Source organism: Paenibacillus agaridevorans, from assembly GCF_018604145.1.
GTDB classification, from domain to species: Bacteria; Bacillota; Bacilli; order Paenibacillales; family Paenibacillaceae; genus Pristimantibacillus; species Pristimantibacillus agaridevorans.
Window position 1 is genome coordinate 3,494,945 of sequence record NZ_CP075889.1, and the last position, 57,671, is coordinate 3,552,615.

Genomic DNA, 57,671 nt, shown 5'->3' on the forward strand with positions numbered 1-57,671 from the left:
ATCTTTTGTTATCACATCTGCCGAATTGAATGTAAGAACATTACCACTTTGGGGTGGATTAGAGTAATATATTGTACCATCTGTTTTATTAACTAGTAAACAAATAACCTTGCCCATTTCCTGATTCCAAATCGTCACATTATCACCAAAAACATTTATCGTTTTCCGGCCATTTCTAAATACACATTTCTCAACATATTCGACATAACATTTCGTTGAGTATTGTCCATATTCTAAAATATAATCTAATTCATTCTCATCATAAATCTTAGATAAAGTAATTCCTGTATCAATATCCCTAAGTCTTTCAGCCAGGATAATCTCTTCTTCATCAAAAACCTGAGATTTATAGTATGGTCCAATTAATCTATATTCAATTTCAGAATGCTTTTGTTTCAAATATGACATCATATTTGCATTTTTTTCACATTCAAAAACAGCTTCTAAGTCCTTCATCATTTCCTCTAAAAGTGCTCTTTCAGTATTCAATGAAATATTTCTTGCATGTCTTTCTCGTCTAATTTCTCTATGTTTTCTATTGTCCAATTTTATTGTATTAATAAAGATTTGGCCTTCAGGAGAATTAGATATTAATTTAAATGTTATAAGATCCGGAGTAATTTTGATGTGGTGCTCATCTCCAAAAATATTAACCATGCAAGGGTTTAATAAATTTTCATCCCAATTGTCACTCTTACCTGATCTTCCATTACAAATACTACAAGAGTAGTATAAATTATTGTAGTCATCTATATCCGACAAATGAGAGAATTTTTTTTTAGGTCGGAAATGATCTATTTGAAAAAAATTATAAGATGCAATATTCTCAAATTCGTGTTGCCCACAATACGCACATCGATAATTAAAATCAAATCGCAAATATTTCTTACATTTACTATGGAAATAGTTTATTTTTCTTGATTTTCTTAAGAATTGTGACATCGAAACCTCCAACTATTCTCTGGGAAGTAAGCTTTTTATTGTAGCATGAATCTCTTCAAGTTTCTTAATTTCAATATCCGTGTTTTCTTTTTGTGCTTTTAAAGCTGCTTTTACATGTTCTGTATTTTCTATAGATCGTTTCAATAGATGGGATCTTTTTATTCGAGAGATTATATTCTCTCTTTCTTCAAAAAGATCACCTTTCTTAACAGTTTGATCAAAATCAGAATAAATTGAAGAATGTGCAATTGTATCGTTTGTAAGCAATAAGATATGAATATATGGGTCTTGTTTTCTGATATCTTCTAATACATTAAACCCATCATACTTTGCACCATCTTTATCAAGATGCCTATCAATTATCACAAAATCCACTTCATTTTGACATATGAAATCGTAATACTCACTTGGAGTATCGAATAGATCAACTCGTATAAATTCAATCTCACTGTCTTCAAGCATAGTACTATACATATCAATATTTGCAGGATCATCATCAATATAAATCCCTTTTAATTTCATGTTAATCCTCCACAGGGAAAGTAATTTTAAACAATGCTCCATAATGAACAAGGGAGTTTGAAACTGAAATTGTTCCCTTATACTTTTTTATAATGTCTTTGACTATTGTCAAACCTAATCCTACGCCCGTATCCTTAGAGGTATGAAATGGATTAAAGATAATATCTTCGTACCCTTTTGAAATCCCTTTACCGTTGTCCTCAAATAACAACTCGAAATGCGATTCTTTCAATTCTGTTCTTATGTTAATTCTTTTATTTTTCGTTTGTTTAAGCGCCTCGAACGAATTAGTCAAAAGATTTATTATTATTGATTCTAAGTCTATTTTGTACATTTTAAAACTAGTTTTATAATCTGAGAGATTGAGCAATACTTCAATCTTTTGAGATTCTATTACCCCGTTATACACATTAACTACATTCTGAATAATATCATTCGTGTAAATATACTCTGCTGTACTTCTATTGCTTTTTCTTACGAAATTAATAATCAATTCACTATAACCCTTCAAACGTCCTGCATCATTAATTATTGTTTTCAACATGTTCTTTTGAATGTCGTCACTTATTTTATGATTTACAAAGCTAATCCCATTATATATACGATTTATTATATCAGCTGTTTCATGACCAAAAGAGCCCGTCAAGATACCAAGGGTTGCCAAATTTTTGTAAATGTCAACCTCAGTCTGTTTCGATTCTATCAGATCAATAGCTTTTGTGTAAGTTTCATTATGACTTTTAATTGCTTCCCTATAAAAATTAAGATCGTCATGGGTCTTCTCAATTAATGTGTTTGCTATACTTATTACTTCTTTTCTTGTCTGGATATCAGGAATTGCTTTTTCTATTTGCCTTAAGTTCTGATTAATTATTTCTTGTCTTTGTTTGTTTCTTTCCAGCTCTTCTTTGGTAAGAGCGGCATCGTATAAATCCTTTTTCTTTTCAAGTTTTGGAAGAGAGTCAATATTCTTATCATCTTGAATATCCTTATAACGTTGAGTAGATATAAGATTTGTACACTCCAGAACAAAATATCTCAAATCTTCAAAAGCTGTATTTTCAATAATCCCTTCTCTATTTGTTGCATCAATTAATGCCGGATTATCTCTTTCAGTTAATAGTATTGTACCAATCACCTGATTATTACCTATTCTAAAGCCGTGGGTATCTTTAATTTTAACATTATCTAATAGCAACCAATCATTTCCTACTTCACCGTATGGTTTCACTCTGAAACCATCTCTATATATTTTCACTCCACAATATTCTTTTAAAATATCTCTTGCTTGCGCAAAATTAATACTCTCATCTTTTAGTGAAGGTGCTTCTATTAGAAACTGATATAGTGTTAATTTAACATCTCCACACAAAAGAGCTCTGTCCTGTACAAACTCAAACGGAAGTATTGTCCCATCTCGTTTTCGATAAGAAATCTTTATTAGTTTCCCATTATCCGATACTTCTGCATCTATTTTAACTGTATATAAATCAAGGATATTATTAATAATTAAATCATCATCAAGATTGAACTCTTTTGCATCAATCACAGGTTGAAAAATATTATTCTCATAAATTTGAGGAGAAACTAGCAGTCTCATTTCTTTTTTCACTTTATTTATATCTTTTAATGTCCATTCATGTCGTAAATAATTAAGTTTAATAATTAATCCGGTTGGTCTATCCTTACTAACATTTACTCTTTGGTGAAAATCAGCTAATAGTTTTTTATTCAGCATTTCTTCTTCAGTAGATAATTCTTCTATTTCATGTCCAATCTCCTCAATTTTATCATCATCTTCGTTATTTTCTTCATATTCTTTAAGTTTATCTAATAACCTATCCCCGATAAATTCATAAAGTTCTTTATTATTTAGAAACATTTTATAATTTAGTGATTTTGAATCCATTTTTTCCAAAACAAGATTATGTATTTCACTTGGAACTTTATGATTAAGTAAGATAAATTCAATTTGTCTCTTTAAAAAATGTGCACTATCTTTATCATTACTGTCTTTTTTTAATAACTCTAGACGGTGCTTCAATGAATTTAAATCCAAACCCTCATACTTGTTCCAGTTAATGATAAATTTAAATGGATCCTCATTTTCTGGGAATGAAATTATTTCCACCATTTCCGCCAAACTCTCAACTGAAAATCTTCCAATACCTTTCTTACCAGCTTGTTTCCTTCCCTTTGGGCTATATAAACTTTTCAATTTATTATTAGTTCCAATAACAGCCCATTTTTTATACACATCTTTTCTTGTCATACCCGTTCCCGTATCGATAACACTAATACTTGGCTCACCGTTTAGAATATTATTAAAAGTAATTTTAACACCTTCTGCATCAGCATCATAGGAATTTTTTACTAATTCAACTAGCGAAGTAACTGAATTAGTCATAAGTTCACGGCCCATTTGTCCTACGTGTCTAGCACTTACTGTTAAGTTAAATAAAGCATTCATTTTCAATCCCCCTTTGTACTCAAATCATCTTCTATAATTTCTCACTATGTCAATCTCAGAAGATGATAGAGCATAGTTTTCGTAAACTATCTCGTCCAAAATATCGATAGCAGTTTTTGTAAGATTTCCCTCCAATCGGCTTACTGCCTCGATTATAGCATCTTGATGTCTATTCGCTATTGGAAGTAAATTTAGTTCAGACGAAGACACTTGTGTATTTCCATTTTTCACACTAAATAGTACATTTAACAATCTGGAATTAATTATTCCAAGATAGAAGTTCAATGCATTTGTGTCTACTTCCTGAGATTTGACGTTTTTTTTATACAAGAAATTTAAATGATTTTCTAATAGATATTGAGAATTATTCACAATAAAATCATCATTAAATTTGCATGCTTTAATACGCTGCAAATCTTCAAAAGTAGAAGTTCTTTGAACGATAAGTTTCTGACCGGTCGAGATCATTGATCCAATACGATCACTATTAGAAGCAAATTGCTTCTTACCTATTTTCTCATTGTAAATATCTTTAGTAATAAAATTAAATTTTTCAACATAACTTGCATAAACAATCGGAATAGTATCTAGACTTTTTTGTTCTATTAATAAATCCTTATGTTGATTCCAAACAAAGGCGCCAGTACCAAATAAATAATCTCCATTTTCTTTTAAATTAGTAGAGGTATTATAAATTTTTTCAATCAGTCCCAAGATACTATCAGTGCTCGGTATAAAAATGAAATAATTATACCTTCTGTCCATGATTATATTGTCCATAGATGTTTGAAAGGAGGTTGTTTCCTTATCTTGGTTGTCCACTTTACTTATAACATTCACATCTTTTTTTGCTCTCATTGAATTTTTTACTGTTAGAATAACAACAGCTTGTTCAACATCTTTAAATATTTTTTTTCTTGATTTAAAGCTTATTAGGGATACTAACTCTAATTTAGACAATATCTCTCTAAGCTTCAAAAAATATAAGCCTGATTTAAAAGATTGCGGAATAATGAATGAAACCATACCATTTGTTGAAACATGTCTAAGCGCCCAATATAAAAACAAACCATATACGTTTGGTTGCCCGTATATTATTTCACTATAAAATGATAATTCTTTATTAGTTGTAGTTTTAAAGTAAGGGGGATTTCCAATAATCACATCATAATTTCTGTTTTCTGTATCCATCAATGTATTTCGTAAAATTACGTTAGGGAAGTTACAAAATTCTTCTAAAAAAATTAGTAGCTCTTCTTCTCCCTTAATGTGTTCTATAAGACTAAAAGTCAAATTAAGCTTGGTCAGCACAACTGCGAATGGATTGATATCATTACCAAACAGATTTTCATATACATACTCAACTAATTCCATACCTGAACATTTTTCTTCCATTTTCTTTATTATCCGTGTTAAAAACACTCCAGCCCCACAAGCAGGATCTATAATCTTCCTATGCATTACAACTTCATCAAAATCTATATTTGCTTCATAAACTATTAAATCAACAATCTCTTTTGGAGTGTAAAATTGACCTAATCTCTTTTTTTCATTTCTATCTAACAAAGATTCATAAAATTGCGAAATGTAATCCTCAGAAATTGAATGGATAAATTTATCATCGATTAAGTAGAGAACTTCAGCTTTAAGTTCGTCCGTTAATTCATACCATGAATAAAACATGTCAGTATCCAACTTTTTTGCTAGATACTCAATGGGTATTACCCTATTAAACTTATATTGAATAAACCCTGAGTACAGATAACATAAAAATACAAAGTAAGAAGTTTCATTAATAAAATTAACTCTGAGTTCATTTTCTTTTAACTTATTATTATTCAATGATAAGTCTTGCACCTTACTTTGATACAAATTGTAAGTCTCATTATTTTCCGATGCATTTTTTGAAATATTTTCTTTTATCCTACTTAATAAATCATGTAACGGAGATATCGAGTTGTTGATATTAATTTTCAATTTCACTGACCTTACTTCCTCGTTTGTCATATAATGTCCACTATGATTATTCTATATTAATAATATCATTTCCTACAGTAATTGAGGAAGTAAAAGGTTGAACTATTCGCAACCTTTATAATCCCAATAACTGATTTTGATACCTATGGATAGAAGACTTTAACGATGCAATCGATTTTCAAATAATTTCATACCACTGCTGCCCTTATCCGAAACGCAAATCGTAAGAAATATGTCTGAAGTAACTTCTAGCAAGCCATTGTAGAGCACGTCAAAGCATTGGTCGTAATTTACACTCTCTGAAGTCGTCGGCAACTTGTCTGTATGCGACACCTTGTCTAAAGATATGTTGACATCATGATAATACAAGAGAGATTGAAAAAGGTCTTCAAGTACTTTGACACAAAAACGCTGAATATTGCGTATACCGCTTTATTAGATAGGTTTCTTGCGTAGGAAATGGATCTGTTCCATTCAGATTATAACGAAAATTAGTTACTATTTTAGTACCAGGAATAATGTGAGTATCGCGAAAAGCGTGGGTTATTGAGGAGAGGTCAGGAAGGCGTTGTTTAAGAAGTGTGGATCTCACGCTGCGCAGTCAGCAAAGACTTCGCAGCAGATTCTGTGCCGAAATGCACCTGAAACCTTTTGCTTCACCTTAATCATGCGGAGGTTCAATCCGTCTGATTATTTCCGAAGAGTATGCAGGGTTGCTTAAGAAAAACATAACTCCCTCCTTGTAAATCATTAAGCGTCTCCTAAGTTACCTGATTACTCTTGATTTAGTGTCATTTTATACATGTTTTTCCCTTACTTTATCTTGTGTCCATTCCTGCTCTCCATCTCTTAACACGGCATCATGCCGCATAAAGAGGGGATCTAATGACGGTGTATCGAATGATTTCTCCTCCATACGGGAGGCGAGTGCCATTACCCAGTATGCCTGGAGCAGCTCGCTCATCACCGAACCACTGGCGTCCATTATGCTCAGCAATGCCGATACATTCCCGCAGCAGATGGGCAATACAGAGAGCATTTTGGTATGAATATTTCTCGCTGAAGTGAGATTTCAAGCAATCATGAATTTATGACAGTCCACTTGTATTTGGGCAAAGTCCCGATCTCATTGAAGGCTTGGATAGCTTTCTAGGCATACAAACGAAGCAATGGGTAAGCCACGTCGGCAACATGTGATACGCATGCAAATAAGCTTCCAAGAGCCAAATCCTTGTTCTTATTGTGTAGGAGCTTGCAGGTGTGACGAAAAGTAGCGAACTACTTCCGCCCACAGCGATCCCCCCCTTCTCTGCTCGGGTTTCTACGGTCCGAATCCGAGGTGCGGGAAAGGAAAGTCAAACAATTGGCCCCGTTCGAGCCTCTCACACTTGGCATCGACGAGCGCGTGTCCGCAGTCGAAGCAAGCTGTCAACTTAAGCACAATTGTTTACAATGAGGAGAATTCAAGTGTTTTAGACGCAATAAATCTTCTTAAGCCATTTCAATTTTCATTCAACTAAGTTGAGATCTGGAGAGTACTTCGTCTGGAAAACAACTGTAGAAGAGTTCGCACTATGAATCCGGCCGTTATCCATGAGCATCACAATTTCACCTTATGGGTATGTCTTCAAAACTGCATTTAGAAAGTAGAAAAACACCTGATGTCATAAGGTTCACCATTACAAATTATAACACCCCTATCTCGAAATTTGCAGGACGGCCATTTTCATGGTGTAGGTGATCATCGCATGTCTAAACAAATCTTATGTATCAGAACGGGCATACATTTCTCCGTATAGTTTTACCCTAATTTTTTTGGCCAGTTTAAGGGTCCAGGTTGTCATACAGGTGAGCATGTAAAACGACAAGTTCACAATAAGCGTGACTTATCAATACACGACAAGCTTTTGAGTCATAGCTGAATATTAACCTTCTTACTGTAGGTCTGCCATTTTAGCTTTCTAGATTAAATTTTCTGATTGAAAAAATCAAGATTTAGCAAGCCCTATTTCATCAGATGGAATCTTGCTAATAATATAAGCATTTGACTGTAACATAATTGTCAGTAATTTCGTCCCCATTCTCGTCCCCAAGATCGACAAATCAGTCAGACGCACGAATTTATATTGATAAATGAATATAAAAAAACCCTTGCTACGCAAGGGTTTTGAGGATTTTAAGTTTGGTGGAGCCTAGGGGGATCGAACCCCTGACCTCATCGCTGCCAGCGATGCGCTCTCCCAGCTGAGCTAAGGCCCCGTGTTATTGTGGCGACAAGAAAGATCATACCATACAGCAGGAATTTTTGTCAATTCTTTTTTTGTACTTATTTCTGATATGCCTTCAACACATTTTATCGTAATATTATTCTATTCCGCACATCGCAGTTTCCCGCCCCTTTCAAGGCAATTAGCCCTCGTCCTATGGGGATAAGGGCCGGCCTTATATGGGGATGGATGACGGACAATTAACCGAACTTGCCCGTGATGTAATCCTCGGTTTGTTTGTTGGAGGGGTTTGTAAACACTTTGCTTGTTACGTCGGTTTCGATGATTTTGCCGTTCAGGAAAAACGATGTGATATCGGAGATCCGGGCAGCCTGCTGCATGTTATGCGTTACGATAACAATCGTATAGGATTGCTTCAGTTCGTTGACTAGCTCTTCCACTTTTAGCGTCGCAAGCGGATCAAGCGCGGATGTTGGTTCGTCCATAAGTACGATCTCTGGCTCAACAGCGAGCACGCGAGCGATACAGAGACGTTGTTGCTGACCGCCGGACAATCCCATTGCGGAGGAATGCAGACGATCCTTGACTTCGTTCCAGAGTGCGGCTTGCGTTAAGCTGCGTTCCACGATTTCGTTCAGCTGAGCTTTTTTCTTGATGCCGTGAGCTCTTGGACCGTAAGCAATGTTGTCGTAGATGCTCATCGGAAACGGATTCGGCTTCTGGAACACCATACCGACTTTTTTGCGCAGCTCGACGACGTTAACCGACTTGTCGTAGATGTTTTCGTTGCCGATACGAACCTCGCCTTTGATAGATACGCCCTTTACAAGGTCGTTCATACGGTTAAGCGTACGTAAGAATGTGGATTTACCGCAGCCCGAAGGACCGATAAGGGCCGTAATTTGTTTCTCCGAGATATCGAGATTGATTTTGTGCAGCGCCTGGAACTCGCCGTAGAACAAATCCAGGTCTTGAGCTACGATTTGCGGAGCGGAATTTCCGGTCTCGACTGTATTGCCGGCCGGCACTGCGCCGCTAATGGATTTTATTTGAGTGGTAGCCACGTAAATCCTTCCCTTCTAGTCTGTATTGTTCTACGAGTTCTAAGAGAACCGCTTGATCAATCTGCGGAATAACCAGGTTGCCGTCAAATTGATGATAAGAATCAGCACGATCAGCACGGCTGCCGTTCCGAATGCCATATCCATGGCTCCCGTCTCCATGGCGACCATGTAGAGATGCAAGGACAACGTTCGACTTCCGTCCAGCAAGGAATTCGGGATAAGAAGCGTCCCGCCCAGCGTCAGAAGGAATGCTGCCGTCTCGCCGACAACGCGTCCGATCGACAGGATCAACCCTGTAATGATACCTGGCATTGCGGTTGGCAGGATCAAACTTTTGATCGTCTGCCACTTGGTCGTGCCCAGCGCGAGACTGCCTTCACGAAGCGTGTCCGGAACAGCCTTCAGCGCTTCCTCGGACGTTCGAACGATGGTAGGCAATACCATGGTCACACCAGTCAACGAAGCCGACAGAATCGACCAGCCACCAGTGATCGGTTCAAGCAAAATAACAAAGAACGCAAAGCCGAACAAGCCGAAGACGATTGAAGGAATACCTGCGAGAGCTTCCGTTGCGAAGCGGATCATGGAAGTAAGTTTGCCGCGCGCCGTGTACTCGTTAAGGTAGATCGCCGCCCCTACACCGATAGGAGTAGCAATGATCATCGTGGTCCCGACCAGATACAAGGTACCTACAATGGCTGGGAATATACCGCCCTCCGAACCCATTTTGCGAGGATTCGAAGTCAGAAATTCATAGTTGATCATGGAGACGCCTTGACTCAGGATGTAGCCGATAATGAAGATTAGCACCAACACCGTCAATAAGCCGAGTCCGCTAAGGCAAGCAAAAGCGATTTTTTGGTTTCTGACTACATTGTTCATAGTTTTTACTTCCTCGCTTTCCGGCGTACCAGCAGTGTCGTGACGGAGTTTAATACGATGATGAACATAAACAATACGATACCTGTGGCAAACAGAGCTTGTTGATGCTCCGGTCCTGCATAACCCATCTCAAGAGCGATGTTTGCGGTCATGGATCTCGCAGGCGCGAACAATCCCGTCCAGTCCATTGCAGGTACTAGCGGCGTATTGCCGATAACCATAATGACGGCCATCGTCTCGCCGAGCGCGCGTCCAACACCTAGTATGACTGCAGTAATAATACCGGATTTCGCAGCGGGTACAAGCACTTTGTAGATCGTTTGCCAGTGGGATACGCCAAGCGCCAAGGAACCTTCCTTGTACTCGCGCGGAACAGCCTTAAGGGCGTCCAGCGAGATATTGATAATGGTTGGCAAAATCATAACGGCGAGTATGATGGCGGCCGTCAAGATCGAGTAGCCCGTCTGGTAGTTGGCTGGCAAATATTCTGCAAGGGGCCCCCGCTCAAGACTCGAAATGACGCCGCGGACGGCGAACATTCCGAACAAGCCGTATACAACGGATGGAATTCCAGCCAGCAGTTCAACAGCGGGAATAATAATCCGGGATATTCGTTGATGAGCAATTTCCACAAGATAGACAGCTACTCCCACGCCCATCGGGGCGCCGATAAGAATAGCCACGAAAGTTACGTAAATCGTACCTACGATCATCGGCCAGATGCCATACACCTGATTCGTAGGGTTCCACACCGTTCCGAATAATACATCGACAATGCCATATTTGAAAAAGATGGGCATACCTTCGATAAAGATGAACACACCGATTAACAATACGCTAAATACGGCCGTAATGGCTGTTATGAACAACAAGGTTTTAACAATTTTCTCTTCCAGGATCCTACTCAACGACAATCCCCCCACGTCCAGCGGTCAAAATCAGTCAATCTCAATCTCCATAACAAGCGCGGAGGATAGCGCATGATCTGCTATCCTCGCGATTGCCATTCTTGCATAATGGATACTTATTTTACGGTTACATAACCGTTTTCTGCTACGATTGCCTGTCCTGCGTCGCTGAGAACATAGTCGATGAAAGCTTGAGCTACTGCGCTAGGATCTTTGGAATCGCCAACCAGGAAGTTAAATGGACGTTGGATCGGATAAAGGCCGGATTTGATGTTTTCTTCAGTCGGCTCGTGCTCATCGACTTTAACGGCTTTAACGGAATCGTTCAGACCGCCGGTGGAGATGTAACCAATTGCGTTAGCGTCTTGGCTTACTGCTTCGCGAACTGCGCCAGTCGAGTTCTGGATGATCGCTTCAGCTACGAAAGGCTCTTCGCCAAGCACGATCTCGCCGAAAGCGTCGCGCGTGCCGGATCCTTCTTCCCGGTTGATAACGACGATGTTGCCGTCTTTGCCGCCAACTTCGCTCCAGTTCTTGATTTGACCGGAGAAGATTCCTTTAACTTGATCAACTGTCAGGTTTTCTACTTCGTTAGCGGAGTTAGCTACAACCGCGATACCGTCGATTGCGATCACGATTGGCTCGATGCCAGTCTCATCGTCTTTAATGGCTCTGGAAGCCATGCCGATATCGGCTGTTCCGGCTTGTGCTGCTTTTACGCCTGCGCCGGATCCGCCGCCGGATACTTCGATCCGTGCATCGCCGTTTGTACCCATATATGCTGTTCCAAGCTCTTCCGCAAGTGGTTGTACGGACGTGGAGCCCGCTACCGTTACAGACCCGCTAACCTTTGTTTCCGGGGATGGCGAAGCTGCTTCCGTCGGAGCGTTGGTAGGTGCGTTTGTCGCCGCGCCGCCCGAATTATTCGTATTGTTGCCGCCGCAACCCGTTACGATCATGGCCGATGTTACTACTGTAAGAATTGCCCCCGAGAACATTTTTTTCTGTTGGATCTTTTTCATTGGTTTCATTCCTCCACCTTTATATTTGTTGGCTACAAACTGAATTATAGAGAGCTTTTTTAAAGCGCGTATATGCGGAGTGTAAATTCAATGTAAAATGTATGCTGTTTGCATGAAAACTTTGTAATCGTCCTGTAACAAAAAAAATCCGATCCCCGAAGGGAACGGATTTTCATTTTTGCATATGTCGAATCGAGTAATTACGACCGGTCTCCGCCGGTCAAAGGATGTTTAGACAATAGACTGTTCAGTTCCTTCATGAACATGTCGATATCCTTGAACTGACGATAGACGGAAGCAAAGCGTACGTACGCCACCTCGTCTACGGGATACAGCTGGCTCATAACTATGGTGCCGATATCGCTGCTGTCGACTTCGGCGACTGCCGTCGTCCGCAGCTCCTTTTCTACCTCGGAGACGATGACCTCGAGCCGTTCGACGGACACGGGCCGCTTCTCGCAAGCGCGAATTAACCCGCGCAATATTTTGTCGCGGCTAAATTCTTCGCGGCTTCCGTCTTTCTTGATGACGATAAGCGGCGTCTCCTCAATCATCTCGAATGTTGTGAACCTGCGGCTGCACTTCTCGCACTCGCGGCGGCGGCGAATCGACTTGTTTTCGTTGGCAGGTCGCGAGTCCAGCACCTTTGTTCCGGCATAATCGCAATACGGGCATTTCATAGGCTTGGCGCCTCCTTTCTAAATTTTTATCATTAATTCTTTTTTTGCCATACCTTTCCTGTAATGATATTTGGAATAACGCACATAATACAGTTACCAACCGCAAGGAGGTGAACATCAATGAGCTCGAACAACAGCAGCAACAACCTGTTAGTACCACAAGCGACAGCCGCTCTGGACCAAATGAAATTCGAGGTCGCTCAAGAGCTGGGCATCGCGATTCCGCAAGACGGCTACTACGGCAACATGGCGACGAGAGACACAGGCTCCATCGGGGGTTACATCACGAAACGCCTGGTCCAAATCGCTGAGCAATCCCTGGCTGGCCAAGCAGGCCAACGTTAATGTTGATTTATTAAGCTCGTATGTATAACAGAGGTCTTGAAGGTGCTTGTCCCGAAGCGGCGAGCCCTTCAAGGCTTCTCTGTTTATGTTCAATGATCAGGATGCTCAAAATTCCGGATATAAATCCTTGTACTTATTATAATAATAAAAAACCCGTTGTACATAGTGTCTGGTCTCGCCAAAAGGAATCTCGCTTACGGAATCCAGCTCCCCGTCCCATTTGCCGCTGTCCAGCCACTTGTTGACATTGCCTTGACCGGCATTGTATGCCGCCACGGCTGCAATGGCGTTGTGTTCAAATTGATGGTGGAGCCAGCCGAGATACCAGGAGCCTACCTCGATGCTCACATCGGCCCTATGCCGCAGCACATCGTCGTTGACGGCATCGAAACCAGCTTTCTCCACGACCCAATGTGCCGTTGTCGGCATCAGCTGCATGAGACCCAGCGCGCCTTTTCTGGATTCCCTGCCCGTCTCGTAATTGGATTCGGAACGAATAATAGCCGCGATCAAATGCGGTTCCAAATCATAATTTTCGGCGCTGGCCCGTATATCGTCCTTATAATGAACGGGGTACATCCATCTCGCCATCCAGTCCGACTTCAAAAACAGGAAGGCGATCAGCGCTACCAGCAGGATCAGATAAAATCTCTTTTTTACTCGTATTCGTTTTTTCTTCATGGCTGCCAGTCCTGCTGCTTCCATAAGTCGTCGATTTGCCGTGCCGTATTCTCTATCGTGCCGCTATTGTCGATTACCCAGTCCGCCAGTTTCCGCTTTTCTTCAATGTCCATCTGCAGCGAAACTCTTTGCTCCGCTTCCTCCCTGGACATGCCGTTACGTTCCGCTAGACGATGCACTTGCACATCCGCTGGAACATAGACGACCATAACCCCATCATACAGCTGAACCTGCCCCGTCTCGTAGAGGAGCGGTATGTCGGCGACGATCAGCCGACGAGGATTCTCTGCCGATAGGTTATGTATCTTCTCCTGCATGCGCCGCCTAATGGCGGGATGCGTAATACTCTCCAGCATCTTAAGCTTATCTTTATCGCCAAACACGATGTCGCCTAGCGCCTTCCGGTTAAGCGAGCCATCCTCCTGAATGACGGCTTGTCCGAACAGGACCGCGATTTCGTCCAGCGCGGCTTCCCCCGGCTGGACGACTTCCCTGGCGACCGCGTCGGCATCAACCAAGGCGGCGCCGCGTTCGACAAGCAGCCGGGAGACGGTGCTTTTCCCGCTTGCGATGCCGCCGGTCAATCCGATAATCATGGTCTCACCTCGCACTCGTAACGATTTAGAACAATTTGAAAAGCCCCATTATGATCAACATGATCCCCGGTACAACGGATAAAGCGCCCATCCCCCGCTTCGAGGCGAATCGCAAGCCGAGCTGCGTGCCGCACACGAGAAAGATCGCGCTGGACACCGCAATGACGATGGCAGTCAAGAGAGCAGGCAAGCCGAGCAGCGCCGCTCCAAGTCCCGCGCCGAACGCGTCAAGCGACAAGGCGACTCCCAACATAACCGCCTCGGAAGCGGAGATGATGCCGGAGCGGTCGACGTCCGCCGCTTGCGGCGTGCGCAGAATCTGGATAACGAGGCCGAGCCTCTTGAGCTCCAGCTTAAACATCTGCATGGCGTCGTCTTCCCCGCCCGCCGAAGCAAGACGGCTGTCGCTAATGCCAACAGCGGCTGCAACCGGCCCCTGATCATCAGCCGAATCCGGCTGATGTTTGCCTCGCCACAGCTGCACGAGAGCGAAGCAACCGATCACGATAAGGATGGAAGCTCCGATGACCCTGGCGACGTGCTCCGAGACAAAGCCGCTCAGCCAGCCCCCCGCCTGCATGGACAACCCTATAATCAGCCCCGAGCAGCAAGCGATGATCAACACCGACAGAATCGGAATTCGAATCTTCCTCAGCCCGTACGTCACGCCGACGCCGAAGCCGTCCAAGCTGACGGCAAAGGCCAGCAGAACCAAGGATAACAGATGTGCAATCAACTTCAGGCTCCTCCCCGCAATCAGCGAATGCCGACTAACGACATGATGGGTTAGAAGGGCATTCGCCTATCGTTCGTAACACCATCATCATATGCGGGGAGTGCGCCGCGGTGCACAATGACGTTTTCCGTCCATGCCGGCAGTACTCGTTCAATAATTACCCAATATTAACTTAACGTGCAGGTGAAGGCGAGTTCACCTTGGACTTCAGCGGCTGGCATCGTTCGCAAATATGCGTTCCGCGCCCGCCGACCACGAATTTGGTGATCTGTCTAGCACAGTTCGGACAAGGCTCGTCCTTGCGGCCATAGACAAGCAACTGATGCTGGAACATCCCCATCTCTCCTTGACCGTTAACATAGGACTTGACGGAAGAGCCGCCGGCCTCTACTGCGCGGGACAATGTCTCGATAATGGCGGCATACAATCGCTTCCATTCCGGTCCGCTCAAACTGGACGGCTTCCGTTCCGGGTGAATGCGGGCCTGGAACAGCGCTTCGTCGACATAGATATTGCCAAGTCCGACGATCAGCTCCTGGTTAAGCAGCAGCGGTTTGATCCTCGTCGTGCGCTTTTGAAGGCGTACGCGAAGCGCAGACAATGTAAACCCGGGCTCCAGCGGCTCCAGTCCCAGTTTGTTTAGCGGCGGCAGCAGGAACTCCTCACCCGGCGAGAACAGATGCATCGTGCCGAATTGTCTTACATCTTTGTACCGCAATTCGGTGCCGTCTTCGAAGCGGAACAGCACATGGGTATGATTTTCTACAGGCTCGTCCGCTTCGAACAGACCATAACGGCCCTCCATGCGCAAATGCGATACCAATATCAAACCGTCGAGCACGATGCGCAAAAACTTCCCTCTACGCTCCACCGTCTGCACGGTGCGTCCGACAAGCGCCCGCTCAAATGCTTCGGGCTCTGCCGGCCGCTGTATAATTCTAGGCAGCTTTACCTTGACCGATTGAATGGTCTTGCCGCCGATCAGTTGAATTAAAGTACGTTTAACCGTTTCTACCTCTGGTAGTTCAGGCATGTCTCCTCACCTCTGGCTACCATTATACTGCATCCGCGGGGGTTGTGCGTATACTTCCTCTACTTTGCCTCATACCAATTATCGCCGTAGCTGACATCCGCCTTGAGCGGCACATCCAGCTTAATCGCGTTCGACATCACGTCTGGCAGCAACTTCTTCATCTGCTCCATCTCTTCAGGCGGAACCTCGAATACCAATTCGTCATGTACCTGCAGCAACATACGGCTCTTTAAACCGCGTTCGCGAAGCTGCTCATCCATCTGCACCATGGCCAGCTTGATAATATCGGCAGCCGTGCCCTGGATCGGCGTATTCATCGCGGTACGTTCGGCAAACGATCGCAGATTGAAGTTGGAGGCCTTAATCTCGGGCAAATATCTTCTACGGTCGAGCAGCGTCGTTACGTATCCATTTTCGCGCGCCTTTACGACGATATCGTCCATATACTTCCGTACGCCCTTAAACACATTAAAGTATTGTTCGATAAACGCCGAAGCTTCCTTACGCGTAATGCCCAGGTTCTGCGACAAACCGAAATCGCTGATCCCGTACACGATGCCGAAGTTGACTGCCTTGGCGGAACGTCTCATATTGCCGTCCACTTCCTCCGCCGTTACGCCGAAAACGTCCATCGCCGTCTTCGTATGAATGTCCATATCGTGAATAAACGCTTCCTTCAAATTTTCATCGCCGGAAATATGGGCAAGCACGCGCAGCTCGATCTGCGAATAGTCCGCCGCGAGAATGGACCAGCCCGGCTCCGACGGCACGAATGCCTTGCGGATCTGGCGCCCTTCTTCCAGCCGGATCGGGATATTCTGCAGGTTCGGGAATTGGCTGCTCAGCCTTCCCGTAGCCGCGATCGTCTGACGGTAATACGTATGGACCTTGCCCGTCTCCTCGCGAATCTCCTTCAGCAAACCTTCCACGTAGGTCGATTGCAGCTTGGCCAATTGCCGGAAGTGAAGGATCGGCGGAATGATCTCCGAATAGGGCGCCAGCTCTTCCAGCACTTCGGCATCCGTGGAATAGCCGGTTTTTGTTTTTTTCCTGGCTGGAAGACCCAGCTTCTCGAACAAAATTTCTCCCAGCTGCTTCGGAGAGTTGATGTTGAACTCCGCTCCGGCCTTGCTATAGATATCGGCCATAATGGAAGTCAGCTGCGACTCCAGTCTCTCGCCGAGCGACTGCAGCTCACCGCGCTCCACCTTGATCCCTTGGTGTTCCATGCCTGCCAACACTCGTGAAAGCGGCTGCTCCAAATCAAAATAAAGCCCGCTCATTCCCGTCCTCGTCAACTCTTCGTTAATAACTGGCACAAGCCGCCGCACGGCGTCCGCCTTAAGCGCGAGGTGACGATGCAGCGTATCCGGCTCCGGCACCTTAAACTTTGCTCCCTTGCCGTATATGGCTTCGTCCGAAGGAACGCCCGTCTGGCCTAGCCGTTCATTGATAGCGCTAAGCGACAACTGGGTATCCGTCGGATTTAACAGATAAGCCGCTAGCTGAACATCCAACGCGGCTCCTCCCAGAGCGATACCCGCCCAGCGCAGCGCCAGCTCCGACTTGTGCAGGTCGAAGCCGTATTTCGGACGCTCCTCGGAAGCCAGCCACTCGCGCAAGCCTTCTGCGTATCCTGCCTTCAGCTCCTCCAGAGGAAATACGAACACTTCATCCTCCAAGGCGAGGGCAAGACCAAGCAGCTCTGCGTGATGCGGATTTTCGCCGATCGCTTCTATGTATAGGCCATGCTTGTCCGATGAATCCAAGGACTTCAGCAGCCTGCGGATCTCTCCTTCGCCATCCTTCCCGCCCGTCGGAACAGTCACATTAAGGCTGGCTGCGGCTGCCTTGGCGTCGGATTCGCTTGCGCCGCTCTCCGAAGCCAGCTCCAGCCGCTCCAGAAGCGTCCGGAATTCCAGCTTGCGCAGCGACTCGCCGAGCTTCGCATGGTCGTAGCCGTCCCAGCGCAAATCCTCCGTCTCCCGATCCAGCGGAACTTCGCGGTAGATCGTCGCCAGCTTCTTGCTCATGACGGCGTCGTCCTTGTGAGTCTCGATATTGTCCCTAAGCTTGCCCTTAAGCACTGCCAAATTGTCCAGCACGTTCTCCACGCTGCCATATTCGTGCAGCAGCTTAAGCGCCGTCTTCTCCCCCACGCCCGGCACGCCGGGAATATTGTCCGACGTATCGCCCATCAACCCTTTGAGATCGATGATCTGAAGCGGTTTCAGGCCGTATCGCTCGTCGATGGCTTCCGGCGTATACCAGTCCACCTCGCTGACGCCCTTGCGCGTAACCGCAACCGTTACGCCAGGCGAGGCCAGCTGCAGCATATCCTTGTCGCCGGTAACGACAATGGCTTGCACGCCGGATTCATCGGCTTGTTTCGTAAGCGTGCCGATAATATCGTCGGCCTCATAGCCGGATAACTCGAATTGCTTAATGTTAAAGGCCGAGATCAATTCTTTGAGCACCGGAAATTGCTCCGACAGCTCCGGCGGCGTCTTCTGCCTTCCGCCTTTGTATTCGCTGTAGCCTTCGTGGCGGAACGTCACCTTGCCTGCGTCGAATGCGACCAGCACATGCGTAGGTTCCTGCTCCTCCAGCATCTTGAGCAACATCGTCGTAAAGCCGAAAATCGCATTTGTATGCAGTCCGGCAGAATTCGTGAGCGGCGGCAGCGCGAAAAACGCCCGATAAGCGATGCTGTTGCCGTCGATTAACATCCATTTTTCCATAGGTTCGACTAGCACCTCGTTTCCAACAGTCAATAACTTCCCCTTATTATAACACAAAAAAAGTCCATCCCAAGCAACGGAGCCGCAGCTTGATGAAGGACTTTTCTGTCATAACCTTGTTACCGAATATGAATCAAAGTTAACCTAAGAATGCAATAGACCGTTTCACTTTTCTCGCGAATGCAATGGGATTATCGATCGACTCCCAATGAATATACATAAGACGCGGGTTCTCAAACAGCCAATGATTATGAACGGCTGTTACTTTGATCCCTTTTCTGCGAAGGTTTGACAGCAGTTGATTCACTTGACTCTGAAAAAGGGCCGTTTCCCCTAAACAGAGTACGGTGCAAATACATTAAACGAGGGGTTTCATTTAGCCAGTGATCGTGAAACGCAGTCACTTTTATCCCGCGTTTACGTGGATTTGACACCAATCGATTAACTTGATTTTGGTCAATGACCCCCACTTAACTATCGTTTGAAGTGGGAGCTTGTAACGACCCGATCGTACAAACGTCTTGTGCGACTCCGATCTTTTGCGTTCCGAAGAACGTGGTGTTACATCCGCAGGTAAGCCTTCGCTTACCACTGGGCAGACTGACAGCTACCCTGCAAACCTAGTCATGCTAGGCCTGCACCTTGTAGAAGGTACTCTTTTCCCTTCAGACAGAGATTCATCGCACCGATCCGGTCATCATTACTTGCATAGCCACAGGCCAGGCAATGGAATCGATGCCCCCGTTTATCCCGGTTCCCTTTTGCCGTGTGACTGCATATCGGACAGGCTTGCGAGGTGTTTTTTGGATCTACGGCAATGGTCATCGCTTTCGCAAGCTGCGACTTGTACGTTACCATCTCGCGAAGCTGGCGGAACGCCCACGATACCGTCACATAGCGATGCTTACGCCTGACCTTTTCCGTTACTCCCCGAATCCCTGTCAAATCTTCAAGTACAAACAGCGTATTCGCCCCATACCGGGTCACGAGTGCCCTGCTGACTCCATGATTAACATCGGTCATCCAGCGGTTTTCTCGTTCTCCGATTTGCTTCAGCCTGCGACGGGACGAAGGCGTTTGTTTGCGCTGCAGCTCCGAACGCAACCTTTTGTAGTTCGCTCGTTTTTGTTTGAGCTCTCTTCCTCGAAAGAATACGGTTTTGCCATCGGTGCCATACGCCGTGGCTACAAAGTTGACGCCCAGATCAACGCCAACGACGTTTTCGATTTCCGTCAGCTCAGGAACGGCTATTTCTTTCGATACCGGAATATGCAAAAACCACTTCCGCTTTTTATACACCAGCTTGGCCGTACCGAAAGTCCACGAACCGTCGAAATAAGCTTCCATTCCTTTCGCTTCGAAAGGAACCTTGATACGGCCCAGCAGCGTATTGACGGAGAACAGCCCAGCGCACAGGTTCAGCGAGTAATCCCGGTTCCAGACAAGATCATATTCCGGCTTCTTAAAGCGTACAAGCGTCCAGGCATGGCCGTTACTCCGAAGGGCTTTGTATTTGGCAATCACGGTTTTCATCACCGATTGAGCCATTTGAGAGCGCAGGCCAAGCGTGCTGCGGAGGGGCTGATACGTCACTCGGTGCAAGGCAGGCTGCCCGAGCTCTCTCTTCTCGAACACAAGAGCAGAGACAAAATTGCAGCCCTGCCGATAAGCGATCATCGTTTGTTGCAGTACCCTCATTTGACTTTCTGACGGTTTTATTTTGAGTTTAGCAGTTACAGTCACGATCATACGTTCGCCTCCTTTCTATCCTTATTTTAGCATAGTAGGGAGAACGAAAACATTTGCATTTGAACCAGTGGGGAGCGCGTTCTTTCAACTTGATTGAAGAACTGTACCTTTTTCTATAATAGGAACGATCAGTGAAAAGGTTTATAGCTGGTTAAAAATGATGCATACAAATCCTCGCGAAGAGATAACAAATCCCCTGTCGAAGCCATATGATTTCGTAAACGATAGAGCAAATCGTTAATCATTTGATTTATCCTGCCATCGTCTTGAGCAAAAACAAGATTGTTATGCTCCTCGGGATCACTCTCCAGATCGTATAGCTCTATAAAGGTCTCATCCTTGAACATATCAACGATTAACTTATACGAGTCACGTATGACGCAGCGTTGAAAATTCCCCCTTGCACCATTCCCATCGTACTGTATGAAAATGTCCTCGCGAATCATCGATTCGTTTCCTTCGATTAAAGGAATGAGCGACTTTCCGCTTAAACCTGCAGGCGGTTCGACTCCGATTACATCGCATATCGTAGGAAAAACATCAATACTGCTGACAGATGTCTTAATCGATGAGGGAGCATAACCTTTATTTGCAGGAAGTTTCATCAAAAGCGGAGTTCGCACTGATTCCTCATACATGCACATTTTTTGCCATAAACCGTGCGAACCCAACATTTCGCCATGATCGCTTGTAAATAGGATTAATGAATGATCATACAGATCCTGTGCTTTTAACTCCTCTATAATTCGACCAACACAGTCATCTAACAACGAAACCAAACCAAGATATTTGGGCCATACTTGTTTCCATTCCTCGCGACTGTATCGAACGCCAATCGCGCCTGTCAAATTATACAGCTGAAGAGGCGACTGATTCGGACTCCATCTTCCCACGTTTTCGGGTATATCCGCTTCTTTCACTTTCGAAAACCACGGTTCAGGAATATCTAGAGGCGGATGCGGAGCAAGAAACATACTATTTAACAGTAGAGGCTTGCTCCGGTCATGATTGCGAATGGCCTCCAAACTATCATTTAAAATAAATCCGTCATAAAAAAATTCAAATCCTTCTTCGTAGCATCCAATCGTAGGCAAAGAGTATGACCTCGCTCTAGTTGTCGTACCCCGTGCCATCTCTGGCACCATACCTTTAAATGCTGCGCCTCCAGGCTTTCTTCTTCCATTGGATTCCAAGTATGCTTCGAAGCGTTCTTCGAGCGGCAGCCAATTGGTTTTGCTAGTCGGGTCCTTCTCTAGCTTGGGAGCAGTAAACAAATGCTGTTTCCCCGTATGCCAGCTCTCCCAATTCTGCTCTAGCCATTGGTATAAATTCGGATGTCCGGGTCTGACATAACCATGTTGTTCGTCTACAACATCCCACGGGTTAATGAGTGATCCATTCTCGTTCGGATACTTTCCGGTAAAAAAAGCTCCTCGGGCAGGAACGCATAGCGGAGATGCGCAATAGGCTCTCTCAAAAGCAACGCTTTCGTCCATAAGTTTGTTGATATTGGGAGTATAACGGCCGATTGCGTCACTTCGCAGCTGATCTGCCATAATAATGATTATATTGGGCTTTTCCATTCTATTATCCAAAATGATCGATCCTTTTAATGTTAGTTGTTTTCTCTAATCGATTGAGTCAGCTTTTCAAGTCCTGCGTTATTCATTTCTTTTATATAAGCGTCCCAATCTTTTTCAACATCGTTTTTTCCGGTGATAAAGTTTACGACCCAGTCGCGCTGCTTCTGTTCGATGTTTAGCAAGTGGGTTGCCGCGTCGCCATAGGACAGCGGAGTTAGCGGCGGAGAAACAGCATTCGTATCTACATCGGCATATAACTTCTTCAGCTCTTCGCTTACATCTTGTTTCGCTAGGCTATAATCGGTAAACCCTGCAATGAGATTGCCTAATGCAGGTATGATGTCACGATCATATTGTTCCGTACGGACCATCTGTCCATCCTTCATGTTGTAATGGACGCCTTCCATTCCGAAGTTAAGAATTTTAACGCCTTCCTCTGTGTGCATATAATCCATTAACAGGGCAACTCTTGCAAGGAAATCCTCATCCTTATCCTTCTTAATAGCTACAACAGGCGAAGTATAAGGAAGCAATGTTCCATATAGCGGGCCTTTCTGTCCCTCGAGCCATGGATTGATAATGCTGATTTTTGCATTTTTATCCGAATCGGTTATTGTTTTTTCCAGTACCGCCACACGGTTTGGGGCAGTGAGTATGGCTGCGGCTTGCCCGCTTGTAAACTTGGCATGCTCTTGTGATTCATTATTCGTAAATATTTCTCTGTCTAACAACCCGTTTGCATACATATCCTTCCAATATGTCAAGAAACCTTTGTAATCCGGCATAGCCTTCTCGTAAGTCCATTCTCCGTCTAACTTGCCCCATTCGTAGGAGCCCGTCCAACCAACCGATGAAACGCCTATTCCGGAAAAGAATCCAAAGCTCGATACAAGCCCGACAGTTTTATCCCCGCCAAGTTTCTTATCTTTTATCAATTGAAGATGATTTTGCAGCTCGTCCCATGATTTAGGCGCCTCAAGTCCGAGCTGGTCCAACCAATCCTGGCGAATAAGGATCGGTGAAATTTCCTTGCCAGGGCTGGAAGGAAGCTGATACATCCCATCCCCTTCCTTAAATTCGTCCATTTCCGGAATACTCATATAGGCTTTCAATCCATCTAATTTATATTTATCCGCGTACTCGGCAAAGTTCATCAAGTAACCATCTTCGTATAAATGCCTGTAGGTGCCTGGCGTATTCATATTGTAACGGAATATATCAGGCATATCGCCGGATGCAATTCTCACTTCAAGATTTTTCGTATATTCTAATGACAGAACTCGCTCTACCTTGAGGTCAATATTAAATTTCTCATTCAAATGCTTAACGATCGCATCATCCTTGTCCAAATCCTTAGGTCCCCAAGTAAACATTTTGATCGTATACTTTTTACTTAAATCCACTTCATTTGCTGCAGCTTGCTCGGAAGGGCTAGGGCTGCTGGAGCTAGAGCCATCTGAACCGCTGGAGTTTTTCCCGGAATCCGTATTAGCTTGGCAACCTGCTGCAACCACAAGCAATGAAATGAGTAGTGAAAATAGTTTTACGTTTTTCAACATGCCTAACACGCCCTTTTTATAAAATATTATGAATCATTACATAAGTTCTTTCCGTGTTATTTCGAATCGAGCTGACCTTATCCCCCTCATTTTAATCAACCTTTGACGGACCCGATCATTAGACCTTGTACGAAATATTTTTGCAAAAACGGATATACCGTTACAATCGGCAGAAGCACTAACACGATGTTCGCTAATCTTAACGTATTTACGTTGTATGCAAGCTCTCCTGTATCCGCCGATATAATTCCTTCTATATCGGAGCTGTCCGTAACTAACCGTTGCAAATACTCCTGAACGGATTTCAAATCGTTTTCCGTGATAAAAAATACGGACTGCATATACGTATTCCAGAAGCTTACTGCTAAAAACAGGCCAATCGATGCAAACAATGGTTTAGATAAAGGTAAAACAATCGTAAAAAAGATACGGAAATGATTGCAACCGTCTATTTTGGCCGCCTCTTCGAGCTCTTTTGGAAACTCGAGAAAGCTTGTTCTCATAATAATCAAATAAAATGTATTAATTAGAAATGGCAGGATATAGACGGCAAAATTATTAATGAGTCCCAAGCTTTTATAGTTCAAATATTCCGGAATTAACCCTGGATGCAAAAACATCGTCATAATGATAAAAAACATAACGACAGAAGATCCACGGAACGACTTTGATAAACCATAAGCGGAATACCCCGTAAAGAACAGGCTGGCAAAAGTGCCTACAATCGTAATTAAAACCGTCACTCTTAAATGGATAAATAGTTCGCCATTATTGAAAATCGCTTTATACGCCGCAAATGTCGGTTCTGCAACATACAGCTTTAAAGGAGAGCTTAAATATTCGGCTTCCGTCATAAAGGAAGCGACGACTGTTTGCCAAAACGGATACAACATAACGAGACATAACAAACTAATAATTATAATAGATACTGCTTCCCACAAAGAAAACTTTTTAATGGTCACTTTCTTCATGCTCCTCGCTTATAAAATTCCACGATGTCCTAACATTTTGGCCAACCGATCTGCGCCAAATACCATAATGCCCGCGATTACGGTTTTAAATAGCCCCGCTGCAGTCGCCAAGCTATGCTGGCCTTGCTGCAATCCAACCCGGAAAACATAGGTGTCAATAATATCTGCTACGTCTTGAACCATTACGTTGCCAAGAACTAAAATTTGTTCGAAACCAACATCTAGCAAATGCCCTGTTTGAATAATAAAAAGGACTACAATCGTTGAAGATATGCCGGGAATCGTAATATAAAAGAGCCGTTGAATTCGAGTTGCTCCATCGACATATGCTGCTTCGTACAAGGTTGTATCGACACGCGTCAAAGCTGCAAGATATAAGATTGTCCCCCAGCCTAAATTTCTCCACACTTCCGAACCGACTAATACAGAACGGAAATAAGCAGGATCCCCCATAAAGAAAATAGACTCGATGCCGAAAAAGTTTAAAATACTATTTACTAAGCCTTGATCAACGGACAATATATTGTAAAGCACGCCGCCCAGTACAGACCACGATATGAAATGCGGTAAATACAGAAGAGATTGGCTTAAGCGTTTAAAGCGTTCGCTGCGAAGCTCATTTAATAACAGCGCCAGCAAGATCGGCAGCGGAAAGCCGACTGCGAGCTTATAAAAATTTATAATGATCGTATTCATAAATACTTGTTGAAAATCGCTGGAGCTAAACAATTCCTGGAACTTTTGAAAACCGATCCACGGGCTGTTTTCAATCGGACGTGTAATCCGGTAATCTTTGAAAGCAATTTGCAGAAAATACAGCGGCTTGTACTTAAACACGACGTAAAAAACGATTGCCGGAATAATAAAAAGAAAAATTTCATGCCTGGAATAAATCTTTTTGAATTTCTCGAAATGCAGATTCATGTTAGCTTCACCTCGCAGTAATTTAACCCAATTGTAAGCCTTTCCAAGGGGTTGAAACAGTAGGTGATTCGCATCAATAAAGTGGCTTTTTATACAAACGATTCGTGAGAAATAAAAAAATAGCCCCTTATTGCGAGGCTATTTTTCGAAAAAATTAACTGTTTTTATGTTTGGCTTGATGCTTCATTCTATACTCTCTTGGATTCATGTCGAAGTGCCGAATAAACAGTTTGGTGAAGTGCTTTTCATCGGTGTAGCCAACTTCCGCGGCAATTTTATAAATTTGCAGCGTTGTACCCGTTAGCAATTCGCAGGATCTATTCAACCGTTTATTAATGATATACTGAGTAAAGTTTTTTCCTGTATATTCTTTGAATTGAAGCGATAAATAGCCCGAGCTAAAATGAAAATGTTCGGCAACCCCAGACAAGCTTAGCGGACTCGTATAAAACTGATCAATATATTCTTTGACAAGAGTAATGCTTATATTTTTTTGCATTTGGATATTATCATGAATAAGCTCGCATAACCGCTTGCAACGGTCAATCATATAGCTTTCCAGCTCATGCAGCGAATCATAATCCTTTAATTCTTCAATAAAATTGGAATCGTCATTGCAACTCTTTTTAGCTGAGCGCATCGCGGATACAAATTGTAAAAGCACCTGGATACAGATGGTCTTCATGTCCTTCAATGTCATGTCCTTAGCCATATAAGCTTGTTTAAATAGATCGGATATCCAGGCAAGCAACCTTTCTGCATCTCCGCTATATACCCAGTTGATCCATCCTTCATGTGTATCGTTTAGGTCAAACGTAGATGGCGCAGCATCAACCCATTCCGTGTAAATCATTGTTGCTTGTCCGTCTTTCAAACAACGTAAATAATCAACCGTCTTCATGGCTTCGCGGAAGCTATCCGGCAGATCTGCTACTGTAGGCTTGACAGCACCTATACCCATTGCATAACGTGTTCCATGAAATTCGTGCTTAAGGCATCGCTCAATAGCTTCAATACCTTTCGAGATCTGCTGTAGATGTGTCTCAAAGCGATTGCCTTCTTGGAATAAAATAATATGAATATATTGATTTTCTGCCCCCATTACATGCGGCAAGTCTTCAATGGACTGGGCAATACGTTCACCAGCTTCAAGCTTCTCCTCATCCATCCATATACTGACCACGCTGTACAGTGTATCCTGGTTGGAAAACGTAATTCCCGTTGGCGTTTTACCACGAATAAATCTCAGAAAGAGGTAATTGTTTTTCAACTGCTGAAACTGCATGAAGCTGCTGCTTTGTTTTCTCTTTTCATCCAAATGCTTTCGGAGTCTCTCCAACACAGCATCCAATTCCTGAAACACTTTTATTTTTAAAATATAATCAAATGCGCCGAGCCGAATACCGCTTTTTGCGTAAGAGAATTCCTCATAGCCGCTTAGCAACACCACCTCTGTATCGCTATTCTCTTCTTTTATTTGCTCGAGTGCGGCCAGTCCATCCATTTCCGGCATTTTAATATCCATAATAATAATATCCGGACGAACCGCTCGAAATTTTTCAATCGCCTCTACCCCATCGCTCGCAGTTGCGGCAATATAAAATCCGAATTTCTCCCAGTTAATCGCTTCCTGCAATCCATCCCTTATTATTTTTTCATCATCAACAATCATTACCGCGTAATCCGCCACTTAGTTTCCCTCCAATCCGTAAGGCAATTTAATCGAAACGATCGTTCCACGCTCCATAGATTGCTCGATCAATAAACCATAAGGGGGGCCAAATTCAAGGTAAATTCGTTCATGAACATTAGATAAGCCGTAATGAGCCGTTTGAGTACGTTTTTCCAATTGATCGCTTATTTCATTAAAACGTTCCGGCGACATTCCCTTTCCGTCATCAATGATAACGATGTTAAGCGTGTTAGGTCCCTCCAAATAACATTGAATACGAATGGTAAGCAGTCGATCCTTCTCCAGTCCATGATGAATCGAATTTTCGACGATAGGCTGTAAAATAAATTTCGGCGTATGAATTTGTTTAAACGGCTCATCGACATCGATTACTAATTTGAGCTGATTTTCATGACGTATGTTTTGCAGTTTCATGTAGGCGTTTACATGGTCCAATTCATTTTGCAAACGTACTAATTCACTCGTCCCGTACAGGCCCGACTTTAGAAATTCCGCCGTATCGACCAGCATATTAGCAGCTTTATCATTTTTTCCGGATTTTACAAGCATCATAATGGAGGTGAAAATATTGTGAAGAAAGTGTGGGTTAATTTGCGCTTGCAGAGCTTGTCTTATTAGCTTATGAATGCGCCGCTCAAGCGAAACATTTTCCAACTCTTTTAAAGTTAGCTCATCCGTCAGCTGCTCTAATCGTGCAAGCATCTGATTGAAGTTTTTGGCTAATACAATAAATTCAAATTCATTCTCCTCGCTATCTAGTCGAGCATTGATTTGTTCCGGGTAGATCTCCATAACTTGAATGGCGCGAACGATCGGTGCGGTCATCCGTCTGCCTAAGTGACTCGAAATCCAAATCATAATAAGCAGCATACAAGCAATTTCAATGGAATAAAGAAGAATAAAGACGTACTTCTGTTTATTCCAATCATTCGACGCTTGAACCTCAAGCTGCAGTTTATCTTCCTCTAATGGCAATTGAATAAAGGTTGTTTTTTTCGCTCTATTTTCCATGGATGTAGTAAGCGGGAATGACTGTCCTCTCTTATCAAGCAAATGGATAGCATATTCGTTAGCTGGTAAAAGGTTTGTAGATGTAAATATATTTTGTATACCCAGTTCAATAAATCCCATATAGTCGAATTTTTTCAACTCTTCGGTTGGATCAAGTAAAGATAAGATTGATTTTTTCATCATTACGACAGGCGGCATTGAGTCCAGTTCATTTTTAACAATTTCCAGCTCTCTTGCATAACCAGAAACACCTGAAACCTTTTCTTTTAAAAATTGCTGTCCATTGGGCTGACTCACGTTGGAGTAGATTAGCCGATTATTTGCGTTATATATCGCTACCGTACTAATTTCCTTATTCAATATTCCTTTTCTTACTAAAAGATCAGAGAATGCTGCATGATAGGATTCTGTCTCATCATTTCCTGCTAAAAGCATTAAACTTTGAAATTCTCTATCCAGCGACAAATAACGAATATAGAACGTATAGGACCGAATATTATTTTCAATGCCGTCCTTGGTCTTATTTATAATATTGTGCAAATCCTGCTTGGAATTAGATTCGATAATTTTGTCAAAGGAAAGAAAAGAAACAACAATTACAATAGATACAGGGATGATTATAAGAAAATAATATTTAAATATATGGCCGGCAACTGTAGCTTGTCCTTTATAAGAAGAAATATAGTCCTTCATTAGTTGCCTATCTTCGTACCCTTTTATTTGTTTCAGCTTATTAATAAAATCATAAATTGGACTTAAAATTCGAATCGCTACTTTATTGGATACAATTGCAAACAATAGGATGAGCAGAAGCGATAGCGCTATTACAATCCAGATGATTTGCCCAAAGCGATCGCTTAGCTGGCTAATACCATGAATAAGTACATAACGCTCCTGCTTATCGGTTGTATAGGAAGAATCAATTTGTTGATTTTTTTGATAGGTATAAATGGTCCCTGTACGATTTTCCTTAGGCTCAAGAATCGTCGTTATTTTTTCTTGCTTTTCTCCACTGCTAAATACAACTTGCTCCTTATTGTTAATATAGGTCAGACTAACATTGTTTAGTAAAGCCAGATTTTGCAAATCCAAAACAGCTACTATAAAAGCGCCTTCATTTATTGGGATGAGTTGCATATTTTCTTCCGTCAAGCTGTCTTTCGGGAACTGGCCATTATGAATAAGTAAGTCTTTGAAGTACTTTCGAGAAGCAGCAAGGTTCCCGGAAAGCGGGTTTTCAGTTGTTTTTGTAATGAGCTGTGTATTTAATGATGTCCCAATCAATTGCTCATTATTAACAATATACATGCCCGTAAATTCTTTGTTCGTATATAAAAAAGCTAAAATATCCGAAATCATTTTTCTATTATAGCTATCTAAATTTTCATGAAAAGGTCTATCTGTTACCCATTCATGTATGGTGGGTTTATAATCCTCTACAAATAATCTGAACTGCTCCTTGCTTTTTTGCATTAAGTTTTGCATCGTTTGCATACTCAATAGCAATTCACTCTCGTTAGAAGCCTTCATATTATTAATAATTAGCTGTTTAGATACGACATAACTAATGACAGTTGACAGCACAATAAAAATGACCATCAGCATAATAAAAAGCGAGTGCAGCTTCGTTTTAAAAGAAACGTTCATGACAGTCCCCCACGCCCATTATCGCCCTTCATTAAAAACAATATCTTTGCGAATGCCTAAATTTTCCCTTGTCATCCATTGTCCCGGCGTAATTCCTTCCATTTCTTTGAAAACGCGAGAAAAATGATGTACGGTTTTGAAGCCCGCTTTTTCGGCAATTTGTTTAATACTCAGATCAGAATACGTCAACATTTCCTTGGATCGATGTATTCTAACTTCCTTTAAAAAAGCTATAATCGTCAAGCCTTTATATTGTTTGAAAAGCTGGCTTAAATAACTGGGACTGTAGCCAACACTTTTAGACATTTCCGTAATTGTCCAATTTTGATCCGCATGCTGCATAATCCATTGCTCCAATTTTTCTGCTGGAGATAGGTTAGTTCGAGAAACCTGCTGCTCTGGCAAACCGACCTCCACAACACTCCGATCCCGCTGATTCGTAAACGTCTCTAAAGAACGTGATGATAGATAGAGTAATTCAACGACACGAAGCTCAGCAAGCTCCAAATAATGGCTTGTCCTTATCAAACCCTCCTGCCGAATAAGTTCAAGCAGTCTGGGAATCTCCCTGTTCGGATGCTGAACTTGAATAGGAATAGGGTCAACTGAACGGGCAAGCTCCTCTGAATCAATATGAAATTTAATATCTAACGTTTTCAAGGATTGTTCATTTGATACTGACAAACCATGGGGCTGATTCGGCTTTATAAAGAAGAGAGTGCCAGGCTTCAGCTCGTAAAATTTATCACCATGATGAAAAACGCCACAGCCATCCGCGATCCAAATCATTTGATAATAGGTATGCCGATGCAGCTGGAGACGTTCACCCTTCACGTAATCATAACGCGCAGTCCATAATATTCGAACGCCAAAATTGCCCATGACATCTCCTCATTTCCTGATGCTTTTCAAGATTATATCATAGCCCTGGATAAAAAATTCTAAGAGCTGGACAAATAAAAAAGAGGTTGAATTTCATATAATAGGATTCATATCCAAACTCAAATATCATTAATGGAGGTAGCAGCTATGCTAATTAGCGAGAAATTCCCCCGATATACCGAATACAATCCAGCCGTGCCTGTTTGGTGCGTTACTCCTGGCGAAGGGGGCGGATTACACCGTTTTTTTGATACCTCACCTGTCAGCCCGTCGGGAAGATATTTGGCTGTCATCCGGATGCCTTATCTAGATCGAAGCAATCATGCCGGTGAAGCTGCCGATGTTGTCCTTATTGATTTGCATACTGCCGAGGAGCGGGTCATTGCGCAAACCTGTGGCTGGGAATATCAATTAGGCGCCAACATTAACTGGGGCAGCGATGATCATTCGCTGTATTTTAATGATGTTGACACTTCAACCTGGGAGCCGCATATCGTTTGTATCGATCCGCTGAGCGGTGCAAAACGCCAGCTTGAAGGATCGATTTATCGCATCTCTCCAGACGGCAGTCAGATCATTTGTGCCAACGCGGTTACAATGCGGCGAACACAATCCGGGTACGGTGTTATCGTTCCCGAAGAGCGAGTTCCCCGAAACTTTGGCTTTTCGGACAATGATGGCTTATATATGACTGATACGAATTCAGGTAAGCGTAGACTTGTCGTCTCTATACGTGAAATTTCCGATCAAGCTCAGCCTAAAATAGATAAATCATTCTATGAAAAAGGGGAATGCTACGGGTTCCATTGTAAATATAATCCGCAAGGAACCCGGTTGATTTTTACAATGCGTTGGTACCAATCCGATGAAGCTCAGCCATGGGATCATATTAATAAAAAGCTTGACTATTGGGTGCTGACGATGAAGCCGGATGGATCAGACATTTATGTCGCAGTCGGTCCTGAGCAATGGAGAAAAGGCGGACATCATATTAATTGGTTTCCGGATGGAGAGCATTTATCGATGAATCTGGACATTCACGAAGAAGGCCAGGTTAAGCTTGTTCAGGTGCGGCATGATGGAACTGATTTGCGTATGATAACCGATCGTATACCTGGTTCTGGACATCCAACCGTACACCCCAACGGTCGCCATATGGTTACGGATACCTATGCCTGGGAGCCAACTGCATTTGGAGACGGGACCATTCCGATCCGATGGATTGATCTCCAAACGCAAACGGAGCAGACGCTTATAAGAATAAATGTCGTTCATCCCGCTTCCAGCAAAGATGGCTCGCTTCGTGTAGATGCTCATCCCGCTTGGACGCCGGACAATCGCCATCTTGTTTTTAACGGCTTTGTAGACGGTGCCCGACGTGTATTTCTTGCTGATCTAGGCCGCGTATTGGAGACATAAATATAGAACATTTTATACCCTTACGCACTCATATAACAGTAGGCAATTCACGGCAATAAGGTGGTTTTTTATGCAAAATAGCCCCTGAAGGATAATCTTTTGGGCATGTAGAAAAACCAGTCCAATTTTGGTGGACTGGTTTGGTGTACGATCGGCGAATTATTGCTCCGTGACTTCCTTCAAACTTGGCTCCAATGTCAGCATGTTAAACAAAATCATAGCCACTTCGGCACGAGTCGCCTTCCCTTCAGGCACAAACTTATTGTTTCCTTTTCCTTTAATTAATCCGGCTTGATGCAAGGCAGCTACATGTCCGATTGCCCATGCCGGGATTTGTTGCGAATCGCTGAATGCGGCACTTGAAGAAGGATGGATCGTCAGGCCAAGCGCTCTGGACATCAGCACCGCCATCTCAGCACGACTAATGTGCCGTTCGGGAGCAAACCGCCCTTGGTCAATCCCTGTTACCAGCCCTGCTGCAACAGCAGCTTTAATGCTGCCCGCATACCAGGCATTTGCATCAACATCCGTAAACGCTGTTAACCCATCCTCCGCAATATCCAATTGCATGCTGCGAACCAGCATAGCCACAAATTCTGCGCGGGTAATCTGATCCGAGGGGTTAAAACGGTTTCCGTTCTCCCAATCGATGACTTGCCTTGCCGCCAAAGTTTGAATGGCTTGCTTGGCCCAATGCGTATTCGGAATATCAGCATAATTCTTTTTGTATTCCATAGCCGCATAAGAATACGGGCTGATTTGTTTAAGCTTCAGAGAGATCCGTTCCGACTTAGAATTCACGGTCCCTCCGTTATAAACCCATTTCTTATTCAAAGCATCATAATAGTAAATACCCGTCAGTTCACGGTCAATGTCAGTTGCCAGTAAAGGGAGCTCCAAACTTACGCCAGCAGCCGTTTGTTCAAGCTTGATCTTCTTGCCATCGGACGTAACAAGCAAGACCGATACGGTATATGCTGGACTCACGATGCGAATAGCATCATCCGTTTTTTTGCCAGGAGCTTCCTTCGATACTGGCTCGCTTGCTTGCGCAAACGCAATCTCCAAAGTCGCACCCGCCGTATTTCCCGCTCTGCCCAGCAAGGCGTTCAACTCAGCCGATTCAATCTTTAACAGCGCGTCTCCTGTTTGAACCTGCAATGGGTATCCAGTAAGTTGACTTATCGGTATGGAAACCGACTTTTGGTTATCTTTCATGCGAACGATAGCAATACCGTCCTCGATTGTAACTGTCGCCAACCCAGAACCGGCCTCTCCTCCAGTACCACTGCCACTTCCTGAGCCATTGCCGTTGCCGTTACCATTTCCGTTGCCATTGCCGTTTCCATTGCCGTTTCCATTGCCAGGCTCTTCTGAGTTCTCATCATATTCCGCATTCAAAATAAGACGCGTTAATTCACTCTCATTCAGCTTCCGCTGATAGATACGAAAATCATCCAGATAACCGTGGAAATTCACGCCAGCTTCTTGCAGCGATGTACCCAATACAGTGCCTGAGGAACCCTTTGAGAGGTATGTCGCATTGTTAGGTTCACTCGCCAATTCACCATTTATATATAATGCCGCTCCTGCTTCTGCATCGTATACAACCGCAACATGCGACCAGTTATTTGTGGAAACCGGCCCTCCTGGTACAGTAGTCCATACTCCCTCTGCAGAGTTTGACAACATTTTGAGCTGCAGCGCTCCTGCTTCATTGATCTCCAATACGACGTTTTTATTAGAGTAAATAACCATCCGCCGCCCGTTCTCATAAGGCTTTAACCATGTTGAGATCGTGAAGCTTTGTTCATCGAGCACTCCGGTTTCCTGATTGGCTACATAATTAATGCCCCCATCCAGGTACATGGAATTGCTTCCGATTTTACCGGAGTAATACGCGGGAACCCAAGGAATCTCATTCGTTGGAACGCCATCAACTGTTCTTAAAATGCTGCCATGCCTGGCAAGAGCAGTCGAGTCATAGGCGTTTGTGCCTCTGCCTTCATCGAAGGTCCAGTGAAGAGCAAGATCGTCGATAAGCATGTCCCTGCCAGTAGCAGTAAGACTAATGTCATCCAGCCATACCGTACCAGGAGCCGATAGCGAGTCTAATCGAATTTCTATCCATCCGTTGTTCACGACGGTCGGTGTCATAAAGCGCGTAACCAGACGTGTCCATCCCTTGGTGCCGAACAGCGGTTCGGATTCATATCGATAGGTTGCGGCTCCTTCTACGGACATACGCAAGGACAAGCCCGTCCCCTTAATCTGATCCGTTTTGACCCATGTACTCAGCTCATACTCCTTGTACGGCTCCAGATTTACGCTTTGTCTCATAACGGTACCAGAGGCAGCTCCAGCTATTTGCAGGGATGTCCCGCCGGAGCGCGAAGCACTCTCATCCAGAACGGGAGTAACGGAAGCCGGGAACGTCCATCCCACAGGGATGCCTTCGTTATTCTCACCTTCCTCAAAGGAAGGATTTTGCACCTTATTTCCGCTGCCGAGCACCATAATATGGACGGGTTGCGATTGAGCGGCAACCCCTTGATTGCTGATTGCTTTTGCCGTTATGGTGTAGCTGCCCGCCTTCAGCTCTTTCCATTCCATCTTGAAAGGAGCAGTTGCGGTTGTTCCTAGCCTCTTTCCATTTGCCCAGAATTCGACCTTGGCAATTCCTTGCGGATCGGTTGCGCTTGCCTGAAGCGTAAGTGAACCATTCTCCGACAGAATCGTTCCTTGATCAGGGGTCGACAATTGAACAACTGGGCTAGTTTTAGAGGTCGTTGGGATTACTTCGAACAACTTGCCGTCACCAGGCAAGAAGCTGATTGCGGAAGTTCCAATTTCATAAATCTCGCCCGTCTCCAGGTCCTTCAGGCTGCCTGTGTAGTAAGCTGAGCTTAGCGTCAGTTCCTGCTGTTGTTCGGCATCCGTGTTGACAGCAACCACGTAGGACTTGCTCCCGTCCCGTTTCACCAATGTACTTACATATGGCTGCGCGTTACCGGTTCCTGCGACTGTAAAACGATCCTCAGCCTTTTTTGCATTTAATAATGTCTCTTTCAAAGGTCGAACGCGATTGGCTAACGAGCTGACTTCCTCATAGTGCGCAGGGCTGTCCTCAAGTCCAAGCCAGCTTTGCTGCGTGCCATAGATAAACCAGAATATGCCCGTAGCTCCTTCTCCTATAGCCATCCAGTTCTGCATTCTCAGCTCGCCCACAACAGGTGTCCGTGTAGAGAATCGTCCTGAATCAAATTTATGCGTTTGCAATATCATCCATAAAGGAGTATCTTCCGGTTTTTCTTCTACTACTTTGCGGACATAGCTGACAAAGTCCCATGCCGAATATCCGAAGGCATTTAACGTAAAGTCGCCAACCGGGTTGTGCTTCGCGGCGGGGTAAACGTCAATAAGCAAGGTATCCAGCCCAGCCGCAGAGAAGATGGGACCCACCCGGTCCAAACCGACGAGCGGCGTGGAAATTTTTAGCCCCGGAGCATTTTCATGAAAATATTCGGTTGCGACGACATGATTGTTTAATGCCTCCAGAAACGGTTCATCCGACAGATTAATACTTTTGATGCTCGGATGATCCTTTAATTTATTAATGATATTATCCGCGATCGGTTGAAATAGCTGTGAATCGGCGGCCTCGCTGTGCATCCAGTCATACGTATTCGCATGCGGCCCGTAATGCACGCCCACTCCGTATTTGTCAGTTGCCTCGAACATAAAGTGGTCTTCGTCCACATTGCCATTCGTAATCATAATAGAGTCCAAGCCATGGCTATGCAGATCTGCAATGATTTCCTTGAATCTTTGTTTATTGCCTCTTATCTGGAGCGCATCCTCGAAGACACCGATCGGGAAGTCGCTTGGCGGAAACGGCTCCAGATCGACTGGATATTCAGGCTCCATGGGAGCCGCTACGCCCTTAACGATAAAGTTTTTGATCCTCTGGCCGTTCGCGGTCGCATTGCTGAACATGAAGGACGCATGATTGATGTCGGGAATGAAGCCTGCGACCTGGCCAACATTATACTTATCCACGATTACCTGGCCATTCATCCATATGCTTGCTGTATGCTCTGCAGCATTATATTCGACCTTCACTCTCGTATAGCCGTTTGCATCAAATCCCGGAGCCACTCCATTTTTGACTACATTTTGCGTCCGGTCCAAAAAGGCTTGATATTCTCCGTTCTTGTTCAAGTAAATCCATATTTGGCCGTCCAGCCACATGGCGCCCGTGCCTTTATTCAACCCCAATCCGATCCAGTCTTCTACGCCAGCCGGATAAATATCCGCCTCCACGCTGGATACTTGTCCTACGGACTTAAATGGGACACTGGCAGTAGACGAGCCTCGGACTGAACTGGTAATATAGCTTTCGCTTTCATCCCCCGCAAACACCAGATTCTGACCGGCTTCCCACTTTCGGCCGTCGAACTCCGTCTCCTTTTCCTTGAGAGAAGCGCCAACTGTGCGATTCGTGCCATTGATCGCCAACGTATCCGAAATAGCCAATGTTTCCCCCCGAACGATCAGGTTTTTCACTCGTTGTCCATAGGCTGTTGCACCGCTGAGCACAAAACCCGCATGCGATATGTTCGGAGCGAACCCTTCAATCCCGCTAATGTCATGCTGATTTACGACAAGCTCTTCATTGAGCCAGATGGAGATCGTAGCATCCGCCGAATTTAACTGCACCTTAACTTTGGTGTAACCGTTTGCATTAAATGCGAGCAGCGCTCCGGACTTCACCAAATATTTGGTGCCATTAACGAAAGCCTGGTACTCTCCATTCTTATTGACATAGATCCATACCGCTCCATCCTGCCAGATCGGGCCAGTCCCCTTCAGCAATCCAAGCCCTACCCAATCTGTCACCCCTGACGGCTTAATCTCCGCTTCTATGCTTGCAATCTCTCCGACCGAACGAAAGGGCACGCTTGCATTGGCAAGCAATTCAGCGCTGCCGCTAGTCACATAGCTTTCATTCTCATCCTCGTAATATACGAGTGATGGACTAGCCGCCCACTGCACGCCTCCCGCTTCAACATCGCTTCCCGCAACCTGGGTTCCGGATACTCGATTCAGCAGGTTTACACCCATTGTGTCCGCGACTGCGACAGGCATATCAAACTCTGTTGCTGCATGCACGTTCACGCTTCCTATACCGGATACGGGCAACAGTGTCAGGCAGAGAACCAGCGTGCATACCATTTTGACCAATCTCATTACAATCCCTCCCATTTAAATTGGTAGAAGATATTCTCTTCTGACGAGCTTATTATACTGTCACTCTTAAATGGCTAACCACTTTCCGATTTCCACTTTACTATCTTTTGGCTACTGATTCGCGGCACAAGGATAAACGGCTAACGTCGTCCTTTGGACGAGCGCGTTTACCGATGAATTATTAGCCTAATTATAAAAGTGAAACTTTATAAATTCTTATAATTTAAAAAAACCGCTCGTTCCCCAATAGGGATTCCGAGCGGCTGCAGCGTTCATTGTGGATATACATCTATGAGGGTAACCCCGCCGGGTTGAAGCTTGACCTCAAAACTTTGCTTATACGTTGACCCGCCAACATATTGATGAGTGAGTCCGCCTGTTGCCGCATCCTTGTAACGGACGGGCAGAATAGGAAAGCTGGAGACAGTCCGCGTATCCGCGACAGGCTCCTTCATCGTAACAAAAGCGCGCCGGTAATGGACGTCGTTGTCATTAAACAAGTAGAGCCGGATTGTGCCATCCTTAAGCCGGTATGCCAGATAAGGTTTATCGCATGTTAACGGACAGTCGCCGATATCGAGAAGGAGACGGGCAAGCGCGTCGCGAAAGCCTGTTGTTACCTTGACGAATGGCAGAGTGTCGACAAGCGTATAAGGGAAATCCGGCGCATCGGCTGGATCGCCTTCCAGATTCGGTTTGCCGTCATCTTGAGTTAGCAGAGCTTCGATTGCCGCACGGGTATCATCATCCGGCGATGCGCCGAAAGCGAAAACAGTCAACGGCCGATTGCTAAAGCGGTCCGCGAATAGAATGGTTGGCTGGATACCGTAAGCAGCAGGCTCGAAGCCTGCATGAGCGGTACATACAACCGCTCCACGATCGTATGCCGCTACTTTGCGTTGTTCTTCGAGAGACAACATATCAAAGTCAGGAACCAGCAATGTACCGGTAAACGAATCGAGATCCTCCGAACGAACGCAAGCGCCGCAATGGGTTCCGGCCTTCGCAAGCTCGTAGAACAGCTTGAAAGGTGTAAATCGGCGTGTTTGGATATATTCGGCCAACATGTTCTCGTAAGCATGGTCGGACCAGAGCATCGTAGGCGAGAGCGTTCGATCGACATCTGCGGAGAAGGCGATTTCCATGCGTTCTCGTTCCCAATCCCAATCGGCGCGTTTGATTCCGTCGCCGAGACACAGGAAATAACCTTCAAGGGCACGTCTCGAACCGCCATTCTCTGCAAGTTGGTAGGCCATCATTGTATAAAGATCACGTTCGTGCAGACAGGGCACATGCTTCATCATGTCCCATTCCTCAGTTGCATCCTGCAGACCAACCATCGAAACCAGATGTCCTTGTCGAATATGTGCCGCAGTAATCGGAGCAATAGCCATATAGCGGTGGAAATAGTAATCTTGCGTATCCCACGGAGACGCGATAAAACAACTGGTCGGCAAAATATTGGCGGTGAGGTAATCAACGCCGGCATTCATGATCCGAGCCAAATCCGTTCCAAGACAATATTTCGTCTCGAATGGATCCGTACAGTACATGCCAAGCACCATCACTTCGCGTCCGATTGCGTGAACGCGCGCGCAGATTTTTTTAAAGAAGCTTTCCCAACGCCAGCACATAAATTCGATCCACTCTGCACGGACATTTTTCCAAATCCAGTCTGCGCGGGCGTCCTCTGCTTCCGCTTCATCATTTCCAAGCGACGCAGCAATACCATCAGGCAAAATCAGCCCTGTATGGTCGATGAACTGTGTAACCATATCCGTCGAGTAGTCGCCATGATAGATGTTTCCGCTTGGGCTAAAACCGTCCGCAAGATGTATGCCTTTAAATCCGTAATCAACGAGCGTGCGGCAAAGCTGCTCTACGAAAAAATCCTCGTAGTAAGCGCCATTTTTAAAGCGTTTGAGCGCAAATAACCCGCGCCGTTTGCCGCCCCTTGTATGAAACTGTAATTCTGGGTGATCGCTAATCCATTCTTGGTGAAAGGAATCTCCGATGGACACTCCCATGATGCCCGCGTACATGCCGGTTCCTCTGTCAGACAAGTTTCCTGAAAGGTCGCGAAGGTTATAATTCGTCCAAGGCTGCCTTTCACGTTCCGCATTGCGCGGTATGCCGTAATAAGCGCAATTATCGGCTGGAAGTTCGTATTCCTCGTCCATGCCTTTGTACTGATTGACGAAATCGGGGTGGAACAGCAGCGCACATGCGCCATCGGGAAGAAAGCCGGTTTGGTCTAAAAATCTCGCAGCCCCGCGATCGGAGTCCTCTCTATCGAAACCCAGCAATTGCATCCAGATAAAAACCTTTCCGTTCTTGAGCTTCTCCACAACATTCACTCCTAATATCGTTAATAGATTTACCCTTTTACGCTGCCCAATACGATTCCTTTAATAAAGTATCTTTGAAGAAATGGATAGATGAGCAGCACCGGGAGGCACGCGGCAAATATTTGTGCCGACTTGGATGTCTTATCCGAAATACTGGACATCAATATCGCATCCTGAGGCGACAATTGACTAAGCTCCCTGCCTATGACAACTGTCTGCAAATAGCTGGTTAAAGGATAATTGGTTGGATTATTCATTAAAATGAGCCCGTCAAACCACGCATTCCAATGCCCTACAATACTAAATAGCGTAAGCGTTGCAAGCGCAGGGGCCGAGAGCGGCAAGAATAGTTTGAATAGAATAACCCAGTGATTGGCGCCGTCAACAAATGCTGCTTCTTCAATCTCCCTAGGCAAATTACGAAAAAAATTAAGCAAAAGAACGACATTAAACACCGGAACTGCTCCAGGAATAACCAAAGCCCATATCGAATCCAGCATGCCTACAGACCGGATCGTCATATACCAAGGAATAAGACCCCCGTGAAAAAGAATCGTAAACACGAATACCCACACATAAATGGTTCGAAATCGAAAGCTGTTTTTTTCTTTGGACAATGGATATGCCGCTAATAGGGTCAGCAACATACTAAGCGATACTCCCAGTACGATTCTCTTTACGGAAATTAACATGGAGTCGAGAAATTGTTGTTTTCCAATGACATATTGATAGGATTGGAAAGTAAAATCAATGGGCCAGAACGTAACCATTCCCGCATCGGCCGCAGAAGCGCTGCTGAGAGAAATAGCTAACACATGAATTAACGGCAAGACGCATGTTACAGCGAGCCCAATTAAAAACACATATATAACCACAGTTGCGACTTTTTCCAATTGTCCCGCATGAGCATTCAATGTTGTTTCCTCCAAACTTAGAAAATGCGATAATTGGCAAATCGATAGGCACACCAGTACGAAATCGATATTAATATTAATGAAACAACGGATTTAAGCAGCCCTACAGCTGTTGAAACGCCAAAGCTCATCTCCACCAAACCGGTTCGATAGACCAGTGTATCTATGATATCTCCCGTCTCATAAACGACAGGACTATAAAGATTAAAGATTTGATCGAAACCGGCATTCAGTATATTCCCCATACTTAATGTTGTAAGCAGAACGATAATGGGCATCATCCCCGGAATGGTAACATGCCATGTTTGCTTCCAGCGATTTGCTCCATCCGCTTTGGCCGATTCATACAGAGCGGGATCTATACCTACAATGGCAGCAAGGTAAACAATCGTGCTGAATCCAAATTCCTTCCATGCATCGGATATAACCACGACGAAACGAAACCAGTTATTGTCTCCCAGGAAAAAGATAGGATCTACACCAAAGGCGAATTGAAGAAATTGGTTCACAATCCCCTTCATTGATAGAATGTCAATCAGAATGCCTGCCAGCACAACCCATGATAAAAAATGCGGTAAATAAATGAGGGTTTGGATGCCTGAACGGGTAAGCTTGTGATTGACTTCGTTCAACAATATAGAGACAATCAAGGGCAACACAATTCCTACAATAATTTTCATCACCGCAATGATAACCGTATTCCACAGAACCTGAATCGTATTCGGCAATTTGAACATAAATTCGAAGTTATCCCAACCCACCCACTTCGAACCTGTTATCCCCAAAGCAGGATAAAACTTTTGAAAAGCAATAACTACGCCGGTCATCGGTACATAGGCAAATAGGATTAGAATAAAAAGTGCTGGAATAATCATCACATGAAGGGGCAATTCTCTCGCCCAGTTCCTATATCGCATATTTAACCCCCTTCGTCATAGACAAGGGCGAAAGGATGTTTCGCCCTTGCTATACTTAATAATGCAAGCAATGAATGCTCATTGTTATTGCATTTGCTTCCACTCATTCACTTCTTTAGTAATCTGATCTCCACCCAGTGCATGCCAATCTTTAACGAATTTATCAAACTCGTCAATTGAAACTGCACCCATTATGATTTTTGTAAATACTTCGAGTTCCATCGTTGCCAAAGTAGCTGATTTATCCGTCATGGACGGCGTATTGCCGCCATAGAAACCGTCGTTTACAAATAAGCCTTTATCCATAATATCGAAAAAGATTTTCCAGGCGGGATAATACAAAGACCAACCATATACGCTGCCTTCGTTATTAATCGCTTTCAAACGATTATCCCAAAGCAATTTTGCTGTCGGGTCCATAGCCAAAGTCTCATCATTGGCGTCAACGGCATCTATAAACTGCTTAAACGGAAGATCGGTTGCGTCATTCGAAAATACGGGCGCCAGCTTCCATAATTGAATGCTGCCATCCTCCGGGTCATACATGAAACGATCGTATGTCTCCTTGCCGGCATCTTTACCTACCGTTTTTTCAAAGACATAGTTGAATAATTTGACGATAGCTTCCGGATGCTCGTAACCTTTTCTGACCACGTAATACTCAAGAACAGGCGCATTCAAGCCAACCTTAGCGGGTTCATTGTCACTAGACGGCAGCGGGTATGGCACCCATTCGGAATTTGGATCATTATCTTTTAATTGATGCGGACCTAACTGGCCAAAGAAATGCGCGCTATTGATCATTCCTACTTTTCCCGAAGCGATCATCTCGATTGTTTTGGCTGCGTCTTTGACCGTAAATTCGGGATCAATAACCCCTTCAGAGTACAGCTGTTGCAACGCTAGAAGGGCTTCTTTGGCTTCCGGTTGTGTACTGCCATACACAAGTCCGCCATTATTGTCTTCAATCCACAACCCCGGATAAGCATGAAAGCTATTAAAAAAACCAGAAGCTGATAATCCGCTGTTTTTAACTGTATTGTCAAATGTGAAACCATACGTATCCTTTATGTTATTGCCATCCGGATCATCATTTGTAAAAGCCTTTGCTATATGAATAAAATCTTCTATTGTTTTAGGCTCTGGCAGATTTAATTTCTTCATCCAGTCCGCCCGAACCCAGATGAGCGGGCCGCCTGCTCCGCCGATCGCGGATGCCGTATTAGGCAGAGCATATAACTTTCCGCCAACCGACGACTGCTCAAGCGCAATCCCGTCTCCGACAGCAAACTGCTTTTTTGTTTCTTCCGAAGCGTATTGATCGAATATTTCTGTTAAATCCGCTATACTGTCGGTTTCGACCAGTTGTTGCAGCTGTTGGCCGTTGACACGCATTAAATCGGGCAAATCCCCGGAAGCCATCGTCACGTTCAGTTTGCTGTCATATTGGCCAATATCCGCGCTCCATTGCACTTTAATGTCAATTCCCAATTCTTCTAGAATCGCATCGCTCCACACGTTTTTTTCATAGGTTTGACCACTCGGCAGATTCATGCTTGCATCAATTCGTCTTACCGTAGTCATCGAAATAGGCGAATCATATTTGCCTAAAGGATCGATCGCAACCGTTTGTTCGGAAGTTGCCGACGGTGCTGGCGACGATGTCGCTTCGCTGCCTTTGTTCCCATTTTTGTCGTTCGAACAAGCAGACAGCGCCAACACGCATAACACAAATATAATTGATGTAATAACGATCCTTTTTCTCTTCATGCTTTTTGCCCCTTTGGAATTGGATTTATCAAAGGAAATATCCTTGATATGTTTAAAATTATACAAGCGGGTATTACCGCTAACCACTTTCTAATTTCCACATTTAATATCTTCTGTCCACCTTCTGTCCACTACCTTATATTGCGTGTAACCCATGCAAATATCCGATATGAATAGAGAACGCAAAGAAAGGAATTTGAACGCTCGAACCAGGATTATCATCCAAATAAGCGGCAAATTCCAATCTTCGCATCATATTGAACGGGTTACTCCGAGTATCCCATCATTCCTATATACGCCAAATTGGGTTGGGCAATATCCATTCTGCCATACTGAATAATGACTTCAATATCGCTGCGGAAACGAAGGGAATATTGGACTTGTCTATCCAGTGCGATCCCGCCAATCTCTTCAGGATGATCCATGCGAATACACTTGACTCTTCTGGCACTTACGTTTAGCTTGATATCTTGGTCGGGCTCTCGATCTTCATAAAAAATATCCATAAATATAGTGGCATCCGTATCATGACAATTCAGTATCATAATGGCTTCATGGCCTTCAAGCAAATCTTGATCCATTTTTCCCTTATATGGCAAATATCCATCAATTACATACCAGTTCCGGGCGCCTTCTTTGTTCATACCCCATTCCTCCTCAGTTCACCGATATTTCCCTGGTGGCTCTCCATGTCTTGCTTAGATGTCTGACCAGCTTCGACATCGATTCATAACCGTTATCGGTAACCAGAAGACTTTCTTCAATACGGTTGGAGCCATGTGGATGGCCAAATAAACTGACATCCGTATTCACGGTCATACCTGCAGTAAATATCGCGTCAGAATTCTCGTCCGGGTACGGAGATTCGGCTTCCGCCAAGCCGCAACCGTGGAGCGGCGGGTATAAATCATACTGCGTCATTCCATGCTTCTGGAAACAGTCTTTAACAGCGCGTACCACATCGCTCTGCTTGGCGCCGGCTTTAATCCGGGCAAGCCCGCTTTCCTCCGCTTCGACGAGAACATCGATAAATGACTTCTGTTCTTCGGTCATAGTCCCGGCGACAAACGGAAAGTTCACGGTTGCTATATACCCCTCGACTTGTACAGCTATAGCAGCCAGGATCATGTCTCCCTCTTCAATCACTTTGCTCGAAGGCCGCCCGATAATCGTCTTGACCCGATCTCCGCTGGTAATCAGACAGAACGGCATATGTTCCGCTCCTTGACGTGTACATTCGCCATAAGCCAGCGAAGCCAGTTCCAGTTCCGTCATCCCCGGCCTTACCTGTTCGATCATTAACTTATAGCCTGCATCGGCAATTCTTGCGGCCTCCTGCAGACAAGCAATCTCGTTCGCCGACTTGTTCATCCTCAGCTTAAATAACATATCAGCCCCATCTACGATTTCAATCTCCGCAAAACCGGACTCGATGATGTTCATTAACGGCACGGGAATCGCATCTATACCCGCCACCCCCAGCTTCTGGAGAGAATTACTTTCCTGCAGCTGCTTGCAAATTGCGTTCAAGCTCGTATAATGAGCGAGCGGGTACTCAATATGATCGGGTACAGTTACACAATTAAATTCGGGCAACAGTCGAACATCCGGCCAAACGCTCATTTCACGACAAAACATTTCTCCTTCCGGCGCGGCTAAAATAATGGGATCGCCGCTGAGCGGAACAATGACCGCCCCTCGTTCGAATAAAGGCCAGTAGTTGCCCATATAACGCAGGTTTTCCTTCCTGTACTCGTCACCGTAAATCAGGCAAGCTTGCAAATCTTGCTCTCTCATGAGTTCTCTTAAGTTTTCGATTCTAGTAAGAAATTCTTTATTGGGAATTTTAATCAAATGTATCCCCCTCCTCAAGTCCATACTTTAGGCGTGTCTGAATGCTCCGAGGGTAGCAGATTTTGCCGAATTTCCGTTCCATGCAAGGAACTTTTGTGAAGGCGTACCGGGGGTACGTCAAGCAAAAGTGACGCAGCAGGGGGCGGAAAGGCGGTGAAAGATGCTCCTGAGCGAGTTTTCAGACACGCCCTAATAGATCACTTTTCTTATTCCCATAAAATCGGCAATCATCGATAGTTCCTCCGTAAGGTCGCCGTATGCAATAATACAGTGATGAGCAAATCCCTCCTTGATAAGCGTAGTCAAAAATGGCTTGATTGGAGTATCAAACTTTACAACGCCTGTAATTTCCTCGCAAGGAATGTTAGTTGGAATATGCAAGGCCTCGCCTTTTACTATAAGCATTTTATAACCTTCCGCATCAATGATCAGATGACTAATCGTCACTGCTCCGGGCTTAAGGGTATATTCGAAACCAAAGCCCGCTCCCTGCAATCCCCATTGTTCAGGCGAACGGTTAACCTTAACCGTATTTCTGTCGGTTGCGTAATTGGTGTTCGCATAACCATGATGGACCATGAGCAGAGCATTCAGCTCCTCATCATATTCGCCCCACTCGGCATAAGTAGGCATTTGTCCGCTGAGCTCATTCATGATGGTCATGATGATCAGACCATGTACATCTCCTTCGGTATTCACGATATACTTGCCTTCCTCATGGATCATGGTATTGGCCAAGTACGAGGTCGTTCCCGTTTTCTGTTCCACATAATGCTGACCGAGCAGCGTAAGCGCATCCAATCGGAATCGCTCAAGCGTTCTCCGAAGCGCTACGTAAAATCTTGATGATTGATAGACATCGTTATCGCTTAGTCCCACGATATTAAACCTGCTCTTCGTTTCTGCTTCGATCATTTTAATTTCTTCATCGTCAGCTTGGCTAAACTGATCGAGCAAATGGTCGACCTGAATGGCAATAATATTGGGCCCCAGCGTTCCCTTTATCATCGTCTTGTCGTATTCGAAATCGTACATGCCTCTGAATACATGACCAATAACACCGATATTCGTATTTTTTAGTTGTTGAAAAACCTTGTATGCCCGTATATACTTCTTTATTTCTCCGTAGGCCGCCGTATCGTGGATTGAACCAACAACAACCTTTAAGTCGGGGTACCATCCCATCTTTCTAAATGTGGCTGCCAATTGAAGACTGGCGATTAAAGCAGAATTTCTAAGGATATTTTCATAATTGGTTTGCAGATTTATTTTATTGCTGGTTTGCGTATTGAACAGGATAACCGGAGCATGGCGAATATGCTCCAAAGCCTGGATAGCCATATAATCCGGGCAATAGGTGCCTGCAACATATACGATTATATCGACTCTTTCTTCAGCCAGCTTCTTCCCCGCTTTATCGGCTGTGTCAAGCGTATCAATTAAACCTGGCCAGATAACTGCATCTTGATCCAGAACCTCGCATAAATGGGTATAGACGCAAGTCATATCCTCATTTACATTGGCTCTCATGGTTCCGGGGAACATTCGCCAATACTCGAAGAAACCAACCGTGAGCACACCGATCTTCAATGAGCTGTTCTTCTCTTTTAACGTCAATAAATCTCCGAATGTATTCCCTTTAGCCGTTTCAAACGACTCTATGATATCTGACATTAACGATTCAAACCTTTCCTAAGTTGTTTTTTGGCCTGGATGCCCTCGAGCAAGCGAGTTGCGTTATGATGGATAATATTTTCGATATCCTGATCGCTAATGCCGGATAGGAGCACGCTGCCCAGCATATAATGGGGGTCATACCAAGGGAAATCGGTTCCAAACAACACCTTCTCGGAGGATGCTTCCTGCACCATCTTTAAGACAACCCCATTAAGACGTCCGGTATCGCACAATTCCAGGTAAACATTAGGACGTTCCTTGGCAAGCGAAATCGCATAATCCGTTTCCCCGGGCGCGGAATGACCCAGAAGGAATTGAATATTCTCATATTCGCGTGACAGCTCTGCAATCATCTGCGGAGGATTATATGGACTATGTCCCCAAGTATGCGAAAGAAGCAATAAACCACGTTCGTTCGCAAATTCATATATTTTGCGATACTTCTCCCCGTTAAGCGGATATTTGTGATAGTCTGGAAGAAGTTTGAACCCAACCAAACCTTCGAAGCTATCGAATTGTTCCAGATCACGATCCAGATCATGATCGTAATGCGGATTTACCGCATAATAGCCATAAACCTTCCCGGGATATTCGCGCATAGCAGCACGGATATCCGAGTTGCCGCGTATAGGATCAAACAAGGCACTATGCGGCGCCGAGATAATCCACTCGATATTCTGTCTGTCCATCGCCTTGATCATCGTTTCCAATTTCGCTTCAGGCAAATAAGTGCCGTAAAAAGCACCCATATGGGTATGCATATCAATGATCGAAATGCTGCTCAAGCGGCCCGTTTCAAAAAACTCTTTCGCCAGAAGCGATTTACTGGTCATTGTTTGCAAACTCATAATTTCACCTCACTTAGCATTCTTTCCGCATTGCGATAAGCGATGTTCTCCAGATGTTCCTTTGCAATGCCCGATCCGAACAGCGTCGCTAGCGGGCCGCCTATCCCATTGCTCGGAAATTCAGAACCGAAGAGCAAACGTTCCGAACCGAATTTATTGCATATTTCCCTTATCTCTCCGGCTGTCTGCATATCTCCGGTCTCGATATAAAAGTTTTTGTAAGTTTTGAGCAACGGAAATGTCAGCCGAGAATGGCTCCACAAGCCGTAGTTATAGAGAATAATCGTAAGATCCGGGTATTCCTGCAACACTTGGTATATGCCATCCCATCCCTCGCTAGACGACAGGTAAAGCGGAATTCGGGCAGCAACGAGTTCTTGCAAAAGATCACCCATAACAACGCCATTCAACAAATATCGGTTGCGTTCCGGATATGCCCTTAGCAATTTCACGCCACTGGCTTTCATGGCTGGGAATAAATGTTCTGGTGCGTACTGTTCTTCCGTAATGGAAGGCAGGATTGTCCATGTAGGAAGTAAACGTTCCGGCGCTTTAGCCGTTTCTGCAATCAATGCCCGGTTTCCATAATCCGGATCGACATCCGCCATCGTATTGTGAGCAACTATTGCACGGTCAACGCCGCAATCGTCCATCGCAATTAACAATTCCTCCGCGTCCCGCACTTGTTTCACTTTTTCACGAACAAGCAAATGTTCATGATTGACGACCTCATAATTAATCGTTTTGTATCCAATGGAGCAGCTGCAATCGATAATCCGCATTTTCTTCCCCCTTTTATTCGAATGGATTGTCCAGAAATGTGGCTGGATTGTCGCACATCATCATCCTGATTTGTTCTTGTGTTATCCCTTCGTCTTCCATCATCGGCGCAATGTTCGTCAGTATATGGTCGAACCCCCAGCCTCCATATTGGTGCAAACAGGTTTTCAGACAGACATCGTTTGATACCAGTATTTGCGACAGATAACCTTCGTCAATTAACTGCTTGATCGCTTTTACACGCTCAATGTCTCTTGCGAACAAGCCCTGCAGTATACTTCTGTGCCTTCTGTCTGCATAAAACTCCTTGCCGAAATTATCAAATTCGATATATACCCCTTGCTGAAGCAACGCTCTCAAATAATCCATCCGCAAATCAACATCGATGTGGTTAATGCATATTTTTTCAGTTGAAGCTCCTTGCTCCTTAAGAATCCGGATGACCTCATGCCCTGTTGTGCCCCACAAATAGGTATGCACATGCAGTCCTAATCCCGTTTCCCGCTGAACTAACCCCGCTGCCATCAACGACTTTTCCTCATTGGGATAGATGATTTCGCTCGTGCCGATTTCGCCAATCACTCCTGCTCTAATATTCGTCCCGTCTATCCCGTATTTGATCTCCGCCAGCATTTCTTCTGCGATATCCTCCATTGTTTTTGCATCCATATCCGGAGGGTGGGACGCATGGATATAATAACCGCAGCCGGCAACAATTTGGATCCCCGTCTCCCGCGACAAACCTGCAAGCAGTACCGGATCTCTCCCGATATCGCGAAGGGTTAGATCAACAAATGTGCCTCCGCCCGCTTTTTTAAAGGCCAGGAGCTCATCCCTGACAACCTTCTCGTCATCGATCACGGCATTATCCAGAACAGCATATGGATTGCGCGACAAGTGACCCAAATTAGTCAAACTTACTTTTTCTTGTGCCATCGATTTGGCTGAGATCGTTTGCGGCGATGGCACAAGATTGCGTAAATCAATAAACGCATGCTCGTGAGGCAGCACCCAGCCGAGATTATCTTTGTCTACCTTGCCGGTTACTGTCATTACAGACATGGGCAGTCCTCCCTGCATATTTAAGCTTCAAGTCGCCTTACATCATTTATTATAGTTAGACTGTTCGAACTCGGACTACTCACCGATTTCCACTTTTCCTATCTTCTGTCCACCGAATGGATCTCCCTATATTCCTGAGGCGTCATTCCTGTAGCCTTGCGGAAAAATCGGTAGAAATACGGTTCTGACAAAAATCCGACGGCGCTTGAAATCTCATAAATTTTCAAGGATGTTTCTTTCAGCATGGTTTGCGCGTGCGCCAACTTTGTTCGGCTAATATAGCCTGACAAGTCCTCACCCGTACTTTTTTTGTATAACCGGGATAAATACTTTGAATTATGCCCTACGACATCGCCAATTCGCACGAGCGACAGATCTCCGTCCAGATGATGCTGGATGTACTTCTGCACTTTGTTTATTACGATATTTTCCTCATACTCCATGCCTACTTTCTTTTCGGCGAATATAGCCGACGATAACTCCTTGAAAAAGTCGCTAATGTCTTGCCATGATGAATGCGCTTCCAAAGTTATCAACTTGCTTATATTCGATCGATATCCAATCTCTTCCGTAAAATAGCGATTCATGTGAGAAAGAAATATCGGAACCAACGAATAATAGATTTCTTGTTCTACCATAGGTTCATTTGCATGGCCGGTACCTGTAAGCAGAATGTCGGACAATACCGTTTCAAAGTTTTCCTTTTGCCCATTCTGAAGATACAGCTTCAACTGATCCAACTGTTTACCAAGATGATTGTCATTTAACGATGTTAGCTTGGGCTCGCAAGCTTTTTCTTCTTTATCCTGATATACCCATAGAAACTCTGATCCCAGACCAAGTCCCCGCGACATCCATTTCGTACATTGCCCGTACACATCGCTAACCTTCGGCCACGAAGTCGGTTTTTCTTGCAAAATGAAAGAAAGCGCCGTACCCAATAAATCCTTGCAGGTTTGTTGAATGAGCTCCAGACTCCCCATTAAAAAGTTTTTGCTGTCTGCCCAAGTAACGAATTGGTTTGATGCGGGGATCTTGGGTTGAATAAACCACATCATTCTGCTATGGTTCAGTTCAACCGGAAGGAAGGTGAGAGATGACTGCAAGTACTCTTGAGCTACATTCTGTATACTGTAGACTAATAAGTTGCGATCATAAATACTGTATTCCTCTCGAAATCTGTCAACCCTTACCAAAACCAGCATGACCGGCTGGTCTGCATGAAGCGGGATTTGCAGCTCGTAGAAATGCTCGGCAAGTCTTGATATCGAATATAAATCCCCTTGCAATAGATGTTGCAAGAACTCCTTTTGCAGCAAAGGGATTGTCTGACGCAACTGTTTGCTTGCCTGCGCGATCAATTCTTGCATCTTGACTTCTTCTTTATTAAGCTCTATCGCCTTTTCCACAGCCTTGAATATAACTTCATCGCCTTCGCCTTTGAGCACATAGTCGATCCCTTGATTCCGCAAAGCATCTTGAATAAATTGAAATTCACTGAACCCGGTAAGAATAATAACTTTGCAATGCGGCCATGCTTGATTGATTCGTTTCTGCAGCTCCAGACCATCCATTTCAGGCATTCCTATGTCAGTAATGACGATGTCCATTCTTATTTGCGAAAGCAGCTTTAATGCCTCCGCTGCGGAATGAGCGCCATATACTTCTAATGGCAGCATATCCTGCTGCACAAATAAATCCACCAACCCGTTCACGATAATGGATTCATCATCCACGATTAATAGTCGATTCACTTTCATCTTCCCCTCTATTTGGAATTTCGATCGTTACTTTCAGTCCCCCCAGCTCGCTCCTCTCAAACTGCAAGCCAAATGGTGCGCCAAAATAGATTTGAAGCCTGCGATGAACATTGATCAACCCTGTTATTTCTTGTTCATTCATTCCTTCTACCAGCAGGCTTCTCAAATGATTTAAGGTTGTATCGCTCAACTCGCTGCCATTATCCTCCACCGATATCAAAAGAGTATCCTGTTGCGTTGTGGCGATATTCACTTGTAGAACGGCGTTGCTTCCTCTTTTCTCCAGCCCGTATTTGTAAGCATTTTCGATGAGCGGCTGAATGATCATTCTAGGCACTTTGATCTTCCGATAGGACTCGGGAAGCGTGGGCCATTCTATTCGGATACGATCTGCAAAACGTATTTTTTGAATTTCTATGTACACATTTGCATGTTTCCATTCTTCATCCAAACCAATCTCGTTGATTCCGGTTCGTGTCAGGAATAAAAAATATTTGCCTAAAAGATCTGTAAAACGCGTCACATCCGGCAAGCCATACGATGCGGCCATTCGATGCAGCATAAATATAGTATTATACAAAAAATGAGGATTGATCTGAGATTGCAATTGCTTTAATTCTGCTTGTTGGGACAAAATACGCTGCGTATACACTTCATGGATCAGCTCTCGCAACCGATTTACCATCAAATTGAATTGGCTGTACAAATACTGAAATTCATCGTGTTTATCATGTCGCAACGCCACATTCAGATCGCCAACTTCTACTCTGCGCAATGCACGAACAAAAACCTGAAGCGGACGATGGATAATGAGATACATGCGATAAGAAAAAAATAAAACGACAAATATGGCGGCAATCGATAAAAACCAGAAAAGATAGGTAAATCGATTGAGAACTTTAAAAATCTGTCGTTCAGGAACGGCTACCAACAGCGTTGTATCCAAATATTTAGAGCTTCGATAGGCGCCTAGATAGGATTGTTCATCCAATGACATATTATAAAATCCGCTTCCATGAAGAAACGTATTTCCTTCCAAAACATCCTGAAAATCAGCAGCTAACTTCACGCCGCTTGAAGTATTGGATAACATCCAAGTATTGGAATTATCGATTAGAAAGTACTTTCCATCTTCTTTTGCCGTTATTTGCACCAGAGTTTGCTTCATCCGTTCGGGGGACAATATGATTTTAAAATAAAAATTCGATCTTGCGCCGGAGTAAGGGGGATCATACAAAGCGAGAATTAATTGTTCTTTCCACACCACGATTCGGGGACTTCTATTGGCATTTGTTTCACGTATCATCAACATTTCGTCTTCCTCCATTGGTTCTAAGTAGCTGGAAGCTCGAATTGTTTTTTGAATATTAGGGATGTAAATTTGAACATCTTCTATAAATCGACTCGACTCTTTAAACATAAAAAGCTTATTAGACAATCGTTTAATCGCTGCAAGTCGCTCATATTGCGTTAAGGCAATCGAAACCGTGCTCAGCTTCTGCAAATCTTCATCGGCCAAATAATCCGTTTTCAACTGGGCGATATGATTAATTTCGGAATCAATCAATTCCGAGTAGGAACTGATTCGCGATTCCATGGAACTTGCAATTTCATTACGAAGGATAGAGCCGCTTGTATGATTAATCGTGAAAACCAAAATATAGATGGGCAATATAACAATCAGAAAGAGGAACAATATACGCAGAAAAATATTAGGATTTCTTAGAATACTCAAATTTCTCAACTCCATCTGGCCCGTTTTTGAGTTGTAATATTTTTGGTATCATACAAAATTATATCGCCTCCATTTTCCTTACGACACTACCTTTTTTCCACTTCTACTATCTTCTTTCCACCTGCGAGTTTGGGCGAAAAAGGGTATATATAGATATTTCGAATAAATCGTATTCTATAAATCTATTATGACTATATTATAGTTTTGAGTAAAATAATAACATGCGACAGACCAAGGAGGATTCGAATGATCGAGCGAATCGGAGTTTTAGGAGCGGGAACGATGGGGTTGGCCATTGCCAGCTTATTTGCGGAGCATGGTTATGAGGTCTCTCTGTACGAGCCCAATGATGAAATGTTACGCAGCGTAAAAAACCGACTGAACAAAGGGACCTTAAATATCCAGTTAACAAATAATTTCGAGAAAGCGGTTGCAAAAGCTGATCTCATTATAGAATGTGTTCCTGAGCAGCTTACAGTCAAACGCGAGGTTTATAGGCAGCTGGCCTCAGCAATTAGGCCTGAGGCGATCGTAGCCTCAAACACCTCAACCTTCCCTCTTCAGACATTGGCGCAAGAACTGCCCTTTGCTAATCAAATGGTCATTGTCCATTTTTTTAATCCGGCGCATCTAATTCCGTTAGTCGAAATGGTTGGCTTGCCCGACACACCGCCATCGATCCTGGAAGAGCTCGCGGCTCTGCTGCGGAAATGCGGAAAAACACCCGTTGTGCTAAATAAGGATATCCCTGGCTTTATCGCGAATCGACTACAAGCTGCTTTAATGAGAGAAGCCTGCTACTTGCTGGACAACGGCGTAGCCAATGCCGCGCAAATCGATACGGTGGTAAGCGAAGGACTTGGACTTCGATGGGCAATAAAAGGTCCATTTGAGATTGCAGACCTGGGAGGGCTTGATATATGGGCCAAAGTGACCGGACAACTTTTCCCAGCATTAAGCATCAGCACCGATACTCCCGGAACAATCGAGAAGATGGTCGCTTGCGGAGATCTCGGAGTTAAGAGCGGCAGCGGCTATTATCAGTATGACGATCCCGCCGCCGCCGCAGCGGACATGAACAAAAATCTACAGCGCCTGATTGCTTTGAAACAGACTTGGAATGATGAGCTAAATGACAACTAATTATGTCGTAACCGGCGACAGAGCCGCCACTAATGATATCCGAGCATGTCATGATGAAAACGTACTAACCCAGTAAATGGAGAACCATATGATTCGTTCTATACGAAAAAATGGTCCTCCTATTTTCTCTACAACAATCGCCCAATAATCGATGCCGCTTCCGCACGGGTCGCGTGAGCCTGGGGTCTTATCGTGTTGTCCGGGTAGCCGGTAATCAGTCCGCTTTCCGCCGCGGCGGCGACTGCTTCCCTCGCCCATTTCGAGATTTTGTTTTGATCCGCAAAAGTACTGACGGATCGCGTATTCTCCAATTGCAGAACATTCATAATCATCATCGTCATTTGCTCGCGCGTAATGGGATCGTCGGGGACGAACGTATTGTCGTTATAGCCGTGAACAACCCCGTAAGCATGAGCCGTCGAAACGGCATGCCTGGCCCAATGGTTCGCCATGTCGTTAAACGTCTTGCCTTCTTTATCGGTATAATCCAGTGCTCGAACCAGAATCACGGCGAATTCTGCCCGGGTAATCTCGCGATCGGGCATGAAGCTGCCATCGATATAACCGTGCAACGCGCCTTTTTCCGCCAATTTCACAATGGACTTCTCCGCCCAATGACCCTGGATATCTGTGAAACGGACGTCTGACTCAGCCTTTTCTTCGGTTACCGCAATGACTGCGAATTTGGTGAAATGGTTGGTCGTACCGCCTGCGATACCTTTCTCCCAATCGACTTTACGATTATCCAATGGCATCCACTGACCTGTTTCTTCATTAAGCCAGCATAGAAGAACGACTTCCGTACCATCATCCCGTACCGATTCGACATCAAATTGTAAATGGATGCTAACGTCTTTATCAAACTCTCCAGCTTGATCCTTCGTAACTTCGATAACTCTGCTCACCAGTCGTTGTCCGTCGGACAACGGCAGTGTATTCGGATCGGCAACCTCGGTAATCTTCAAATAGAATGTACGGCTGATGGCATCCGCTGGGAAGAAGATTTGACCCCCGTCAAAAGTTACCGTTCCTCCGTTCATTCCTACCAAATAAGTACCCTTCGGCAGTTGATATCCGCCTGCTCCTGAATTTCCGCCTTCGCTTCCCGTCCGGGACATCAACCGGAACCGATCCGATACCCGAACGCTCTCGTTGCCCGCAGCATCCGACACCCGAATATGCAGGTACCAGTCGCCGTCTACGCCGCTTTTCGCCAGGCTGGTTCCACTTACGAACGGCGTCCAGCCCGAAGACGGGGTCGATGTATCCGTTGTCCAAACATATTGCAGCGTAGACGCGTTCACGCCACTCGCCGCATCATCTGCCGTTACCGTTGGCGAAGCCGATGCAGCTTGCGTTTCGCTGCCGCTTGGATCATAGACAACCGATGGCGGCGACTTATCGATCTTCACTTCCAGCTCAACGGATACGATATGGCCCGCTCTGTCCGTAACTTGGAAGGTAACCAAGTTGGTCCCTTCCTCTGTTATCACGATTGGAGAACCGTTCGTATAAGCTTGCTCCAAACCCCCGTTCAATGTATAAAAAAACTCGGCCATGTCGTCGGTGTCGGCTCCCGCCTCGACATTGGCGATTACGGTCACGCTTTGGTTTGTCCAACCCCCGTCCTCATAGTCGCTGGCGTCCGCTTTCTTCATCATGATTCCGATCACCGGCAGCTTATATACATTCTTGCCCGCCAAGCTGCTCAGCGGGTTGCCTGCCAGATCGACGATATTGCCCAAAAGAGCATCGTAGGAAAAAATAACTTCCGCCCCTTGCTCGAACGCATCGGATACGGTAAAGGCAAGAGTCTTCGTACTTTCGCCTTCTACATCGATAATAGTTGTGCCGACTCCGTCGGATTCTATCATGACCCCATCCGCGTCCGTCAAGCGAACTTCTTCATCGAAGTGGAGGAGTATGCGATCAGGCTGCTCGACATCCATTACCGCGCCGACAACTGTCGGGGGAGCGACATCCCGTCCGATATTGCCGATAATACCCCGCAAAGCGGGATAAACCTTTCCTTCCTCGATGGTCCAAATATGAACGAAATCCCAATCCGGCTCAAAAGTTGCCCGTTGTTTCATCTCCGCCGTCGTTCGGGGAGTGCCTTTGTCGGCATCGCCGTGACCGGATGTCTGGCTATTGTAACGACCGGAAATGACGGGTTCGAAATTTCTTCCCACCAATCCGCCCGCGCTGCCCTCGGCAGCCGTGACTTTGCCTGCGGCGTAGGCGCGATTAATGGAGCCGACATTCCGCCCCGTCAGTCCCCCGACTTCAGAGCTGCCGTTGACGAACCCGGTACTATAAGCGTCGTTGATCGCGCCCCTCTCGTTGCGCCCAATCAAACCGCCAACGGCATATTGACCGGCAATGCTGCCGGTCGCGAAGGACTGACTGACGATGCTTCCGATATTGTTCTGTCCAACCAATCCGCCAACATTATTGGTTCCGCTAACGTCGACCGATGAATAGGCTTGTGCAATTGTACCTCCATAGCTCTCGCCGACCAGAGCTCCCGTGGAATATCTCCCGCTGACGAAGCCGCCTTCAAGCCCCACATTTCTTACGACGCCGCCGGCGCCGAGATAGCCGAACAGGCCTACGAAGTCGGTATCCGGCCGGTCAATCACCATATTTTCGATCAGATGGTTTGAACCGTCGAACTCTGCGGCATAAGGATTGCTCATGCTGCCGACCGGCGCAAAGCCGGAGCCTTCTCCGGAACCGGTCGCCCACATGTCGGAGCGGCTGTTATCCGTGAACACGGTCCCGAAATCAATGTCCCGGGCCAAAGTATAATTCACGCCAGGATTCATCGTCATTAATTGCAATTGATGCGTATTCGTAATCCTCTGCGACCACTCGGAACGCAGAAACGGCCGAGTCGAACCTTCGATCATAAACCAGACATTAGTGAAATCCCAGCCGGAATAGCTGTTTGGTACAAGAGCCTGCATCGTGGCGAGACCAGTCGATGGGCAAGTTACGCCGTAACCATCGGTATTGTTGCCGCAAGCGCCGCTCTGTCCGGCAGCCTCCTGATCCCAGAAACTTTGTTCGATTAACGCGCCATTATTGCTGCCAACCAGACCGCCGGCGTAACCGCTGCCTTTAACGGCGCCGCTGGCGTAAGACTGCCGTATTAAGCCATAATCCGTCATCCCTACCAGCCCGCCGGCCGTATCTATACCGCTGACGGCGCCGATCGCATAAGACCGAATGATAGTGGAACCGAAGTTACTCCCCGCCAAACCTCCCGCATGCCCCCCGCTGGCGTTAACCTCGCCCGAGGCATAAGAACGGATAACATCCGCGCCTTCCAGATCGCCTGCAAGC

At 44.8% G+C, this 57,671-nt stretch carries 41 protein-coding genes, 1 tRNA gene and 1 pseudogene (2 of these 43 running past the window's edge); 3 read left to right on the plus strand and 40 right to left on the minus strand.

Going from position 1 to position 57,671, the window contains the following annotated elements; all coding sequences use genetic code 11:
• The 11 genes from KJW29_RS14840 to nrdR form a co-directional block, all read right to left on the minus strand.
• Positions 1-942 carry the 5' portion of an HNH endonuclease gene (locus KJW29_RS14840; protein ID WP_214630368.1) on the minus strand. It extends 84 nt beyond the left edge of the window, so the window shows 942 of its 1,026 coding nt (coding positions 1-942); its start codon is at positions 940-942; its stop codon lies beyond the left edge, outside the window.
• A gap of 12 nt (positions 943-954) precedes the next feature.
• Positions 955-1,464 (minus strand): response regulator, encoded by a 510-nt coding sequence (locus KJW29_RS14845; protein ID WP_214630369.1) that lies wholly within the window; start codon positions 1,462-1,464, stop codon positions 955-957.
• 1 nt (position 1,465) lies between these two features.
• Positions 1,466-3,934, minus strand: coding sequence for a sensor histidine kinase (locus KJW29_RS14850; RefSeq protein WP_214630370.1), 2,469 nt, complete (start codon positions 3,932-3,934; stop codon positions 1,466-1,468).
• A gap of 24 nt (positions 3,935-3,958) precedes the next feature.
• Positions 3,959-5,917 carry an N-6 DNA methylase gene (locus KJW29_RS14855; RefSeq protein WP_214630371.1) on the minus strand — a complete coding sequence of 653 codons (1,959 nt, stop codon included), beginning with the start codon at positions 5,915-5,917 and terminating at the stop codon, positions 3,959-3,961.
• Between the two features lie 790 nt (positions 5,918-6,707).
• A complete protein-coding gene (locus tag KJW29_RS14860) occupies positions 6,708-6,908 on the minus strand; it encodes a hypothetical protein (protein ID WP_214630372.1) in 201 nt (66 codons plus the stop codon).
• Between the two features lie 1,186 nt (positions 6,909-8,094).
• Positions 8,095-8,170: transfer RNA gene (locus KJW29_RS14865), tRNA-Ala, on the minus strand.
• 208 nt (positions 8,171-8,378) lie between these two features.
• Entirely contained in the window at positions 8,379-9,167 is a 789-nt protein-coding gene (pstB, locus tag KJW29_RS14870) for a phosphate ABC transporter ATP-binding protein PstB (protein ID WP_087568079.1), read from the minus strand.
• Positions 9,168-9,242: 75 nt separating this feature from the next.
• Positions 9,243-10,085: a phosphate ABC transporter permease PstA gene (pstA, locus tag KJW29_RS14875; protein WP_087567919.1), complete on the minus strand. Its 843-nt coding sequence runs from the start codon at positions 10,083-10,085 to the stop codon at positions 9,243-9,245.
• A gap of 5 nt (positions 10,086-10,090) precedes the next feature.
• Positions 10,091-10,993, minus strand: a complete 903-nt coding sequence (pstC, locus tag KJW29_RS14880) for a phosphate ABC transporter permease subunit PstC (RefSeq protein ID WP_246608727.1) — start codon at positions 10,991-10,993, stop codon at positions 10,091-10,093.
• Positions 10,994-11,109: 116 nt separating this feature from the next.
• On the minus strand, positions 11,110-12,015 hold the full coding sequence (locus KJW29_RS14885; protein WP_108992766.1) for a phosphate ABC transporter substrate-binding protein: 906 nt from the start codon (positions 12,013-12,015) through the stop codon (positions 11,110-11,112).
• 200 nt (positions 12,016-12,215) lie between these two features.
• A complete protein-coding gene (gene nrdR, locus KJW29_RS14890; protein WP_087567916.1) occupies positions 12,216-12,695 on the minus strand; it encodes a transcriptional regulator NrdR in 480 nt (159 codons plus the stop codon).
• A 120-nt stretch (positions 12,696-12,815) separates the two neighbouring features.
• On the opposite strand from nrdR, the gene KJW29_RS14895 reads away from it, so the two are divergent.
• Complete coding sequence (locus tag KJW29_RS14895) at positions 12,816-13,040, plus strand: alpha/beta-type small acid-soluble spore protein (protein ID WP_108992765.1); 225 nt, start codon at positions 12,816-12,818, stop codon at positions 13,038-13,040.
• A 105-nt stretch (positions 13,041-13,145) separates the two neighbouring features.
• Here the strand turns inward: KJW29_RS14895 and KJW29_RS14900 are convergent, their stop codons facing one another.
• From KJW29_RS14900 to KJW29_RS14970, 15 genes and pseudogenes are all read right to left on the minus strand, one after another.
• Entirely contained in the window at positions 13,146-13,721 is a 576-nt protein-coding gene (locus KJW29_RS14900; RefSeq protein ID WP_214630374.1) for a lytic transglycosylase domain-containing protein, read from the minus strand.
• On the minus strand, positions 13,718-14,317 hold the full coding sequence (coaE, locus tag KJW29_RS14905) for a dephospho-CoA kinase (protein WP_214630375.1): 600 nt from the start codon (positions 14,315-14,317) through the stop codon (positions 13,718-13,720). Before coaE ends, KJW29_RS14900 begins: the two co-directional genes overlap by 4 nt.
• A gap of 25 nt (positions 14,318-14,342) precedes the next feature.
• Entirely contained in the window at positions 14,343-15,053 is a 711-nt protein-coding gene (locus KJW29_RS14910) for an MntP/YtaF family protein (protein ID WP_214630376.1), read from the minus strand.
• A 172-nt stretch (positions 15,054-15,225) separates the two neighbouring features.
• Entirely contained in the window at positions 15,226-16,086 is an 861-nt protein-coding gene (gene mutM, locus KJW29_RS14915) for a DNA-formamidopyrimidine glycosylase (protein ID WP_214630377.1), read from the minus strand.
• A 59-nt stretch (positions 16,087-16,145) separates the two neighbouring features.
• Positions 16,146-18,827 (minus strand): DNA polymerase I, encoded by a 2,682-nt coding sequence (gene polA, locus KJW29_RS14920; protein ID WP_214630378.1) that lies wholly within the window; start codon positions 18,825-18,827, stop codon positions 16,146-16,148.
• 139 nt (positions 18,828-18,966) lie between these two features.
• Positions 18,967-19,170 (minus strand): annotated as a pseudogene (locus KJW29_RS14925) (DUF1259 domain-containing protein); the annotation flags it as partial.
• Positions 19,076-19,297, minus strand: a complete 222-nt coding sequence (locus KJW29_RS36795) for a DUF1259 domain-containing protein (RefSeq protein ID WP_214630379.1) — start codon at positions 19,295-19,297, stop codon at positions 19,076-19,078. The pseudogene KJW29_RS14925 and the gene KJW29_RS36795, both read right to left, overlap by 95 nt.
• A 154-nt stretch (positions 19,298-19,451) precedes the next feature.
• On the minus strand, positions 19,452-20,576 hold the full coding sequence (locus tag KJW29_RS14935; RefSeq protein WP_214630380.1) for an RNA-guided endonuclease InsQ/TnpB family protein: 1,125 nt from the start codon (positions 20,574-20,576) through the stop codon (positions 19,452-19,454).
• A 128-nt stretch (positions 20,577-20,704) separates the two neighbouring features.
• On the minus strand, positions 20,705-22,171 hold the full coding sequence (locus KJW29_RS14940; RefSeq protein ID WP_214630381.1) for a sulfatase family protein: 1,467 nt from the start codon (positions 22,169-22,171) through the stop codon (positions 20,705-20,707).
• Between the two features lie 20 nt (positions 22,172-22,191).
• Complete coding sequence (locus tag KJW29_RS14945; protein ID WP_214630382.1) at positions 22,192-23,718, minus strand: extracellular solute-binding protein; 1,527 nt, start codon at positions 23,716-23,718, stop codon at positions 22,192-22,194.
• Between the two features lie 95 nt (positions 23,719-23,813).
• Positions 23,814-24,680 (minus strand): carbohydrate ABC transporter permease, encoded by an 867-nt coding sequence (locus KJW29_RS14950; RefSeq protein WP_187101128.1) that lies wholly within the window; start codon positions 24,678-24,680, stop codon positions 23,814-23,816.
• 18 nt (positions 24,681-24,698) lie between these two features.
• On the minus strand, positions 24,699-25,613 hold the full coding sequence (locus KJW29_RS14955) for an ABC transporter permease (protein WP_214630383.1): 915 nt from the start codon (positions 25,611-25,613) through the stop codon (positions 24,699-24,701).
• A 154-nt stretch (positions 25,614-25,767) separates the two neighbouring features.
• A complete protein-coding gene (locus KJW29_RS14960; protein WP_214630384.1) occupies positions 25,768-27,303 on the minus strand; it encodes a response regulator in 1,536 nt (511 codons plus the stop codon).
• Complete coding sequence (locus tag KJW29_RS14965; protein ID WP_214630385.1) at positions 27,304-29,964, minus strand: sensor histidine kinase; 2,661 nt, start codon at positions 29,962-29,964, stop codon at positions 27,304-27,306.
• Between the two features lie 18 nt (positions 29,965-29,982).
• Complete coding sequence (locus tag KJW29_RS14970; RefSeq protein ID WP_214630386.1) at positions 29,983-30,846, minus strand: helix-turn-helix transcriptional regulator; 864 nt, start codon at positions 30,844-30,846, stop codon at positions 29,983-29,985.
• 282 nt (positions 30,847-31,128) lie between these two features.
• On the opposite strand from KJW29_RS14970, the gene KJW29_RS14975 reads away from it, so the two are divergent.
• Positions 31,129-32,265 carry a TolB-like translocation protein gene (locus tag KJW29_RS14975; protein ID WP_246608728.1) on the plus strand — a complete coding sequence of 379 codons (1,137 nt, stop codon included), beginning with the start codon at positions 31,129-31,131 and terminating at the stop codon, positions 32,263-32,265.
• 159 nt (positions 32,266-32,424) lie between these two features.
• Here KJW29_RS14975 and KJW29_RS14980 read toward each other — a convergent pair whose 3' ends face one another.
• The 13 genes from KJW29_RS14980 to KJW29_RS15040 all read right to left on the minus strand — a co-directional run bounded on the left by KJW29_RS14980 (position 32,425) and on the right by KJW29_RS15040 (position 53,180).
• The gene (locus KJW29_RS14980) at positions 32,425-37,515 is read right to left on the minus strand and encodes an S-layer homology domain-containing protein (protein ID WP_214630388.1); all 5,091 of its coding nucleotides are present in this window, start codon (positions 37,513-37,515) and stop codon (positions 32,425-32,427) included.
• Between the two features lie 272 nt (positions 37,516-37,787).
• Positions 37,788-39,863: a hypothetical protein gene (locus tag KJW29_RS14985; RefSeq protein WP_214630389.1), complete on the minus strand. Its 2,076-nt coding sequence runs from the start codon at positions 39,861-39,863 to the stop codon at positions 37,788-37,790.
• A gap of 29 nt (positions 39,864-39,892) precedes the next feature.
• A complete protein-coding gene (locus tag KJW29_RS14990; RefSeq protein WP_214630390.1) occupies positions 39,893-40,777 on the minus strand; it encodes a carbohydrate ABC transporter permease in 885 nt (294 codons plus the stop codon).
• A 17-nt stretch (positions 40,778-40,794) separates the two neighbouring features.
• Positions 40,795-41,694 carry an ABC transporter permease gene (locus KJW29_RS14995; RefSeq protein ID WP_214630391.1) on the minus strand — a complete coding sequence of 300 codons (900 nt, stop codon included), beginning with the start codon at positions 41,692-41,694 and terminating at the stop codon, positions 40,795-40,797.
• 84 nt (positions 41,695-41,778) lie between these two features.
• On the minus strand, positions 41,779-43,464 hold the full coding sequence (locus tag KJW29_RS15000; protein ID WP_214630392.1) for an extracellular solute-binding protein: 1,686 nt from the start codon (positions 43,462-43,464) through the stop codon (positions 41,779-41,781).
• A 266-nt stretch (positions 43,465-43,730) separates the two neighbouring features.
• Positions 43,731-44,108 (minus strand): sensory rhodopsin transducer, encoded by a 378-nt coding sequence (locus KJW29_RS15005; RefSeq protein ID WP_214630393.1) that lies wholly within the window; start codon positions 44,106-44,108, stop codon positions 43,731-43,733.
• A gap of 13 nt (positions 44,109-44,121) precedes the next feature.
• Positions 44,122-45,318 (minus strand): M24 family metallopeptidase, encoded by a 1,197-nt coding sequence (locus tag KJW29_RS15010; protein WP_214630394.1) that lies wholly within the window; start codon positions 45,316-45,318, stop codon positions 44,122-44,124.
• Positions 45,319-45,507: 189 nt separating this feature from the next.
• The gene (locus KJW29_RS15015) at positions 45,508-46,992 is read right to left on the minus strand and encodes a hypothetical protein (RefSeq protein WP_214630395.1); all 1,485 of its coding nucleotides are present in this window, start codon (positions 46,990-46,992) and stop codon (positions 45,508-45,510) included.
• Complete coding sequence (locus tag KJW29_RS15020; protein ID WP_214630396.1) at positions 46,992-47,843, minus strand: amidohydrolase family protein; 852 nt, start codon at positions 47,841-47,843, stop codon at positions 46,992-46,994. The genes KJW29_RS15015 and KJW29_RS15020 overlap by 1 nt, the downstream gene beginning before the upstream one ends.
• Positions 47,840-48,625 (minus strand): amidohydrolase family protein, encoded by a 786-nt coding sequence (locus tag KJW29_RS15025; protein ID WP_214630397.1) that lies wholly within the window; start codon positions 48,623-48,625, stop codon positions 47,840-47,842. Before KJW29_RS15025 ends, KJW29_RS15020 begins: the two co-directional genes overlap by 4 nt.
• Before the next feature lie 13 nt (positions 48,626-48,638).
• Positions 48,639-49,685, minus strand: coding sequence for a phosphotriesterase family protein (locus tag KJW29_RS15030; RefSeq protein ID WP_214630398.1), 1,047 nt, complete (start codon positions 49,683-49,685; stop codon positions 48,639-48,641).
• 98 nt (positions 49,686-49,783) lie between these two features.
• The gene (locus KJW29_RS15035) at positions 49,784-51,439 is read right to left on the minus strand and encodes a response regulator transcription factor (protein ID WP_214630399.1); all 1,656 of its coding nucleotides are present in this window, start codon (positions 51,437-51,439) and stop codon (positions 49,784-49,786) included.
• Positions 51,414-53,180 (minus strand): sensor histidine kinase, encoded by a 1,767-nt coding sequence (locus KJW29_RS15040; RefSeq protein ID WP_214630400.1) that lies wholly within the window; start codon positions 53,178-53,180, stop codon positions 51,414-51,416. The genes KJW29_RS15035 and KJW29_RS15040 overlap by 26 nt, the downstream gene beginning before the upstream one ends.
• A 246-nt stretch (positions 53,181-53,426) precedes the next feature.
• Here KJW29_RS15040 and KJW29_RS15045 point away from each other — a divergent pair, with 246 nt between their 5' ends.
• Positions 53,427-54,323, plus strand: a complete 897-nt coding sequence (locus KJW29_RS15045; RefSeq protein WP_214630401.1) for a 3-hydroxyacyl-CoA dehydrogenase family protein — start codon at positions 53,427-53,429, stop codon at positions 54,321-54,323.
• Between the two features lie 128 nt (positions 54,324-54,451).
• Here KJW29_RS15045 and KJW29_RS15050 read toward each other — a convergent pair whose 3' ends face one another.
• Positions 54,452-57,671 carry the 3' portion of an S-layer homology domain-containing protein gene (locus KJW29_RS15050; protein ID WP_214630402.1) on the minus strand. 605 nt of this gene lie beyond the right edge of the window, so 3,220 of the gene's 3,825 nt are visible here — the last part of the coding sequence; its start codon lies beyond the right edge, outside the window — the gene reads right to left on this strand; its stop codon occupies positions 54,452-54,454.

Bases quoted from the DNA above. Each gene is read 5' to 3' on its own strand.
- KJW29_RS14845 (WP_214630369.1), bottom strand. From the start codon at position 1,464: ATGAAATTAAAAGGGATTTATATTGATGATGATCCTGCAAATATTGAT.
- KJW29_RS14850 (WP_214630370.1), bottom strand. From the start codon at position 3,934: ATGAATGCTTTATTTAACTTAACAGTAAGTGCTAGACACGTAGGACAA.
- pstA (WP_087567919.1), bottom strand. From the start codon at position 10,085: ATGAACAATGTAGTCAGAAACCAAAAAATCGCTTTTGCTTGCCTTAGC.
- KJW29_RS14885 (WP_108992766.1), bottom strand. From the start codon at position 12,015: ATGAAAAAGATCCAACAGAAAAAAATGTTCTCGGGGGCAATTCTTACA.
- nrdR (WP_087567916.1), bottom strand. From the start codon at position 12,695: ATGAAATGCCCGTATTGCGATTATGCCGGAACAAAGGTGCTGGACTCG.
- KJW29_RS14895 (WP_108992765.1), top strand. From the start codon at position 12,816: ATGAGCTCGAACAACAGCAGCAACAACCTGTTAGTACCACAAGCGACA.
- KJW29_RS14900 (WP_214630374.1), bottom strand. From the start codon at position 13,721: ATGAAGAAAAAACGAATACGAGTAAAAAAGAGATTTTATCTGATCCTG.
- coaE (WP_214630375.1), bottom strand. From the start codon at position 14,317: ATGATTATCGGATTGACCGGCGGCATCGCAAGCGGGAAAAGCACCGTC.
- mutM (WP_214630377.1), bottom strand. From the start codon at position 16,086: ATGCCTGAACTACCAGAGGTAGAAACGGTTAAACGTACTTTAATTCAA.
- polA (WP_214630378.1), bottom strand. From the start codon at position 18,827: ATGGAAAAATGGATGTTAATCGACGGCAACAGCATCGCTTATCGGGCG.
- KJW29_RS14935 (WP_214630380.1), bottom strand. From the start codon at position 20,576: ATGATCGTGACTGTAACTGCTAAACTCAAAATAAAACCGTCAGAAAGT.
- KJW29_RS14945 (WP_214630382.1), bottom strand. From the start codon at position 23,718: ATGTTGAAAAACGTAAAACTATTTTCACTACTCATTTCATTGCTTGTG.
- KJW29_RS14955 (WP_214630383.1), bottom strand. From the start codon at position 25,613: ATGAATCTGCATTTCGAGAAATTCAAAAAGATTTATTCCAGGCATGAA.
- KJW29_RS14965 (WP_214630385.1), bottom strand. From the start codon at position 29,964: ATGAACGTTTCTTTTAAAACGAAGCTGCACTCGCTTTTTATTATGCTG.
- KJW29_RS14970 (WP_214630386.1), bottom strand. From the start codon at position 30,846: ATGGGCAATTTTGGCGTTCGAATATTATGGACTGCGCGTTATGATTAC.
- KJW29_RS14980 (WP_214630388.1), bottom strand. From the start codon at position 37,515: ATGAGATTGGTCAAAATGGTATGCACGCTGGTTCTCTGCCTGACACTG.
- KJW29_RS14995 (WP_214630391.1), bottom strand. From the start codon at position 41,694: ATGCGATATAGGAACTGGGCGAGAGAATTGCCCCTTCATGTGATGATT.
- KJW29_RS15000 (WP_214630392.1), bottom strand. From the start codon at position 43,464: ATGAAGAGAAAAAGGATCGTTATTACATCAATTATATTTGTGTTATGC.
- KJW29_RS15005 (WP_214630393.1), bottom strand. From the start codon at position 44,108: ATGAACAAAGAAGGCGCCCGGAACTGGTATGTAATTGATGGATATTTG.
- KJW29_RS15015 (WP_214630395.1), bottom strand. From the start codon at position 46,992: ATGTCAGATATCATAGAGTCGTTTGAAACGGCTAAAGGGAATACATTC.
- KJW29_RS15020 (WP_214630396.1), bottom strand. From the start codon at position 47,843: ATGAGTTTGCAAACAATGACCAGTAAATCGCTTCTGGCGAAAGAGTTT.
- KJW29_RS15025 (WP_214630397.1), bottom strand. From the start codon at position 48,625: ATGCGGATTATCGATTGCAGCTGCTCCATTGGATACAAAACGATTAAT.
- KJW29_RS15030 (WP_214630398.1), bottom strand. From the start codon at position 49,685: ATGTCTGTAATGACAGTAACCGGCAAGGTAGACAAAGATAATCTCGGC.
- KJW29_RS15045 (WP_214630401.1), top strand. From the start codon at position 53,427: ATGATCGAGCGAATCGGAGTTTTAGGAGCGGGAACGATGGGGTTGGCC.